Source organism: Acinetobacter sp. CY81 (genome assembly GCF_059515925.1).
Window position 1 is genome coordinate 1 of the sequence record NZ_JCAKNC010000016.1, and the last position, 56417, is coordinate 56417.

At 36.4% G+C, this 56417-nt stretch carries 46 protein-coding genes and 1 pseudogene; 22 read left to right on the forward strand and 25 right to left on the reverse strand.

From position 1 onward, the window contains the following. The first annotated feature begins 94 nt into the window (after positions 1-94). Together AC5YDM_RS14015 and AC5YDM_RS14020 are read left to right on the forward strand one after the other, a co-directional pair. On the forward strand, positions 95-1429 hold the full coding sequence (locus AC5YDM_RS14015; RefSeq protein WP_496151848.1) for an ISNCY family transposase: 1335 nt from the start codon (positions 95-97) through the stop codon (positions 1427-1429). 178 nt (positions 1430-1607) lie between these two features. After that, positions 1608-2681, forward strand: coding sequence for a zinc-binding metallopeptidase family protein (locus AC5YDM_RS14020; protein WP_496152694.1), 1074 nt, complete (start codon positions 1608-1610; stop codon positions 2679-2681). A gap of 336 nt (positions 2682-3017) precedes the next feature. On the opposite strand, the gene AC5YDM_RS14025 is transcribed toward AC5YDM_RS14020, so the two are convergent. From AC5YDM_RS14025 to AC5YDM_RS14045, 5 genes are read right to left on the reverse strand one after another with little or no spacing between them, the layout of a single operon-like run. Further along, positions 3018-3347 (reverse strand): hypothetical protein, encoded by a 330-nt coding sequence (locus AC5YDM_RS14025; protein WP_496152695.1) that lies wholly within the window; start codon positions 3345-3347, stop codon positions 3018-3020. Next, on the reverse strand, positions 3348-7871 hold the full coding sequence (locus AC5YDM_RS14030) for an RHS repeat-associated core domain-containing protein (protein ID WP_496152696.1): 4524 nt from the start codon (positions 7869-7871) through the stop codon (positions 3348-3350). It lies immediately after the preceding gene. A 16-nt stretch (positions 7872-7887) separates the two neighbouring features. Continuing rightward, positions 7888-8454 (reverse strand): DUF4150 domain-containing protein, encoded by a 567-nt coding sequence (locus AC5YDM_RS14035; protein ID WP_496152697.1) that lies wholly within the window; start codon positions 8452-8454, stop codon positions 7888-7890. Further along, positions 8444-9847, reverse strand: coding sequence for a DUF2169 family type VI secretion system accessory protein (locus tag AC5YDM_RS14040; protein ID WP_496152698.1), 1404 nt, complete (start codon positions 9845-9847; stop codon positions 8444-8446). Before AC5YDM_RS14040 ends, AC5YDM_RS14035 begins: the two co-directional genes overlap by 11 nt. A 16-nt stretch (positions 9848-9863) precedes the next feature. Next, positions 9864-12170 (reverse strand): type VI secretion system Vgr family protein, encoded by a 2307-nt coding sequence (locus tag AC5YDM_RS14045; RefSeq protein ID WP_496152699.1) that lies wholly within the window; start codon positions 12168-12170, stop codon positions 9864-9866. Between the two features lie 222 nt (positions 12171-12392). On the opposite strand from AC5YDM_RS14045, the gene AC5YDM_RS14050 reads away from it, so the two are divergent. From AC5YDM_RS14050 to gcvH, 8 genes are all read left to right on the forward strand, one after another. Next, complete coding sequence (locus AC5YDM_RS14050; protein WP_496152700.1) at positions 12393-14120, forward strand: SulP family inorganic anion transporter; 1728 nt, start codon at positions 12393-12395, stop codon at positions 14118-14120. A gap of 184 nt (positions 14121-14304) precedes the next feature. Next, positions 14305-15507: a serine/threonine transporter SstT gene (sstT, locus tag AC5YDM_RS14055; protein ID WP_496152701.1), complete on the forward strand. Its 1203-nt coding sequence runs from the start codon at positions 14305-14307 to the stop codon at positions 15505-15507. A 35-nt stretch (positions 15508-15542) separates the two neighbouring features. Further along, entirely contained in the window at positions 15543-16211 is a 669-nt protein-coding gene (locus AC5YDM_RS14060; protein ID WP_496152702.1) for a YoaK family protein, read from the forward strand. An 18-nt stretch (positions 16212-16229) separates the two neighbouring features. Then, entirely contained in the window at positions 16230-16766 is a 537-nt protein-coding gene (locus AC5YDM_RS14065; RefSeq protein WP_496152703.1) for a DUF2058 domain-containing protein, read from the forward strand. Positions 16767-17026: 260 nt separating this feature from the next. Then, the gene (locus tag AC5YDM_RS14070; RefSeq protein WP_496152704.1) at positions 17027-18877 is read left to right on the forward strand and encodes an ABC transporter ATP-binding protein; all 1851 of its coding nucleotides are present in this window, start codon (positions 17027-17029) and stop codon (positions 18875-18877) included. Then, positions 18878-19333, forward strand: coding sequence for a MaoC family dehydratase (locus AC5YDM_RS14075; protein WP_496152705.1), 456 nt, complete (start codon positions 18878-18880; stop codon positions 19331-19333). Between the two features lie 100 nt (positions 19334-19433). Next, a complete protein-coding gene (locus tag AC5YDM_RS14080) occupies positions 19434-20465 on the forward strand; it encodes a helix-turn-helix transcriptional regulator (RefSeq protein ID WP_496152706.1) in 1032 nt (343 codons plus the stop codon). 89 nt (positions 20466-20554) lie between these two features. Further along, a complete protein-coding gene (gene gcvH, locus AC5YDM_RS14085; protein WP_496152707.1) occupies positions 20555-20929 on the forward strand; it encodes a glycine cleavage system protein GcvH in 375 nt (124 codons plus the stop codon). A 77-nt stretch (positions 20930-21006) separates the two neighbouring features. Here gcvH and AC5YDM_RS14090 read toward each other — a convergent pair whose 3' ends face one another. From AC5YDM_RS14090 to AC5YDM_RS14105, 4 genes are all read right to left on the reverse strand, one after another. Continuing rightward, positions 21007-22173: a PilT/PilU family type 4a pilus ATPase gene (locus AC5YDM_RS14090; protein WP_496152708.1), complete on the reverse strand. Its 1167-nt coding sequence runs from the start codon at positions 22171-22173 to the stop codon at positions 21007-21009. A gap of 305 nt (positions 22174-22478) precedes the next feature. Beyond that, positions 22479-23549 (reverse strand): 3-deoxy-7-phosphoheptulonate synthase, encoded by a 1071-nt coding sequence (locus tag AC5YDM_RS14095; protein WP_496152709.1) that lies wholly within the window; start codon positions 23547-23549, stop codon positions 22479-22481. A gap of 504 nt (positions 23550-24053) precedes the next feature. Further along, positions 24054-26177, reverse strand: a complete 2124-nt coding sequence (locus tag AC5YDM_RS14100; RefSeq protein WP_496152710.1) for a sensor domain-containing protein — start codon at positions 26175-26177, stop codon at positions 24054-24056. A gap of 429 nt (positions 26178-26606) precedes the next feature. After that, on the reverse strand, positions 26607-27371 hold the full coding sequence (locus AC5YDM_RS14105; RefSeq protein ID WP_496152711.1) for an alpha/beta fold hydrolase: 765 nt from the start codon (positions 27369-27371) through the stop codon (positions 26607-26609). 251 nt (positions 27372-27622) lie between these two features. Between AC5YDM_RS14105 and AC5YDM_RS14110 the strand changes: the two genes are divergently transcribed. Further along, positions 27623-28828, forward strand: a complete 1206-nt coding sequence (locus AC5YDM_RS14110) for an amino acid aminotransferase (RefSeq protein WP_496152712.1) — start codon at positions 27623-27625, stop codon at positions 28826-28828. A gap of 132 nt (positions 28829-28960) precedes the next feature. Here AC5YDM_RS14110 and AC5YDM_RS14115 read toward each other — a convergent pair whose 3' ends face one another. Further along, positions 28961-30076 carry an S-(hydroxymethyl)glutathione dehydrogenase/class III alcohol dehydrogenase gene (locus tag AC5YDM_RS14115; protein WP_496152713.1) on the reverse strand — a complete coding sequence of 372 codons (1116 nt, stop codon included), beginning with the start codon at positions 30074-30076 and terminating at the stop codon, positions 28961-28963. 201 nt (positions 30077-30277) lie between these two features. On the opposite strand from AC5YDM_RS14115, the gene AC5YDM_RS14120 reads away from it, so the two are divergent. Then, positions 30278-31762, forward strand: coding sequence for a phospholipase D family protein (locus AC5YDM_RS14120; RefSeq protein WP_496152714.1), 1485 nt, complete (start codon positions 30278-30280; stop codon positions 31760-31762). A gap of 194 nt (positions 31763-31956) precedes the next feature. Then, entirely contained in the window at positions 31957-32394 is a 438-nt protein-coding gene (locus AC5YDM_RS14125; protein WP_496152715.1) for a hypothetical protein, read from the forward strand. Between the two features lie 8 nt (positions 32395-32402). Here the strand turns inward: AC5YDM_RS14125 and AC5YDM_RS14130 are convergent, their stop codons facing one another. Then, the gene (locus AC5YDM_RS14130; RefSeq protein WP_496152716.1) at positions 32403-32981 is read right to left on the reverse strand and encodes a uracil-DNA glycosylase family protein; all 579 of its coding nucleotides are present in this window, start codon (positions 32979-32981) and stop codon (positions 32403-32405) included. 127 nt (positions 32982-33108) lie between these two features. Next, positions 33109-33825, reverse strand: coding sequence for an SGNH/GDSL hydrolase family protein (locus tag AC5YDM_RS14135; RefSeq protein ID WP_496152717.1), 717 nt, complete (start codon positions 33823-33825; stop codon positions 33109-33111). Between the two features lie 212 nt (positions 33826-34037). Here AC5YDM_RS14135 and AC5YDM_RS14140 point away from each other — a divergent pair, with 212 nt between their 5' ends. Then, complete coding sequence (locus tag AC5YDM_RS14140; protein ID WP_496152718.1) at positions 34038-35474, forward strand: alpha/beta hydrolase-fold protein; 1437 nt, start codon at positions 34038-34040, stop codon at positions 35472-35474. Between the two features lie 81 nt (positions 35475-35555). On the opposite strand, the gene AC5YDM_RS14145 is transcribed toward AC5YDM_RS14140, so the two are convergent. The 5 genes from AC5YDM_RS14145 to AC5YDM_RS14165 all read right to left on the reverse strand — a co-directional run bounded on the left by AC5YDM_RS14145 (position 35556) and on the right by AC5YDM_RS14165 (position 41136). Beyond that, a complete protein-coding gene (locus AC5YDM_RS14145; RefSeq protein ID WP_496152719.1) occupies positions 35556-36920 on the reverse strand; it encodes a diguanylate cyclase in 1365 nt (454 codons plus the stop codon). Positions 36921-37124: 204 nt separating this feature from the next. After that, complete coding sequence (locus AC5YDM_RS14150; protein WP_496152720.1) at positions 37125-37868, reverse strand: SDR family oxidoreductase; 744 nt, start codon at positions 37866-37868, stop codon at positions 37125-37127. A gap of 126 nt (positions 37869-37994) precedes the next feature. After that, the gene (locus AC5YDM_RS14155; RefSeq protein ID WP_496152721.1) at positions 37995-38693 is read right to left on the reverse strand and encodes a histidine phosphatase family protein; all 699 of its coding nucleotides are present in this window, start codon (positions 38691-38693) and stop codon (positions 37995-37997) included. After that, entirely contained in the window at positions 38690-39811 is a 1122-nt protein-coding gene (locus tag AC5YDM_RS14160) for a phosphotransferase family protein (protein ID WP_496152722.1), read from the reverse strand. The genes AC5YDM_RS14155 and AC5YDM_RS14160 overlap by 4 nt, the downstream gene beginning before the upstream one ends. Positions 39812-39894: 83 nt before the next feature. Further along, positions 39895-41136 carry an acyl-CoA dehydrogenase family protein gene (locus AC5YDM_RS14165; protein WP_496152723.1) on the reverse strand — a complete coding sequence of 414 codons (1242 nt, stop codon included), beginning with the start codon at positions 41134-41136 and terminating at the stop codon, positions 39895-39897. A 94-nt stretch (positions 41137-41230) separates the two neighbouring features. Between AC5YDM_RS14165 and AC5YDM_RS14170 the strand changes: the two genes are divergently transcribed. The 4 genes from AC5YDM_RS14170 to AC5YDM_RS14185 all read left to right on the forward strand — a co-directional run bounded on the left by AC5YDM_RS14170 (position 41231) and on the right by AC5YDM_RS14185 (position 44683). Continuing rightward, a complete protein-coding gene (locus AC5YDM_RS14170; RefSeq protein ID WP_496152724.1) occupies positions 41231-42148 on the forward strand; it encodes a LysR family transcriptional regulator in 918 nt (305 codons plus the stop codon). 179 nt (positions 42149-42327) lie between these two features. Then, positions 42328-42882 (forward strand): thermonuclease family protein, encoded by a 555-nt coding sequence (locus AC5YDM_RS14175; protein ID WP_496152725.1) that lies wholly within the window; start codon positions 42328-42330, stop codon positions 42880-42882. Between the two features lie 137 nt (positions 42883-43019). Continuing rightward, positions 43020-43460 (forward strand): MarR family winged helix-turn-helix transcriptional regulator, encoded by a 441-nt coding sequence (locus tag AC5YDM_RS14180; protein ID WP_496152726.1) that lies wholly within the window; start codon positions 43020-43022, stop codon positions 43458-43460. Next, a complete protein-coding gene (locus AC5YDM_RS14185; RefSeq protein ID WP_496152727.1) occupies positions 43457-44683 on the forward strand; it encodes an MFS transporter in 1227 nt (408 codons plus the stop codon). The genes AC5YDM_RS14180 and AC5YDM_RS14185 overlap by 4 nt, the downstream gene beginning before the upstream one ends. Before the next feature lie 161 nt (positions 44684-44844). Here AC5YDM_RS14185 and AC5YDM_RS14190 read toward each other — a convergent pair. From AC5YDM_RS14190 to AC5YDM_RS14210, 5 genes and pseudogenes are all read right to left on the reverse strand, one after another. After that, a pseudogene (locus tag AC5YDM_RS14190) lies at positions 44845-45412 on the reverse strand (nitroreductase family protein). A gap of 311 nt (positions 45413-45723) precedes the next feature. Beyond that, positions 45724-46215, reverse strand: coding sequence for a hypothetical protein (locus AC5YDM_RS14195; RefSeq protein ID WP_496152728.1), 492 nt, complete (start codon positions 46213-46215; stop codon positions 45724-45726). A 344-nt stretch (positions 46216-46559) separates the two neighbouring features. Further along, entirely contained in the window at positions 46560-47507 is a 948-nt protein-coding gene (locus AC5YDM_RS14200; RefSeq protein ID WP_496152729.1) for a type II toxin-antitoxin system HicB family antitoxin, read from the reverse strand. Positions 47508-47667: 160 nt separating this feature from the next. After that, complete coding sequence (fumC, locus tag AC5YDM_RS14205) at positions 47668-49062, reverse strand: class II fumarate hydratase (RefSeq protein WP_496152730.1); 1395 nt, start codon at positions 49060-49062, stop codon at positions 47668-47670. Between the two features lie 241 nt (positions 49063-49303). Then, entirely contained in the window at positions 49304-50308 is a 1005-nt protein-coding gene (locus AC5YDM_RS14210) for an SDR family NAD(P)-dependent oxidoreductase (RefSeq protein WP_496152731.1), read from the reverse strand. 73 nt (positions 50309-50381) lie between these two features. On the opposite strand from AC5YDM_RS14210, the gene tusD reads away from it, so the two are divergent. From tusD to AC5YDM_RS14230, 4 genes are read left to right on the forward strand one after another with little or no spacing between them, the layout of a single operon-like run. Further along, positions 50382-50750 carry a sulfurtransferase complex subunit TusD gene (gene tusD / locus AC5YDM_RS14215; protein WP_496152732.1) on the forward strand — a complete coding sequence of 123 codons (369 nt, stop codon included), beginning with the start codon at positions 50382-50384 and terminating at the stop codon, positions 50748-50750. Positions 50751-50793: 43 nt separating this feature from the next. Next, positions 50794-51144, forward strand: coding sequence for a hypothetical protein (locus AC5YDM_RS14220; RefSeq protein ID WP_496152733.1), 351 nt, complete (start codon positions 50794-50796; stop codon positions 51142-51144). A gap of 5 nt (positions 51145-51149) precedes the next feature. After that, entirely contained in the window at positions 51150-51434 is a 285-nt protein-coding gene (locus tag AC5YDM_RS14225; protein WP_496152734.1) for a DsrH/TusB family sulfur metabolism protein, read from the forward strand. Positions 51435-51482: 48 nt separating this feature from the next. After that, positions 51483-51794, forward strand: a complete 312-nt coding sequence (locus AC5YDM_RS14230) for a TusE/DsrC/DsvC family sulfur relay protein (protein ID WP_496152738.1) — start codon at positions 51483-51485, stop codon at positions 51792-51794. A 7-nt stretch (positions 51795-51801) separates the two neighbouring features. Here AC5YDM_RS14230 and AC5YDM_RS14235 read toward each other — a convergent pair whose 3' ends face one another. From AC5YDM_RS14235 to AC5YDM_RS14245, 3 genes are all read right to left on the reverse strand, one after another. Then, the gene (locus AC5YDM_RS14235) at positions 51802-54600 is read right to left on the reverse strand and encodes a toxin VasX (RefSeq protein ID WP_496152735.1); all 2799 of its coding nucleotides are present in this window, start codon (positions 54598-54600) and stop codon (positions 51802-51804) included. A gap of 3 nt (positions 54601-54603) precedes the next feature. Next, entirely contained in the window at positions 54604-55269 is a 666-nt protein-coding gene (locus AC5YDM_RS14240; RefSeq protein WP_496152736.1) for a hypothetical protein, read from the reverse strand. Then, positions 55266-56417 (reverse strand): DUF2345 domain-containing protein (locus AC5YDM_RS14245; RefSeq protein ID WP_496152737.1); only part of this gene is annotated, 1152 nt, incomplete at its 5' end. The genes AC5YDM_RS14240 and AC5YDM_RS14245, both read right to left, overlap by 4 nt.

Here is a 56417-nt window from a genome sequence, read left to right on the forward strand (position 1 = left end):
TTGTTAGAACCCATTTAAATTGTCTATATTCTCACCAATAAAAATGTCTAGTTTATGATGGTTTTTATCATCATGGACTGGATATAAAATATAGATGCTGATCACTATGTCTGATAAAGAAATTCAACGTCTTGCAGTTCTGCAAGAGGTTCGAGATCATCGTATTACCCAAGTCCGTGCTGCTGAAATCCTGAATCTTTCCACTCGTCAAATTACCCGGTTATTGCAGAAGCTCCATCAAGACGGTGTTTCAGGTCTGGCGCATGCCAGTCGTGGTCACCCGGGTCATCATCGCCATGATGAGTTATTAAAATCAAAGTGCCTTTCCATTATTTCTGAACATCTGCTCGGATTTGGACCCACCTTGGCGCATGAGAAGCTCAGCAGCATGTTTGACCTGAATATCCCTGTAGAAACGCTTCGGCGCTGGATGACTGCAAATGAGCTCTGGATTCCGCGATCCAAACGTCTAAAACGCCCATATCAGCCACGCTATAACCGGGATTGCTTGGGTGAGCTGATTCAGATTGATGGCTCATATCATGACTGGTTTGAAGGCCGAGCCGCCAAATGCTGCTTGCTGGTTTATATCGATGATGCCACTGGAAAGCTGTTGCATCTGCGCTTTTGTGAAGCGGAAACGACCTTTGATTACATGCTTTCAACCCGAGCCTACATTGAGCAATATGGGAAGCCCTTGGCCTTTTATAGCGATAAACACTCGGTATTCCGAGTCAATCAGAAATCGAGCCAAGACAGCAAGATCACGCAATTTGGGCGGATTCTGAACGAGTTAAACATTGATATTATCTTCGCCAACTCACCACAGGCCAAAGGCCGCGTAGAACGAGCGAATAGAACCCTTCAGGACCGTTTGATCAAGGAGATGCGCCTAGAAGGCATCGGTTCGATTGCTGAAGCCAATGCATGGCTACCCTGCTTTATTGAGCATTTCAATCAGAGGTTCGCCAAATGTGCGAGAAACTCAAAGAATTTACATCGGCCCTTAACCGAATCTGATCTTGAACTGGATGATATTTTTACCTGGCAGGAACCGCGTAAGGTCACCAAGAATCTAACCCTGACCTATGACAAATGTATTTATATGCTTGAACCGACTGAATTAAACCAGAAATTAGTTGGGCAATATATTTCATTTCTAGAGTATCCGGATGGGACTGTGGCCCTCATGCATCAAGGACGAAAGCTCAACTACAGCATCTTCAATAAATTGGCTGGGCTACAGCAAAATGAGATTGTTGAAAATAAACGTTTAGGTTCAGTTCTAGCGCATATTCAACAGCAGCATGAAGCATTGGAAAAACAGAATAAACGTTCAAGAACAAACAAAAGTATGCCAAGTCGTAAAGCTCAGAAAGCCGGTATTGAACAAAGAAAGTTGAATCCTGTGCTTGACTCTTGTCGTTAAAAACAGGACATTTTAAATGGTTTATCGCATAGACATTTTAATTGGTGAATACCACATATGCATTAGTGTTCATTAAACAATATCTAGATTTACTTACCAAAACTTCATGATTTAGTTCTTAAACTCCAATACTAAATCTTCTATAGTTGTCAGTGAGTCCATCACTCAGGTTTAAGCTATGAAGTATTTTGTATGCGGACAATGTCACAGCCAGATATTCTTTGCGAATTCTCATTGTATGAAATGCAATGCACTGCTGGGTTATATTGCTTCCGAAAAAGATATGGGTACATTCACTAAAATTGATGATGGGATTTGGATTGCATCAAATGACTCCTATCAAACTAAAGAATTTAAACCTTGTTATAACTATACAAATTATCAGGTCTGCAATTGGATGATTCCTGCTAACCAAGAAAATATATATTGTGAATCTTGTCAGCTTACGCACGTAATCCCTAATTTGAATAATCCAGATAACATTGTGTATTGGTCACGTATTGAACATGCTAAACGTCGCTTTCTTTATCTAATGCAACGCTTAAGTATTATGCCAAGGCCTAAAAAATCCAGTGATGATCGATATGGTCTAAGCTTTATTTTTATGATGCCTGAGCCTTATCAACCTGTAATGACTGGTCATGCAAATGGTGTCATTACATTAAATGCAAGTGAAGCTGATGTTGTCTACAGAGAAACAACTCGTATTAAAATGGGTGAAAACTATAGGACATTATTAGGTCATTTTCGTCATGAAAGTGGTCATTATTATTTTGATTTAATGATTGCACATAAACCTGATTTCATTGAAGAATTTCGCATGCTATTTGGTGACGAACGGAAAGATTATTCTGAAGCGCTAAAAAAACATTACAATGAAGGTCCACCAAAAGATTGGCAATCTAAGTTTGTCAGTTCTTATGCAAGTACACATCCTTGGGAAGATTGGGCTGAAACTTGGGCACATTATTTACATATGATGGATACTTTGGAAACAGCTTATCATGCTGGGCTTGTTGTAAAGACCAATAAAAATGATTTAAATAGTATGGAAATCCTAGAAGATCCTATTGGTGCAAAGGATTTCGAGAAATTTTTACAAAACTGGATGACCATAACTTTTAATTTAAATGCTTTAAATAGAAGCATGGGCTTAGAGGATGCGTACCCCTTTACCCTTTCTAATCCTGTGCTTGATAAATTTAGGTTCATTCATTACCATGTACTTAATATATCCTTTAGAGATAATTAGGAAAAATCAGGCAGCATAAACTGGGAAAACGATAGTCTAAATCTCTAGTACATCTTGCTACTTCTACTATAACAATTCAGGCATAGCCTTGACATTGCTCTCGGAAAAACGTTGTTTTTCTGATCCTCGTTCATCTATAAGCAATCTCATCACTGTGCTGGGTGGTTAACTCTCTTTTAGTTTCGAAATGATCATTTTATTTATTTTAATAATGATTTATATTATATAGCTAGATTGAGGTTATAGGTTACATCTATAAAAAATTTAAAATGCTGATATTTAAATATTTTTATTTAAAATTATTGCAACTCAAGGATACCATTTTGCTATATTAATTTAATTATTAATTTTAAAAGTAAAATCAATACAACAAAAATAAATATCATCACAATCATCATTAAAAAATGAAATTTTATACAAGTTATTTTCTACATTAATTTTTAGAATTGCATTAACTTCATTAGGTGTTGATCTCCATGAATTATCAGGTGTTATAACTCCATGTTTATGTACATTAATTAATCTAATTTCTAATTCAGTATAATAAATTAGATCTTTACTAGCTTGAATAATACAGTCATCACCATGAAATTCGAATTCGAAATCTAGCCAAACATAGTCTTGGAACTTTGTATTGATTTCTTCTTGGTACATAATTTTATTCATTTATACTAGTCCTGATGGTAAGGGTATGTGTACAGTATTAGCTGCTTGATTTGCCGCAGCATCTCCATTTTTCGCAGTTTTAAGAAAGGCTCTTGAATACCAATTATTTGCATCGTCAGCTTCTTCCCAGCCATTTCCTTGAGCTTTAGGATTATTTTCAAGACATTCAGCACTTAATTGTTTTCTTCTTGAAACTCTAATTGTACTACCTTTTTTAGAATTTGATCCGTCAGGTGCAGTTGGATCTGGTCCATGTGCTCTAATTTCATAATCATAGCCATTTTCGCTAAACTTAATTTTATATTGTTTAGCAGGAAAATCATCATTAATAGGTTGCTTTGACAAAGCTAACTTAAACAATGTAATAGCTTCACTCTCTAATCCAAACGGGTCCACCCACTCAACAGGATTTGGCGCATACTTAAAGTTATTATCACCACCTAAAAGTCCTATCGGATCATGACTAATAAACCGCCCTGCATCAGGATCGTAATAACGGAAACGGTTGTAGTGTAAACCCGTCTCGTTGTCATAAATCTGCCCTTGAAAACGATGTGGTTGCAATAAAAATGCGTTCTCAGCTCCATTCAGTTGAACTGAATTGAGTTCTTGAGTGTGTGCAACTTCCTGCCATTCTACTGTAACCGTATTGCCCCATGCTTGATACACTGCTTCCCAAGCGATATCACCATTGTGTTGAGTTAACTCTCTCGGAGTACCGAGGTGGTCATTTTGATACCAATAGATTTCATGAGTTGAATGTTGTTTAGTCGGCTTATTCGGCTTTGGAAAAGCAATTAACTTTTCTTGGTCTTGTTCGTTTATGCTTTCTAATTCTTTTAAACCTTCTAACCCGTCCAAGCCTTCAGATTCTTCATCTTCTTCTATATGCTTCAGCATACTCTCTTTAAGTTCAGCCAGTTTAGTCGCGCTATTCTGTGGGATTTCATCTAGATTGGATGAATCTTGATTTGGTTCATCCTTCCAGACCAATCGTGCTAAAGGTACAAAAACATCTGCTTCATAGACTGTGGTAAAGACATGTTTGCCGTTATAGTCTTGTAGAATGCGATTGCCATCCCATACATTCCACAATGCATGTGATTGCACCAGTTTTAGTTGTTCTTTGCTGATGGTTTTTGCAGGTCGAATGACTGTATTTGATCTTGGTGTAGATGAACTGCTTAGTGTGTTTCCACCCAAGCTCAAATTCATTGAAGAACCTAGTTGATTCGAATTGTTCGTCTGAATCGTACTTGATTGATCATCTACTAGATGCGGTCGTGTCTTGGCTTTAATCTGCTGTGTAATCAGTTCTTTTTTATAGATTTGACTTTGTTTGGCAACGCGTCGACCAAATGGATCATAGCAATATTGGGTTTCGATAATCTCTTGCCCACCTCGTCCATCGGGTTTGGTCGAGGTTGATGCTTTGAGCTGGTTTTGTTCATCCCACTGGAGATCAATTTGTCGCGTGCTAAATTGATTGAGCAGATGATTTTGATTCAAATGTTGCTGTTGAATGTGTCCAAATGCATTTTTATCTTTGATTTGAATGCGTTTTTGTACAATACGCCCTAAGTCATCGTAGTTATAATCGACGGTTTGATGTTCTTGTTCAATATGGCGAACGCGGTTGTCTTCAATTCTAGTTTTTGCATGTTCTTGTGCCGAGGCAATCGGTAAAATATTACTTGCAGGGTCAAAGGCAAACTGCTCTCTGATTTGCAGGTAGTTGTCATTTTGTCCTTGGCTAGAGAGTTCACTGCCTGTGAGACGTGACAGCAAATCATACTGGTATGTTTGTTTACGTTGCCATGATCGGGTGGAATTTCCTCCTACAACAAGGCTGTTGTTTGAGCTTGATGTTTGCTGGAGGTAGCGTTTGTCTAATATTTCTTTAAGCTGCCCTGCTTTGTCATAGTCATATAATCGCTCTAAGCGTTTTTGTGCCGGAGCATGTTCCCATGCTACATTTTGTTCTGTCAGTCTGCCCATGCGATCAAGCTTAAACTGACTTCTTAAGTGCCCTTGGCTTCGTGCAATTTCTTGATGTAAATCATCTCGTTCGAGGCTACTGATTTCATGCGTACCTTCACTATCTTCAAGTGCATAGTTCCATGCATGACCTGAACCATAATACATGGTTTTTAGTTTACGACCATCCGGTAAGGTGGTTTCGATACGGTTGCCCAACTCATCATACAAATGGGTCAAGATATGTGAGCGTTGGCTATGCTCTTTGATGGCTTCATTAAACCAATGCGCAATGAGTTGTTCTTTTGAAAGTTGTCCAATTTCGTCATAACTGAGTTTGACATGACTATCTGCATTACGCGCTTGTATTAACTGTCCTGCTAAATCATAGTCATAACGTGTGCGTTTTTTCTCAGTTAAATCATGATGATCAACAATATACTGCTCTAGCAATTGACCTAACAAATCTCGTTTAAAGATGGTGCTATAACGAATTTCTTTATGATCGGTGAACTGTCTATGTTTGATTAATTGTCCTGCAGGACTATATTGGTATTCTGTTCGTACACCATCAAAGGTAGTTTCTGCAATGACTTGGTCATTGGCATCATATTCGAGGGTCCATGTTTTTCCATTTTCATTCGTTAAACCCACAAATCGTTTAAGCGCATCATATTGATAGCTCACCACACCATTGGCAGGATCTATGCGTCGTATCGGTAAACTGTCCAATGAATATTCATAACTAGTCGTACGACCAAGAGCATCTCGATATTCGATTAAACGATCTAAAACATCGTATTTAAATGTTTCGACACTTTTATCTGGGTATGTTATTTCAATAGGCTGTTGTTGATGTGCATAATATTCAAATGTAGTTTCATGTCCCAGTGCATTGGTCACTTTAGAAATGCGATTATAAGCATCGTACGTGTATTGGGTTTGTTTACCGCTACAGTCTTGATATTTCAGTAAGTTACCAAAGTCATCCCAAAGCATGCGTTTTTTGCCACCTTTAGCATCAGTCACTTGATAAACGTTACCATTGGGTGAATATTTTAAAATGGTTTGCTGACCTAAAGCATCGGTAATGACCAGAGGTTGCCCTGCAAAGTCATATTCTGTCTGTTCAGAATTTCCTAAAGGGTCGATAACTTCAACAAGTCGACCATATTCCCAATGTAGAGAGATTTCTCTCCAAATCGGTAATTTGGTCGTATCATCATACTGAATTAGAGAACGGATTGAACTTAACTCAGCCCCGTCATAATCATATTCTGTAATACCACCGTCAGCATTAATCGTTCTGATAAGTTGATTACTTACGTTATATTCATTCTTCGTTTCTGCACCGAGTGCATCAATAATTCGAGTAACGAATTTTTTATCATTAAAATAATAACGTTCAGTTTTTTCCAGTGCAGTTTCAGGTGCATAAATTACATCTGAAAAATTTAAACCATACTTAAACGCATATTTTTCACCAGCATTGGTCCAATGGCGAATGACTTTTCCTGTTGGAAGATATTCTGAGTATTCATAATAACTGCTCACACCACCCACTTCATGATGGGCTGTCATGATATGGTTTTTCCACTCAAATTTACGTGTAAGCTTTAGTTTATATTCACTTGAATTCTCAACATCAACATCGCTGTCATCCACATAGACTTCAATTAAATCAGCATCTTTAGAATATTTGTAATGTGCCAAAGTTTTAGTATTTAAATAATCATCTAAGTCTAGAAGTTGTTGTTTTGCCTGATGTTGTGCTTCTTTCAATCTTTCTTCAATACTATTTGCAATGTTGTGGTTCAATGCATCGGATTTATCCCATATCGGCAAACTCTGTAATAGTTTGATTTCTTGAAGTCGAATATTTGAGTTTATTTCCTCAAAATTGAGTGCAATAACGCGATCAATTGCATCGTAAATATGACTTGGATATAGCTTGAATTTTGCATCTTTATTTAAGTATTCAAAGCCAATTCTGTTTTGGTAAAGATCATAAACTCCTGTACATAAAACACTCTGACAATTGTCAATATTGGGATGATTGGTTTGAAAATGGAATTCATAAAAGTTTGATGCTGCTTCACTTGTACCAATTGCGATTCTAAATTTAAAACTGGTGAGTTCATCTTCCTCATCTTCAGCTTCACGAATCAAAGTAAAATTTCTTTGAATTGAGAAGATTTCATCACCTGCTTCTATTAAAGGAAAGGTGATTTTTTGTCCTAAAGGTAAAATGATTTCAATTTTATCTAATGCCGGATAAACCTGAATTTGCATACCATAAGGATTGTCCCAGCCCTGCCCAAACCATGAAACTGGTGACTCAGATGTGCCAATAATACTATCACTGGCATAGCTACGCTTCCAGATGATGGGGAATACTGAATCCAAAGTAAAATCTGTATCTAATTCGCCAGTTAAAACTTTTGCCCCAAAAATTGGGCTTACAGGACGTCCAGCCATAAACTTAGCTTTACATTCATCACAATCTTCAAATGATCTTGGTCCAATGATTGCGCCATCAAATCCCATCTTTTATTCCTTATTCTTATATTTTTGTTTTAGCAAAAGGTGCATTTTGAGCAGCCATACGACTCGCATCACTCGCACTTGCATTTATCATGGCTGAAGCAATTTCAGAAACGATATCAGCGACAGACTCCAAGACATCTGGCCAAACTGGCTCAGGTTTATCCGGTAGATCAGGTAATGGAAATGTTGGGACAAATTGAGTGACAAATCCAATGGTATTGCCAAACTTAGCATTTGCATTCATCTCAAAAATATCACCCGATCGTATGGCTTTATGTTTTCCAATACTGAGTGATGAACTTTTTTGTTTGGCAAAACAACGACCGCCAGTTTTTTGACTTTTTAGCCCTTTGAGTATTCCTGGTTGATCACCTATCGTCATTTTTGCAAAAGATTCACTGTTAAATGCCTTTTTTCCATTTACTTTGACGCGTTTAACTTCTTTTCCTGCAGGAGATAACCTAGAAATAACGGGATACGGTACAGGAGTCGGAACACTACCGACTGGCGTTTTACACACATCTGGACAACAGCAAATAATCACCCAAGTTGGATTTTTTCGGAGTAAAACTTTAATTGCCATAGGTTTCAAACTCCTTTATTTCATTCTTATTTTCATTTTGCTTTTCAAATATTTTAATTTCTGGAAATTGGTTGAAATGAGATTCAACTATAAGAATCTCAGGATCTAAATGTGGAATCCAAGCTTTATGGGTTAAGCTTATAATTAATTTATCAGTATCAATAAATACAGTTTCTGTGGTCATTGGCCAAGGGATAATATTCCCCGCTTCCATTTTTAATTTTAAATAGGGATAATGATCTGAAAAATGAAAACAAACATATCCATTTTTAGAAAAACTGGGATGCGTTAAATTCCACAATTCAAGTTTTGATTTGGGATAAAAAAAATCTATTTGTTGATCTTCAGGGGCGGCATTCCAATAAGAATAATCCATATCTTTTGGTGGATACGGATGCTGTTCATCAATCCATTTCTGATCATAAGTTCCTGAATAAGATATTCGTGGCGACCAAGAACGCCCTGTAAAACCAAATCCAACTGCTTTAACATCATACTTTTTGATGACTTGAGCCATTTGCTTTGTGGTGAGTGAAGCACTTTTAGGGTTGCTAAAGAAATTAGGTTTATTCTGACGTTGCTTATGTCCTTCAATGCGCGGAGCAGGAATAGTTTTATAATTGAGAATCCGTTCTTCACGCTTTCTTTTCGCATTCATTTTTTGAAATGCATTAAAAAATCCATTTTCAATCCAACCCGTTCCAATCGGGTTGCTAAAACAAGCCTGATGATAAAATGCATCGTCAGATTCATCGGGCAAATAATGCAACTTATGTGCACCACCAAAACTATATTCCCATCTTAAAGGAAGCTCAGTGAACTTTTTTACAAAAGTCCGTTTCCAACCTGGTAGTAAGAAATTAGGTTTAAATTCGCTTTCACCGAGAACACTTAAAGTTTTATCAATTTGGGTAATATATTTTAAATTTTCTTGCTCTTTTAATGCTTTTTCATAAGCAGCTAATTCATGTTGATATTGCTTTTTTTGTGATTCAGTCAAAGGCATCATTGGATTAAGTGGTTTTGGCTCAATCGGGGCTTTAATGACTTTTTCTTTTTCAGGATAGCTAAGCTTAAGTTTAACAGCGATCGCAGGCATTTCTTTATGATTCGCTGTATGCGCAGAACCCGAAAGGATCACATCACATTTGGGTTTGAAGGGTGCAAGATCACTCTCCATCTTGACACTACTTAAACCAACCTCTCCCCAATACTCATCAGCCATACACAGTTGTATAGACTCATCCCTAATGAGTTTTAAGCCCCATTGGTTCTCTGAAACTCTCTCCATTTTATAACTAACTTTCATCACCACAATTTGATGATCTACACGTTCACAATCACTTGCAACGTACAGTATTGCTGGAAAAGGAGTTTTATTGATGAGTTCCATCCTATCCTCCATGTATCTAGTTGATATCTACCGTTTTACCATTAATATCTACTGGACCACTGGCTTTGATTGATATTTTTCGCCCTGAAATTGTCACTGTACCATCAGCTTTAAGGACTAAACTTGAAGCTCCAACACGGACTTCAAACTTTTGACCAACGGTAATACTAAAACTTTTACCTACCGCAACTTTTTTCGCTAAACCGACTTGTTCAAATTGTGCTAATCCAACAGCCGTGTTCATTGCTCCTGCAACTGTAATTGCATAACCAGCGCCAACTGTTAAAGCATGTCCACCACCGACTGAAACGGCATAACCAGCACCAATATTAAGCGCATTTGCAATCGCAATATTTTCAACTTTATAAGTACCAATATTTATTTTTTGGTTAGTACCCACGTCCAATGAATGAGCCATACCAATGCTAGAGCCATAGTTTAGACCAACAGTTGAGGTATAATTTTGCCCTACATTTACCGTTTCATTTAATGAGACTGATTTTTCTCTATTTTGTTGAATTGTTGCTGTTTCATTACCTGTGACAGATTTGGTTCGATTTGCACCAATACTAATGGTTTCATTACTGCCAACCGTTTCAGTACGATCAGTACCAATGGTAATGGTTTCATTATTACCAACCGTTTCTGTACGGTCAGTACCAATCGTCACGGTTTCATTGCTACCCACAGATTTTGTACGATCAACCCCAATCGTATGCGATTCATTATTTTTAACATTAATGTTTTGATCTTTTTCTGCCTGAATCCAAACTTCTTCAGATCCCTTCTTATCTTCAAAACGAATTGCATTGGCATTTTCAGGTGTCGCACCAATCGTAGAGCGCGACAGAATCCCTGACTGCGTTGCATTTGCAGGTAATTCCCAAGGTGGTAAATTATCTTCGTTATACACACTACCCGTAATGATTGGTCTGTCAGGATTGCCCTCTAAAAACTGAACAATCACTTCTTGTCCAATTCGAGGAATAGAGACCATACCAAAGTTACTGCCTGCCCAAGCCGATGCGACTCGAACCCAAGCCGATGAGTTTTCGTTCTGTTGACCTAAACGATCCCAATGAAATTGAACTTTTACACGCCCATATTTATCGGTGTAAATTTCTTCTCCACCAGGACCAACTACTTTAGCTGTTTGCAGTCCATAAATTCGTGTTTCTTGGCTATTTGAATTGAGTAAAGGCAACCATGGTGTATCTCGGCTAATACAGTCTAGTTCTGAATGGTATTGAGCTGTATCCTTATCTGTTTCAAATAGGTAGTTATTCCCTGCTGTGTGCTTTATGCCAGTGATCAAAAATTCATTATTCGCATCACCAGAGCTATTAAAACGAGCAAGCTTAAACCATCGTCCAATTTCTGCATAAGCATCATTAGAGCTTAAGTATTTGGTCTGATCGGCTGCTGTATTGGCATCACTAATGAGTTTAAGGTCTTTCGTGCCTTTATCGGTATCTTTAAAGCCATATGCACCACTATAGATATAGCTTTCAAGTTTTAAAATCCCGGCCAATACTTTCGAAGGTGTGAACTCAGATTGCAACTGATCCGGTGCTTTAAAATCAAAACTAGAAGATGTATAGGCATTAAAATTAAGCTGGGAGCGATTGGCAAAAGCAATAATTCCTACACCAGTATTATGTGCTTCATTGCCACGCCAAATCAGTTCGTTATTTTGTGATTGAACAGGAGCACAGGTTTGAGTTTGATCGATAATATGTAAAGTATGACCATCAGCACGATGCTCATACCAATAAATCCAACCTGCACGCTCCCATTGGCGTTGCAAGTAGTTGTAATCTGTTTCATTAAATTGAACAGAGAACGTTGTTTCTGGGTCTGGATTTCTTAGATCCCATAGCACATCACTGTAAATACAATTTTTAAATAATTGCAAACTACGATCTTTCAGTGGAAGTTCTTGGAAAACCTGACAATCTTGACGATATTTAAGAAATGCAAGCCAAGGCTTTAAAATCATTTCGTAGCGACTGAAACCACCATCATTTTTTATAAAGCGAAAACTAAAGACATAACCATTAAAAAATCGAGAACTGCCATCATGGCGCATGCATTCAATACATGCCATTTTTCCAATTAAATCATCTAAAGGGATTTCAGAGTTTTCAGATAGAACTTCAATGTTAAATTCAAAATCTTGATTAAATTTTTCTGTCGCATTTAAAAAATTAGCCACCATTTGAGGTGCTTGAGCGACGTCACCATTGGGAAACGTGAGTTTCAGCATACGATTTTGTTGCTGTACTGAAGAAATCAATTGCTCTAACTTTTGAGTATGCTGCATCACGATTCCACTATATTATTAATTTCTATTAAATATTTTATTTTCTAGGTGCATTATAATCAAAATATAGTGTGATTTCCATCACATATTATTTAATTGTGATTAATAATCCCTTCTTGTATCAAATCCTTATAAAGCAACTCATAGACCAAGTAATTTAAGTGATGATTTATTATCACTTTTTAAGCATAATATATAATAATTTGTGATTTAGAATTTATTATGACTCTTCTAAAGTTCAGTTTAAATACTGTTTTTCCTGCGAGTAAATGGTTAAAGAGTTATAAGAGTTCTATTTTTAAAGATGATTTGATGGCAGCATTGATCGTTGTTGCGATGCTTGTCCCTCAAGGTATGGCATATGCCATGATTGCAGGGTTACCCCCGATTATGGGTTTGTATGCCAGCGTCATTCCTATGATTATTTATGCGATGGTGGGGAGTAGTTTGACCCTATCGATTGGTCCTGTCGCATTAATTTCGATGATGACCTTTGCAACATTAGAACCTCTATATGAAGTAGGCTCACCTGTTTATATCCAAGCGGCGTGTTTACTGGCTGTTATGGTCGGTGTCATTTCTTTTTTATTGGGATTATTCAGATTTGGGTTTTTAATCCGATTGATCAGTCATCCAGTCATTCAAAGTTTTATTATTGCATCAGCACTGCTTATCGTACTGAGCCAAGTTAAGTTTTTATTGGATATTCCTCTCCAATCCAGCAATATTATTCAATTCTCTCAAAGTCTTTGGCAATATATTGGGCTAAGTCATATTGCGACTTTTGGCTTCGGTATCGCAGCTATTTTATTCTTAATCTATATCCCTAAATTATTAAAAAGTAAAAAAATAGCAGCCTTTATTAGTTCTAGCCAATTTCTAAATCGAGCTGTTCCCCTCATCTTGGTCTTAGTTTCGATCGCTTTGGTCTATTTCGTTCATATTGATCAAATTGGGATTAAAACAGTGGGTGAGATTCCTGTCGGGTTTCCTCCACTTTCAATGCCTTTTTGGACTTGGGAATTGGTTAAAACTTTATTACCAGGTGCATTTATGATTGCTATGGTCAGTTTCGTAGAATCAATTTCAATTGCACAAGCGACTGCATTCCAAAAGCGGAGTGAGCTGAATAGTAATCAAGAACTTGTGGCCCTAGGTCTCGCTAATTTAGGCGCTGGAATAAGCTCTGCTTTTCCTGTATCCGGTAGTCTCTCTCGAACAGTAGTCAATGCCGATGCTGGTGCCAAAACACCGATGGCAGGTGTGATTTCTTCGATTCTTATTGTGATTGTGAGTTTATATTTTACAGAGCTATTTGCTTTGCTCCCACTTTCTATTCTTGCCGCGACAATTATTGTCTCTATATGGAAGCTCGTCAGTATTAAACCTTTCGTTGATGCATGGAAATACTCAAAAGCAGATGGTTTTGCCATGCTGGTGACCTTCTTAGGTGTACTATGCATTGACATCACCAGTGGTCTGATGATCGGCATAGCAGTCACCTTTATATTGTTGCTTTGGAGAATCAGTCGACCACATATAGCTGTAATTGGTTTGGTTCAAGGTACACAACATTTTCGTAATATTTCCCGACATGATGTGGTCACCAGTACCGAAATTGTATCTTTTCGCGTAGATGAGAACTTGACCTTTTTGAATGCAAATACATTAAAAGAGTTTGTGATTTTAGAAGTCAGTCAACATGCCAATTTAAAACATGTCGTCGTGAATTGCTCAAGTGTGAGTAATATTGACTTTAGTGCTTTAGATGCATTAGCTGAAATCAACAATGAATTGCAAAAGCTGAATATAAAATTTCATCTGACGGAAATTAAAGGTCCAGTGATGGATCGATTAAACGGATCTGATTTTTTAAAATTCCTTTCAGGCAAAGTTTATTTAACTCATTATCAGGCGATGCACGAATTAGATGCTCAGACATTTTCTTAAGTAATTGATTAAGCTTAGGTTCAAAGTTATATATTATTTTTTGATTTAAATATCAAAAAAACTTATGTAATTTAATGGTTTATTTTTTATTGCTAAATTGTTTTATTTAACTTCTGCGTTTCAGTATAGAATACTCGGCTTATTTCTTTGATTTTAAGCCAGTCTAGGCATTTTAGGTTCAGTTATGTTCGCTGCTCTAGCACGTTTGAGTTTAGTTACCAAAATTATTATCGCCATTATTTTAGGTGTGGCTGTCGCTGTCTTTATTCCCCAAGTTGCACCGTATTTAAGTATTCTCGGTGACTTATTCATTAAAGCATTAAAGTCAGTTGCTCCAATTTTAGTTTTTGTACTTGTTTTAGCATCTATTGCCAATTTTACAGTGGGTAATGGTGCCAATGCCAAAATTAAACCGATTATGGTGATGTATGGTATTGGCATGTTCTTGTCTGCATTAGCAGCAGTTACTGTGAGTAACATATTCCCAAGCACATTATTTTTAGATATTCCTGCAAATTCAGAATTGCAAGCTCCTGGAAGCTTGGCTGAAATTTTCAAAAACTTATTATTAAGTTTTGTTGCAAACCCTGTAACTGCAATTGCTGAAGCGAACTTCATCGGTATTTTAGCTTGGGCTGTTGTGCTTGGTCTGGCATTCCGTCATGCAACTGATACGTCTAAAGTCTTTTTGACCGATGCCGCTAATGCTGTAAATCGTGTAATTCGTTTGGTGATTAATTTTGCCCCTATTGGTATCTTCGGTTTAGTAGCTGTTACATTTGCTGAATCTGGGATCAAAACACTGACGAGCTATGCACATTTATTGGCTGTTTTGATCGGAACCATGTTCTTTGTTGCATTGGTGATCAACCCGATTATGGTGGCTATCGTTACACGTGCTAACCCATATCCTTTAGTGTTCAAATGTCTTCGTGAAAGTGGTATTACTGCATTCTTTACACGTAGTTCAGCAGCGAATATTCCTGTTAACTTGGACTTGGCTAAACGTTTAGGCGTTCCAGAGACGACTGCAAGTGTTGCAATTCCATTAGGTGCTGCCATCAATATGGCAGGTGCTTCGGTAACGATTACAGTACTGACTTTAGCGACAGTGAATACACTGGGTATTCCAGTTGACCTCACTACAATGATTATTCTTTCAGTGGTTGCAACCATCTCTGCATGTGGTGCTTCTGGTGTTGCAGGTGGATCATTACTTTTGATTCCAGTGGCTTGTGGTCTTTTCAATATCTCTTCAGATATTGCAATGCAAGTTGTGGCGATTGGTATGGTGATTAGTGTTCTTCAGGACTCTACTGAAACTGCATTAAACTCATCTACAGATGTATTATTTACTGTGGCTGTTGATCGCGCTCCAACAAAATAATATATTGAAATGGTAGATTTTTTCGATATAAAGTCATGCCATTTCAACACCTTCCAAAATGGGTTCAGTTCGGAGCTTTCATGCTCGCAATGAATGCGGGCATGATTAACGTTTTAGGACTCATTTCCCTTCTGCATCAATCTGTTTCTCACATGACAGGGAATGCCAGTTTGATTGCGCTTAGTCTTGCCGATCAAGACTATTCCTCTGTGATTTTCCTTGTATTAGTTGTCATCAGTTATGTGCTCGGTTCAAGCTATAGTGGCTTTATTCTTGGCAATAGCCATTTTCAACTGGGTCGACGCTACGGCCTACCTTTGACTTTGGTCACCATATTTATTCTACTCTGCTGGTTATTCATCAATGAATATCCACGTTATGCCTTACTCTGGGCATGTGCCTCTATGGGAATCCAAAATGCAATGGTCAGCCATTATCAAGGTGCTATTATCCGAACCACACATCTTTCTGGTGTACTCACAGACCTTGGTTTAGCATTAGGATATTTTTTTCGGGGGCTTAAAAATGACCCTAAAAAAATAATTCTGCATTTATTGATCTTAATTGGCTTTATTACTGGCAGTATAGTTGCAGCAATCAGCTATCCTTATTTACAATTGAACGCATTCCTTATTCCTGCAGGTTTGAGTTTCTTGCTCAGTCTGATCTATTGGATTCTCTATTTGCGGCATTCCCGTAGTTAATTTTTGGTTGGTATTTAAATGGTTAAAAATGCATTGCAAGCTCAATTGCTGAAAGCAGGCTTGGTCGATAATAAAAAGGCGAAAAAGCTGTCTAAGCAAGCCGTACATGAACAACGTACAGGTCAAAGCTCTGAGGCTGAACTGAAAGCTAAAATCGAAAAAGACCAACAAGAGAAACTTTCTAAGGATCAAGCTTTAAGTCTAGAAAAGAAACTGGCTTTGGATGAAAAGACCCTTCGTGCATCTGTGATTCAAATGATCAGCCATCACAAAATTAAAGAGACTGATGGCGATGTGACGTATCAATTTATTGATGATAGTAAAATCAAAAAGGTGTATATCAATCAGAAAATTTATAATGCTTTAGTTTCTGGTAGCTTGGTTGTAGCAAAAGACCATGATCGTTATGCATTTTTACCTAAAGCATTAGCTGAACGTATTAATGAAAAATTGACTGGTTTTATCTTGGTGAATAACAGTGAAAATACCACTGAAGTGACAGATGAAGAAGATCCGTACGCAGCTTATGTTATTCCAGATGACTTAATGTGGTAAAACGCGAACTTAGCGTACTCTCTCAGAGAGCAAAATGACTTGGTTTTATCAGCTAAGTTTGATCCGTAATGCTTTTTACTTTAAAGCTGAAATTTATTGAAAGACAAGCCCAGCTTGTCTTTTTTTATTTTCTACATTGGATTGATGGTAGTGGCATCACAAAACCTATGAAGAACACGATTTCACATTTTAACTTCAATACTAATTACATTCTTTTTAAAGTAAACTCGAACTAAAACAAATTTGTAAGAGTTTCAGCAATGCTAAAGTGGTTTGAAAAACGCGTAGATCCCTATCCAACGGAAGGTTTAAATGAACCTTTACCTACAACGTTTTTCCCATTTGTATGGCAGGCTGCAACTGGTGTTAAAAAATACCTCATCTGCTTGATTTTATTTACGGCCGCAACGGCAAGTTTTGAGGCTTTATTTTTCTCTCAAATTGGTCATTTAGTGGATTGGTTAACCCAATCAACACCTGAAACATTCGTTGAAAATCATCAGCAAAATATTATTATCCTGAGCTTAATTTTATTCGCGAATATCTTTTTTTCAAGCTTTCAGTCCATTATTCGCCATCAGATTTTATACAGTAGTTTCCCCATGCGTCTGCGTTGGAGATTCCACAACCTATTGCTACGTCAAGGTTTGGAATTTTTCCAAAACGATTTTGCAGGACGTTTATCTGCAAAAGTGATGCAAACGTCTTTGGCTGTCCGAGAGTTTTGGATGATTTTGGGCGATATGGTCACTTATGTCGTGATTTACTTTATTACCATTAGTGTTGTACTGGGACAAGTTTCCCCTATTTTACTGATTCCATTGTTTATTTGGCTGACTCTATTTGTTGGCGCAGCGTTGTACTTTATTCCAAAACTCGGTCAAGTATCTAAAAAACAAGCCGATGCACGTGCAGTGATGACAGGTCGTGTTACCGATGCTTATACCAATATTCAAACGGTTAAACTTTTTGCACATGCAGGTCGAGAGAGCCAATACGCAAAAGAGTCTATGCAAGAGTTCATGGTGACTGTATTTCAACAGATGCGTCTGGGTACTAAATACGAAATCTGTATTAACTTACTGACAGCTGTATTGTTTTTTGGTGTCCTAGGTACAGCTGTTTGGTTATGGCTACAAGGTGAAGCGCAGATTGGGGTCATTGCTGCCACCACAGCGATGATTTTAAAGCTCAACAGTATGGCTGAATTTATGATGTGGCAAACCTCAGCCTTATTTGAAAATATTGGTACCATTCAAGACGGTATGAAAACTTTAGGTAAACCAATTCATATTCAAGATTCACCGAATGCCCTACCGTTAAATATTGATCAAGGTGGAATTTCATTTGATCAAGTGACCTTTGCCTATAATGATAAAAAAGTGATTGATCAACTGAATCTCGATATTAAGCCAGGTGAAAAAATTGGTATTGTCGGACGTTCTGGTGCAGGAAAATCGACTTTAATTCAATTACTTCTTAACTTCTATCGATTAAACCAAGGTCGCATTTCTATTGATGGTCAAAATATTCAAGATGTGACTCAAGATAGCTTAAGAAAAAATATTGCACTGGTCACTCAAGACACGTCTTTATTGCATCGAACCGTGGCTGAAAACATTAAATATGGTCGCCCTGATGCAACTGATGAAGAAATGTTTGAAGCTGTACGTAAAGCCAAAGCTGAAGAGTTTATTCCTCAACTCACTGATTTACGTGGTCAAACTGGATACGATGCATACGTTGGAGAGCGTGGCGTTAAATTGTCAGGTGGTCAACGTCAAAGGATCGCCATTGCACGTGTCTTCTTAAAAGATGCCCCAATTTTGGTATTAGATGAAGCCACCAGTGCACTAGACTCCGAGGTTGAAGCTGCGATTCAATCGAGTTTAGATGATTTAATGCAAGGTAAAACAGTGATTGCAATTGCTCATCGTTTATCTACAATTGCTCAAATGGATAGATTAATTGTTTTAGATCAAGGGTCTATCGTAGAACAAGGCACTCATGAAGAGTTAATTGCCCAAAATGGAATTTACGCCCAGTTATGGCAACGTCAAACGGGTGGTTTTTTAGTAGAACAAACAGTCCTAGCAAAGGAAGAAGATTAAATGCTGTATCTGGAAGATATAAAAATTGGCGATCGCTTTAAAAGTCGTGAATATGAAATGACTTTAGATGAAATTAAAAAATTCGCCAGTCAGTATGACCCTCAAGTTTTTCATTTAGACGAAGAAAAAGCCACAGAACATCCTATTTTCAAAGGTATTGCAGCCAGTGGTTGGCATACTTCAGCTGTGACCATGCGTTTATGGACGGAATGTTTTCCAGTCGCATATGGATTAATTGGATCTGAATCGAGTTTGAGATGGCCACGCCCTGCACGTGCCGGTGATCTTCTACATGTAGAAGTTGAAATTGTTTCTATTACGCCCTCTAAGACGAAAACAGATCGTGCTATTGTGTCTTATGTCAACCAGACTCGAAATCAACATGGTGAAGTACTACTGATTTCTACCACAAAAATTATTGTATTCAGCCGTGAAGCGGCTTCAGGACAAAGCTAAAGCTTTGTCCAACAATTTTATCGATTTTTCATCTGAATTTATGACAATATAAATTGTAGAAATAAATATTAAAATAATTGTGACAAGCTATGGATCGCAAATGAAAACAGTCTCAGTTCGCCAAGATTTAGGCATTCCAGGTGTGTACGGGCTTTTATTGCTCGATGTCGTTTCTCGTTGGGGATACAGTGCAGAATCTCTGTTTGCACCATTCCATTATACGCCTGAACAACTTGCTGATCCTGAGTTTCGCATTCCTTTGCCTATCGCAAATGAAATGATCATTCTTGCACGTAAAATGACGGGAGAAAGTTCGCTCGGTTATCATCTAGGTAATCAAATGCGTATTTCTATTCATGGTTTTATTGGTTATGCCATTATGACATCCAATGAAATCATGGATGCATTAATCCTTGCCAACCGTTTTATTCAGTTACGCATGCCCTTTTTACAGTTTCATTTTTCAACATTTACCGAACAAGTGTCTTTACAGCTGCAATGTGATATTGATCTTGAACCCTTAAGAACTGAAATTGTCATGTCATTAACTTTTGGCGTGATCACTATGGCAAAAGCATTAACAGGGATTGATGATCTACATGGCGAAATCAATTTTGACTTCCCTAAACCAGAAGGATTTGATCGCTATATTTCACGTATGGCGCCACAGCAAGTTGTGCATTTTGATCAAACTCATTTTGTTGCCAGTTTTGATAAAAAATATCTAGGTTTGAAAATGGTCAATGCTGATCCAATTTCAAGCCAAATTGCGATTAATCAGTGTGAAGCTGAACTCTCAGAACTGGGAGAAAGACGTCGTATTTCAATGCGTGTTCGTGACATTCTCACCCATTCAGAACAGCATTATTTAAGCATTGAAAATGTTGCAGATCGCTTACACATGTCTGATCGAACTTTAAAAAGACAATTGGCTGCGGAAGGTACATCTTTTTCAACCATTGTCGATGAAGTTCGCTATCGTCATGCAACGTCCCTATTATCACGGACAGATTATACGCTCGAACAGATTGCTGATGAACTCGGTTACTCAGATGTAGCCAACTTTAGCCGTGCATTTAAACGTTGGAGTGGTCGAAGCCCAAGCAGTTGGCGTAAAGATCCATATCTATAGATTTTTTTGAACTTTCGCTTTGGTTCAAAACCATGTATAACACTGAAAAAATTTTGTTTTGTTCATTCTGTTAGAGCTAAGGAATCATTATGAATCATCCTTCTGAGTTGAAATACGCAAGTACACATGAATGGGTTAAGATCGAAGGTGAACTTGTCGTTACAGGTATTTCTGATCATGCACAAGATGCTTTAGGCGACTTAGTTTATGTTGAAGCGCCAGAAGTCGGTACTGAGATTACTGCAGGTCAACAAACTGGTGTGGTTGAATCTGTCAAAACTGCTTCTGATATTCATGCGCCTATTTCAGGTATTGTGGTGGAAATTAACGAAGCACTTGAAGAAGATCCTGATTTCGTCAATGATGATCCGTATGGCAAAGGCTGGATTTATAAAATCAAACCAAATGACATTGCTGATGTAGAAGAATTATTGTCGAGTGAACAATACGAAGCTGGTCTGTAAATTTAAGTGTCAATAAATGAGCATAAAAAATCAGCCAATTGGCTGATTTTTTATTTTAGACGATTAAATATGGTCGTTTATTCCTGCCCTACGCCATCATCAAACATTTTAAACGAACTGGTTGCACGATCCGCACCTTCAACTTTACGCTTACTGTTCAGTTTTATTTTTAAACGAATTTCATTCATTGAGTCGGCATTTCGAATTGCCTCATCATAACTAATTGAACCATCATCGTATAAATCAAACAATGCCTGATCAAAGGTTTGCATGCCTAACTCACGTGATTTCGTCATGATCTCTTTAAGCTCATGGAAATTACCTTTGAGAATCACATCTGAAACCAAAGGTGTATTGAGCATGATTTCAACAGCCGCACGACGACCTTTGCCATCCTCAGTTCGAATAAGACGCTGAGAAATGATCGCTTTCATGTTAGAGGATAAATCCATCAATAACTGATTACGACGTTCCTCTGGGAAGAAGTTGATAATACGATCAAGAGTTTGGTTGGCATTGTTCGCATGCAGTGTACCTAGGCATAGATGTCCTGTTTCGGCAAATGCAATCGCATGTTCCATCGTTTCAGTATCACGGATCTCACCAATCAAAATCACATCAGGTGCCTGACGTAATGTATTTTTGAGTGCGTTATGCCATGAGTGACAGTCCACGCCCACTTCACGGTGTGTGATCATTGATTTTTTGTGTTTATGTACATATTCAACAGGATCTTCAACTGTAATGATGTGTCCTGCTGAATTTTCATTACGGTGATCAATCATCGCAGCCAATGAAGTTGATTTACCAGAGCCTGTTCCACCAACTACCAAAATTAAGCCACGCTTTTCCATAATTACGTCTTTTAACGATGGAGGAAGTTTAAGCTTGGTAAAATTTGGAATCTCTGAAGTAATGGTACGAATCACCATCCCCACATTCATTTGTTGTTGAAAGATATTGACACGAAAACGAGAGACATCTGGAATACTGATCGCAAAGTTACATTCTAATTCACGTTCAAATTCTTCACGTTGTTTATCATTCATTATACTGTGTGCAAATAGTTTGGTTTTATCTGCAGAAAGTTCTTGTGAACTGAGCGGCTTCATTAAGCCTTGATGTTTCATACTCGGAGGAAAATCTGCTGATATGAATAAATCTGAACCGCCATTGTCAAACACATTTTTGAGCAAGCGGAACATGAAACTACGCGCTTCATTGATTAACTCAGTAGAATACATTGATCACCCCATCGAACTTTAGTAACTTACTTTTAAGCGTGCAAAATCCATTCTAAATTGTCTTAAAATTTTTAATGATCAAGCACTTATTTATGTTTGTAATAATGCACATTTTTAATAAAAGGCTCAAATATTAAAACTAGATCGCCTTAGTTAATTCTATTTAAAATGTCTACGTGTTCAAATTATTTAAGAATCAAATTTGAACAATTAGATCAATAACCATAAATCATCATTGATTGAAGCATTATAAAGTAAAGCCCCATGGCTGGGGCTTTCATAACACATATTATATAACTGAAAAACTATGCACTCTGTTTCAAAGCTGTAGCTCTTAATTGTTCGGCAACCTCTAAATAAAGTTTTTCAGTTTTATCCCAACCTAAACAACCATCAGTTACAGATTGTCCATAAATCATGTCATGGCTAATTTTTTGATTACCATCGACTAAGAAGCTTTCAAGCATCACACCACACACATTGCTTTCAGCTTTTTCTACAATAATTTGCTTCAAAACTTCGGGTTGATTCAATGGATTTTTCGCGCTATTGCCATGACTACAATCAATCACCAAAGGTGGCAAATGTCCTTGATTTCTGTCACGGATTTTTTCAATTTCATTCAATTGATAATTGGTTCCCGAATTTGAACCACGCAAAATTAAATGCGCATTTGGGTTACCTTCAGATTGCAGTATTGCAGGTAAACCCGATTGACTCATTCCCAAGAAGTGATGCGAATGACTCGATGATTGAATCGCATCCAAAGCAATCTGAATCGAGCCATCCGTTCCATTTTTGAAACCAATGCTGTACGGCATTTGGCTTGAAATTTCACGATGAATTTGCGATTCACTGGTACGTGCACCCACTGCACCCCAAGCCAATAAATCATCAAAATACGCTGTTGCCATTGGGCTTAATATTTCAGATGAAATAGGTAGCCCTAATTCGATAATATCTAAATAAAGCTGACGCGAACGTTCTAGACCCAGTTGCATATCTGCTGATCCATCTAGATTTGGGTCATAAAGGAAACCTTTCCAGCCAACTGTGGTACGTGGTTTTTCAATATATGCACGCATAACAAATAAAATTTTATCGGCAACATTTTTTTGTAATTCTATTAATTTTTCAGCATATTCGAGGACAGCTTTAGGATCATGAATCGAGCATGGTCCTGTGATGATCATCAGTCTCTCATCAGTACCATTGAGAATATTTTCAATCGCTTGGCGATGATTTTGGATTTGTTCTTTTAATTGAATACTCAAAGGGAATTGTGCCTTCAAATGTATAGGCAATATCAGTTGTTTTTCTTGATCTTGAGATTTATTCGAATGTAATGTTTCTAAACAAGTATTTAAAGCATTCATAACTGTTCCTTTGGACTGCTTCTGACAGTCCGATCTTTTATCTGAGCGTATGTGTTCTATTGGATGGGTTAATTTGAGTTACTGATTTGCTAAAACAGTACCAATAAGAATTGCTAAAATAAAAAGTGTTAAAGTTGTTCATGTCATACTCCAAAAGTCTAAAAAACGTGCATAAAAAAACCTGAGCGGGGTTGCCGATCAGGTATAAACTTTGATGGGCAACCTTTAAGTTGCCCGAACGCGTCTAGGCAACTAGTTCTTAAATTGCCAAAAATAATAATAAGCGTTATTTGTCAAAAGTTCGTTTTGCATGTCTTTAGAACATAGTAAAAATTAATCTTGAGTCCACAATACGCATATTTAATCTGCTTTACAAGAGCTTTCTTTTAAAAAATGAGGATTAATTTTAGTACTTTTTGTATCTTAGAATTAATTATAAACTTCTGAAATAAAATAAAAAAAGGCAACCTGATGAGGGTTGCCAAAAACTGAAATTCTAAAATGTTATTCAATAATTTTATTCATCAACATCGACTTGGCTTCGCTGGCACATATTGCGCGACTAAATAAAAATCCTTGCCCAAACTGACAGCCCACTAATTGGAGACTATCTAGCTGTTCCACTGTTTCAATACCTTCAGCAATGACATCAAGACTGAGGATTGGACCTAACTTTGCAATCCCCTCTACAATTGAGCTGATTGATTTTTCTTCGTTCATTCGATTAACAAATGCATAGTCAATTTTAAGACAATCCACAGGATAATCACGTAGATGTGTCATTGAAGAATGCCCTGTTCCAAAGTCATCTAAAGAAATACGAATGCCATATTCTTTCAATTTCTTCAGCGCACGAATCACGAACTCAGAACCACGTTCAGACAAAATATGCTCTGTGATTTCGATTTCAATCAGTTGAGGCGGAATTTGATATTGCTCTAAACGTTTGATCAGTAATTCAGCATAATTATCACGCATGAATTCCACAGGAGAAGCATTAATCGAAATCGGCACAACTCTTAAATCTTGATTCATCCAATTCGACATATCCGTAAAGATACGTTCATGCATAATCAAACTGATTTTTGTGGCTAACTCATAATCATTGAATGCTTCGACAATGGTTGCTGGGAAATAAACCTTAGCTTCACTGTCTTTCCAGCGAAGTAGCGCTTCAAAACCAATAATTTCACGATTATCTAAGCGCACTTTAGGCTGATAAAAAGGTTCGATCAATTGCTCACGAATAATGTAGCGTGCAGTCTCTAATTGCTGCGTTTTTTGCTCCGCAACTTCCATCATTTCAGTGTTATATAGTCTAAAACCACCACGACCACGTTCTTTGAGATCATTTAGCGCAGTATCGGCACATTTCATCAACTCAATGCCATCTGTTGCATCTTGAGGGAAAATCGCACCACCGATACTCATACCGCCATTAATTAACTTGCCTGCAAAAGTCACTGGTGATTCGTTTCTTTTCAATAACTGCTTAGACACCTGTTCCAGATGTTCAATATTTTTAAGATTGGTAACAATAACGGCAAATTCATCGCCACCTAAACGCGATACGTAGGCATTTTCATCTAAGCATTTAGAAAAACGTTTAGAAAGAACACGGAGTAAATGATCGCCAGCTGAATGCCCTAAGGTGTCATTAATATTTTTAAAGTGATCCAAATCAATGAACATCATGCCCACTTTTGTTTTGGTTCTTTTGGCATGAGCTATAGACTGTTTTAACTTGGCTTTAAAACTTCGACGGTTCATCAGCCCCGTTAACTCATCATATTCACTTGAGATTTTTAATTTATTTTCAGCCACACGCTGCAAGGTAATGTCGCGAGATACACATAGAATACTGCTGGTTTCACCACTTTCGTTTATTACAGGTGTGAGGATATTATCCCAATACATGGTGATATTCCCTGACACACTTTTTCCAGCAAAACGTGAATTTTGACCTTTAGCAGCAATTTTAATCGCTTTACTGCCTTGATCTCTCACTTCTGGAGGTAACAAGCCAAGCCATTCCATACCGAATTTACGAACACGCTCTTTACCTAATAGCGCTCGACAACCCGATTTATTCATGTGAGAGACTTGACCAGTCGGCGTAATAATCTTAATACAATCAACACTCACATCGAGCATGTCAGTATTTGCGCGCAGCATATCTGCTGTTTCTCTCAATTGCACTGCACGTTCATGAATATTGGTAAAGCTGACGGTCCAATCGTAGAATTGCCCTGAGTTTGAATTACTTTTCGCATTGACCAAGAACCAAAAATATTCGCCATTGGTTCCTTTAATACGACATTCTTTTTCAAAAGATTGACCTGATTTTTGAGCATGCATCCAAATATTATAGAAATGCTCTGCATCTTCAGGATGAAGGTATCTGATCCAATCTCGATGATGTAAATCCTGACTTTCTGAACCAATATAGTTTTTAAGTATTGAATTTGCGTATCCGATACCAGCTTTGGTTAGCCAAACCATTTGTGGAATTTGATCGAGTGCGCGCTTAAAGTCATCGCTTAATTGAGCTTTAGTAGGTGTTTGTTTATTTTTAGATCCTTCAGCCTGATTCATCATAGAATCATTTTGTAAATCAAGAATACTCATAAAACAACCTGTTTAAAATTTTGTTGGCTACACTCAATATAACTGCGTAAAATAAATTTGTATATATTTTAACCATTAAGTTTCTACTTTTAAGGTTTGTTCTATATTCAAATCTGTACAGTTTTAATTATATATTGTGATAGCACTCACACTTAAGTCAATATAATGATTATTGTAGCACTTATTTATCTAAATTAAATGCATCCCCATTTGCATGATAATACATCAATATTTCAGAAATGGGTAATAAGTAGGCTGAATATTTTTTTATAAGTTATTCATTACAATGAATTTATGTTTAAGCGCTTAAGGGTTTTAATTTTTAATTAATATTAAAATATTTCTAAGTTTAAATAAAAAATATTTATCTAAAAATAAGCTTGGTCTAAATATCATGTTCATTTATAAATAAATATTTTTAAATATAATCTATTGGAAAAATCTTTTAATTTGATCAGTTACTTCAATCGTTTGTTCAGCATGTAACCAATGCCCTGCATTTTTAATAATACTCAGCTGAGAAAATGGAAATTGATCTTGAATAGATTCAAAATGGGCATCTTGCGAAATATAGTCTGAATGCTCACCTTTTAAAAATAAGGTTGGTTTCATCCAAGGCTCTATTTCTTGCCACGAAATGATATTTTCATAATGAGCCAGTAATGCTTTTACGTTAAATTTCCACTGTCCTTGTTGGAACGATTTTAATAAAAACTGGATGACACCCATTTCTTGAATATAGCTTTGCATAATTTCAGTGGCTTCTTTACGTGTTGATACTTGAGCTTGTTCAACTGCAATAAGTGCTTCAAATATTTGATCATGATGTCGTTGTTGATAGGCAAATGGTGCGATATCTAATATAGCCATACGTTCTAATCGCTCTCCGGCAATTTCAGTTAATTTCATGGCTACTTTTCCACCCATAGAATGTCCAATCACTGAAAACTGCTGAATATTTAAATGCGCTAACGTTTCAAGAACATCTTGTGCCATGACCAAATAATCGATTTGATCATCATGTCCAGATTCACCATGATTTCTCAAATCTAACTGGACAATCGCGTAATCATTTTCAAATGCTCGAACCAACATGCCTAAATTACTTAAACTTCCAAACAACCCGTGAATGAAAACAAGCGTTCCTTGATGAGTTTCACTTTTAGCCTGTTGGTACTGGTAGTTAAGAAGCATAAGGTTTCCTTATCAGGTTTGAGTTCGAAGTTGAATAGCGTAAAAATATTGTTAAATATAGCATTCATTAAAACAGTGAACGGATGAAATTTGATAACTTACATCTTAAATAAGTCAATTCGTTATTGGTCTTTATAATGAAAAGTTTCAAGACTTATAAGAAATAGTCTTGTTTTTAATAGTTGAGAGAAACTTTAAATTATATATATTATCTAAATATTCATTTCTTTGTTAATTTTAGGAAAAAGTCCATGTTTCAACATGTAGATCCTTATGCTGGTGACCCGATCTTATCTCTTATGGAAGAGTTTGGTAAGGATGAACGCACTGAAAAGGTTAATTTAAGTATTGGTCTTTACTACAACGAAGAAAGTATTGTTCCTCAATTAGAAGCTGTAAAAAAAGCCTACAAAAATATTGAACCAACCAATGAAAAAGTAAAACTTTATCTTCCTATGGATGGTTTAAAGTCTTATAACGATGCGACTCAAGCATTGGTATTGGGCAAAGACAGCCAAGCACGTAAAGATGGTCGTGCTGTAACGATTCAAACTTTAGGTGGTTCTGGTGCGCTTAAAGTCGGTGGTGACTTTATTAAAAAATATTTCCCAGAATCTGATATCTGGGTAAGCCAGCCGACTTGGGATAATCACATTGCGATTTTCAATGGTGCAGGTGTAGCTTCTCACTTCTACCCTTACTACGACGCTGAGACCAATGGTGTCAATGTTCCTGCAATGCTTGAAACATTATCAACTTTACCTGCAAAAAGTGTTGTACTCCTTCATCCTTGCTGTCATAACCCAACAGGTGCAGATTTAACACCTGCCGAATGGGATCAAGTGATTGAAGTATTGAAAAAACAAGATTTACTTCCTTTCCTAGATATTGCTTATCAAGGTTTTGGTCAAGGTCTTGAGGAAGATGCTTACCTAATTCGTGCTTTAGATAAGTCTGGAATGAACTTTATCGTAAGTAACTCATTCTCTAAAATCTTTTCTTTATATGGCGAACGTGTTGGTGGTTTAACTTTCGTTTGTGATGATAAAGAAACTGCTCAAAAAGTATTGGGTCAGTTGAAGGCGACGGTACGCCGTATTTATTCTAGCCCAGCAACAACGGGGGCATTATTGGTGAATAATGTTTTGAACGATGCAGCGTTGACTGCTGAGTGGGAAGCTGAGTTGAAAGAAATGCGCGAGCGTATTATTCAAATGCGTCAATTGCTTCAACAAAAGTTAAATGCTGAGCTTCCAGATCGTGATTTCAGCTACTTAGTCAAACAACAAGGGATGTTTAGCTATACAGGCTTAACCGCTGAGCAAGTTGATATCTTAAAAGATAAATATGGTATCTATTTAGTACGTAGTGGTCGTATGTGTGCTGCGGGTCTAAACCTAAATAACATTGATGTTGTTGCAAAAGCATTTGCTGAAGTATTAAAAGCGACTGCTTGAAAATTATTCTTAATACCCTGATAGGTATTAAGAATATAGAAATAACATAGATATAAAAAAGCCCAAATAAATTTGGGCTTTTTTATCTGAATATCAGCAGCGCTTATTTTGAAAATTATGCTTTAACAAGAATTATTCTTGGAAATGAATCACAGAACGAATGGATTTACCTTCATGCATCAAATCAAAAGCTTCATTGATTTTATCTAAGCCCATGGTATGCGTCACAAATGGTTCAAGTTGAATGTCACCTTTCATTGATTCTTCAACCATACCTGGAAGCTCAGTGCGACCTTTGACACCACCAAAAGCAGTGCCTTTCCAGCTACGACCTGTCACCAATTGGAATGGACGCGTTGAAATTTCTTGTCCTGCACCCGCCACACCAATAATGATCGATTGTCCCCAACCGCGATGGGCACATTCCAGTGCTGAACGCATCACATTGGTATTACCAATACATTCAAATGAATGATCTACGCCCCATCCTGTTTTTTCAACAATCACTTCTTGGATTGGACGATCATAATCTTTTGGATTTAAAAACTCAGTTGCACCAAACAGTTCAGCCAACTTGAATTTATCTGGATTTGTATCGACAGCAATAATACGGCTTGCTTTAGCTTTACGAGCACCTTGCACCACCGCTAAACCAATACCACCTAAACCAAAGACAGCAACCGTATCGCCCTCTTGCACTTTAGCTGTATTTTTAACTGCGCCAAGTCCTGTGGTCACGCCACAACCCAATAAGCAAACATGCTCAGGATTCGCTTCAGGGTTTACTTTAGCCAATGATACTTCAGCAACGACAGTGTATTCACTAAACGTTGAACACCCCATATAGTGGTACACAGGCTTGCCATTATAAGAGAAACGTGTTGTACCATCAGGCATTAAGCCTTTACCTTGTGTTGCACGAACTGAAACACAGAGGTTAGTTTTTCCAGATTTACAGAATAAGCATTCACCACACTCAGCTGTATAAAGTGGAATAACGTGATCACCTGGAACGACACTAGTTACACCTTCGCCAACTTCAACTACGATACCTGCACCTTCATGACCCAATACTGCTGGGAATACGCCTTCAGGATCATCACCTGAAAGTGTAAATGCATCTGTATGGCAAACACCTGTATGTGTGATCTTAACTAGAACTTCACCTGCCTTAGGTGGCGCTACATCTAATTCAACAATTTGTAAGGGTTGGCCCGGACCAAATGCGACAGCTGCACGTGATTTCATATAAAGATCTTCCTTTAAAATAGGGTCTTAAACAGATGCTTTACAGTAACCGCTTTTTATAAGAAGATTCAATATAAAGGATGACAATAAAATGTCCGATCAAAGCATTAAAAATTTATGAAAATAACGCTATTCAAGAAACGATTCTCTATTTTATTGATCAGTGCCGTTGTCGTTAATTTATCTGGATGTTCTTTACCTATGAATACAAGCGTAGATGAAAATCCATTTGAAGCACGAATTGGTAGTTGGATTAACAATAGCGAAGAGTCGCAAAAGAAAGTTGATGCTGGACTTACGGCTTATCTGCCTTTACAAGACCCTTTTATGAGTATGGCGACACGCCTTTACCTGATTAATGAAGCAAAACATCATTTAGATTTGCAATATTACATTTGGGAAGATGATGCTATCGGTCAACATCTGCTGTCTGAGTTGCTGAAAGCTGCAGATCGTGGAGTCAAAATTAGACTGTTGATTGATGATCAGAACGGAACGAAGTTGGATGAAACACTGATTCAGCTTGCGCAACATCCTAATTTTCAAATTAAACTATTTAATCCCTATAAATATCGTAATTTTCGCGTGATTGATTACATTTTTAGATTCAATCATATTAATCATCGTATGCACAATAAACTCATCGTTGCGGATGGAACTGTCGCAGTAACTGGTGGTCGTAATATTAGTAGTGAATATTTTGATGCAAGCCATGATTTTCAGTTTGCTGACATGGATATTTTCTTTGGCGGTGAAACGGTACATGATGCAAATACTTCATTTTTACAATATTGGAATGATGACCTGAGCTATTCAATTCAAGATTTGGTCAAAGCTCAACCCGATGATCAACTTAAAAGAATTAGAAAGAAATATGCAGAATCAACAGATTTTCAAAAAATAGACAGTGAATCTCGAATTATTCAAGCACAGGATCAAATTAGGGAAAATTTAAAGAACCGTCCTGTGAAATGGGCAAAAGCCCATTTTATTGCGGACTCTCCTGACAAAGTTCGCAGAACAGTAGAAGATCATGAACTTTTATTTAATCAAATCATGAATATTATGGGGCGACCTAAAAACCATATGGAATTTGTTTCAGCCTATTTTGTGCCAACTCAGGCTGGGGAGGATTATTTGGTCGGACTCGCTCAACAAGATATTAAAGTTCGAGTGCTCACCAATTCATTTTTAGCCAATGACGTTCCATTAGTTCATGCTTTCTATCAAAAATATCGAAAACCACTCTTAGAGAATGGCGTACAACTGTATGAGTTTAAACCTTATATAGAACGTGACCGTAGAACTTGGTATGAAGTTATGACAGGAAATGTGATTCCTGCTAAAGGTAAAAATACTTCACGTTTACATGCAAAATACTTTGATATTGATGGGATGGTGTTTATTGGATCATTTAATTTTGATCCACGTTCAGCACATCTCAATACCGAAGTAGGTCTGGTGGTTGAATCTGATGCTTTGCAAAATGAAATTTCTGATTCTTTAGATCAATACCTGCCGCAAATGGCATATCAGTTAAAGCTGAATGAAAAAAATGAAATTATTTGGTTAGATCACAAAAAAGATGGTTCTATCAAAGAATATACGGTCGATCCCGAAACGACAAAGTTTCAACGATTCATTATGTATACCGTGTCTTATCTTCCTATTGAATGGATGATGTAATGACATTCAATACACCTTATTAAATAAAAGGCAAATTCAAATTATTGAAAGTTTATGAATCATACTTATAAGTTGTCTCTTGATATAATTTTCGTCTTAGCTCATTCCGTTACGGTATTTCACTCACAATGGAAATTATCTTAATATGCCGTTTTAAGCATGTTTGCTTCCATTTACTCCCACTGTGATTTTAAATGCAATTTTTTGACTTAAGTCGTCAGTTTAACTTGAATGACTTACTGATTCCTTCCCTAAATTTGACTGAGCTCTCTCAGCAAGAATGGTTTTTAACTAAAATTCGAGTAGACCATGACTGTATTCATGAGAATGACAGTGTTGAAGGTCAAGCGATTATTCAATCTAATCAAAATGTTCAAATTGAATTGGAATGGACGATTTTTGATTCTGGACATGATTTACAAGTTTTGTTCAAAGGCATTGAAACTGAAGTCAATCAACAGACTTTATTATGTATCAAAGGTGCGAAAATCATCGATGATCAAAAAGAGCCTATTTCTACCCATGCTTTAAGCTTATGGATTGAAGGTACATTGTTACCTTTGCTACCTAATATTCGCCGTGAGATTAAATTACGTCTAAACCTTTGGGACTATGTTGGCTTTTCTGATTAAAGTTCTGATTAAAGCAGTGAAACTTTCTTAAATAATGTCATATAAGCATCTGCTTTTTTATCCAATGGCAAAGGATAAGCACGTGATGAAGATGGCATACGATATAAATTCAGCTCTCGATGTGCAAAATTTACTGTTGAAGATTCACCAATGGTCGGTTTTATCGCATCGTTTGGCATAGAAAGCATCAATGTATCTGTCGCTTTATCGCCTGTTGTCACGATGTTGCGGCACTCGGGCATTTTAGTAAGTAACATCAATATATCTGTGGCTTTCTCGATTTTTAAAAATTTGTCTGAAGCATTACCTGTTAAACGTGTCACTTGATAAGCCGTGTCATAAATACCGATTCCTGCCTCATTTAAAAAACTTATAATTTTGTCTAAATGAAAACTTTTATTCGACAAATCTAAAAAATAATCTTTATCTTTAAAAAAACATAAACCAAAAATTCGCCACATATCATTTTGATAATTCGGATAATAGAAATCCATTTTCCAGCGTGTCTGTGGTGGTGGAAAACTTCCTAACATCAATAATTTGCCATTTTTAGGTAAAAATGGTGCTAAAGGATGTGTTTCAATCATCAGTGTTGTTCAACCTATGTAATTCTCTTTTTAAAATATTCGTGTATTTGGATTAAACCAATCACTTATTTTCCATAACGCTCACTACGATCATTTGTATAAAATAATTTGGTATTTCATTTTGATTTCAATCTTGAAAATATAATCGAACTTTATCGGCAACCTGTTTTGCCCATAATTGATAAACGTCTTTACTTGGATGAAAACCATCTGCAGCCATATCCAATTTTAAATCACGGTATTGTTGAATGTCATATTCAATCCAATCCATTTTTGGGTGTTGATTGACCAAGATCGCCAATTTTTGATTCATTGCTTGTGCATATTGTCCAAATAACCAGCCCAAAGGATTTGGTAAAGCAGGAAACATATCCATAGGAGGTACACCTGTTGCGATAATCAACTGCGGTGAAAATTTTTCTTCTATTAATGAATATAAAGCGTGCTGTTTTTTGATCCATTGATTTGCACTGTTCAATTTTGTTACATCATTGACGCCAACTGAGCTCAATACAACATCAAAATGACGATCCTTTAAAGTATCAATCGTTTGAATGACTTGATCCGTAGTATGCCCTGTTGTTGCTTCCAGTTGCCACGTGATCTCAAAATCAGGATTGAGTTCATTTAGGATTGAACCCGTGAGCGCATCATTTTGGTGATTGACCCCAACGCCCGCAGCGGCTGAGTCTCCGACGATTAATATAGATAGCGCTTTACCTGAGCCAATCAGACCCTCGCGCTCACCCTCAGGCTCGGGCAAACGAATAATATTTTTCTTTACTTTATAACCTTGAATGACCAGTGCCGGTAAAAGTGCAAAAGTCGCTAGTTTTAGTCGCATAAACAGTTTGATCAGCCTGACAAATTGATATTGATTGTAAATCAGTATCTTTTAAATCACATAGCGATTTTGAATCAAATGATCTAAGTTTCAAGACTGCATAGATGATTTTGTATAATGAGCAGAAATCTATCCTAAATTCATTTATGATAATGATTATCGTTTATTTTTCTGGACTTGTTTTGAAATCTGTCTATGTCACAGCTCTTTGTATGAGTTTAATCTCAATTCAATCTGCTGTATTCGCTAATGAAAAAACTATATTCGAAAATATTCAACTAGAACATTCAAATCAAATAAAGATGAATCAATATGCTCAGCCGTGTGAGGCGATATTGCCTCAGAGTGAACAACTTAAAGCCATTCAAAATAAAATCGCTCAATCACCACAGGAACGAAAAAAGTATTTAAACCAGTTTTGGGATCACGTTAAAGGTATTGGAACGCCTTTAATTGAGCCAATAGATCAGCATAACAGTAGAATGATTTTTCTATGGCGCGGTGCTGAACACAATGTCCGCTTAATTGGTGGTCCGAGTAATGATCATGAATGGCTCACAAGGCTACCCGATACCGATATTTGGTTTAAAGAAAGCTTAGTCGATAACCGATTTATTGGAAGTTATAGTTATGCTGTGGACTTACCCAATTTAGATGGCTATTTATCTCACTACTGCCCTCAATTAAATTCTAATTTAAAAGAATCACGGGTACAGCGCCGTGCAAGTCTTCAAGTGCAAAAAATCGATCCATTGAATACAAATGCATGGTTTCAACCTCAAAGTAAAACCATCTCAAATGATGCTACTCAAAAAAAGCTCGATGAATTATCACAAAAAATAAAATTAAGAAGTGAAAATATTGTCTCTTTAAGTCAATCGCCTCAATTTATTGATCCATCACTATATCCAAATCACCCAAATCCAAAGCTGAAACACTTTATTTTAAAAAGTAAAATAATGGGCAATGAACGAATTATTCAAACCTATCAATCGAAAAAGAAGAATCCAAATGATTCATATATCACGGCTATATTTTTTGATGGGAAACAATATTCTGAATTACTCAATGTTCCCAAAGCTTTAGACATTTTAGTGGAATCAGGTCAGCTACCACCGATTCAAGCTGTTTTTGTTTCACATCCATCAGATACGCTTCGACCTCAAGAGTTGACACCGAATAAAGCTTATACTCAATTTTTCATCGATGAACTTATGCCATTTATTGATCAAAAATTGCCAAATCGTGATCGCTCTAAAACGGTCATTTTAGGTTCAAGCTTAGGAGGTCTAAGTTCAGCCTATATGGCAATGCAGTTTCCACAACAAATCAGTCACGTTGTACCGCTATCAGGTTCATTTTGGTGGCAGAAAGACTCGCAAGATCTACCAAATTCGATGAGTAAAATCATTCGAGAAAGTTCTAATCAATCTAAACAACAATGGTTTATTTCTGCCAATACTTACGAGACTTCAAAAAATAACAATGATCTGAGCATTTTGGAAACCTCAGAAATTGTGGCGAATGATTTAAAGAAACAGGGACATCAGGTTCATTATCAAAACTATGTCGGTGGACATTCTTATGCAGTGTGGCAGATGATTTTACAAGATGCGTTATTACACTTTTTTGCTCAAAACCATCAATAAACACAACGATGAATAAATAGATATAAAAACCTGCTATTCATTTTAAAACGATTAGCAGGTTGAGTCTTTCAATAGATAGGATTAGATTTCGCCAACCACCACTGTATTACGACCACTATTTTTAGCTTGGTAAAGTGCGGCATCAGCAGCATCTAAGAAACGTTGATAATCTGGGTGACCATTGTATTTCACCACACCTATACTAACTGTGAAGTTGAAACTTCGACCATCATTGGTATGTATGGTTGTTCCTTGTACGCGTTTTCGAATTTGCTCCGCGGCGTCTAAGGCATTTTCAAGGCTATTGTCTACTTGTAGCAATAAGAACTCTTCTCCACCGACACGGAAGGCATAATCACTTCCACGTGCGAGATCTAACAGAACTTCTGCTAAAAATTGCAGTGCTAAATCACCAGTACTATGCCCGTATTGATCATTAATCTTTTTAAAATAATCCGCATCGATAGCAAGTAAAGTCAGCGAGGTATTATTTTTACGAGAGAAATTGATTTCACGACCCAGAATCGTATTCAAATAACGACGGTTAAGTAGTTGCGTCAGCGAATCATTGCCTGAACCAATATATTCAGACACTTGGAATAACTGCTCAATCAAATGCAAAATTTCACGATTTTTTTCGCGAAGTTGGTGAATCAATTGTAAAGAATGGTCTGTATCCGCACTCTTCATAATTTGATCATTCAAAGCATCGACATGGTGAATAGATTTGATGATCACTTCAACTTGATTCGAGCTTGAAAATGCATAGGCTGCTTTATGAATAAACCACAAACCAAATTCAGATTTAGATAAAGCAGAATGATTAAAGGCTGGATTTTGAGAGAATACTTTGAACATCAGTTCATTTTCCCAATCCAACAAAGAACCACGTTGCTTTTCTTTTTGCGTTGAAACATCCTGCATCGCTGAGAATAAACGATAGGTATGCTTCATATCATTCTTCACTTCGAGGTTTGCCTCGTAAGAACGACACATAATTTCCGATGAAAAACTTAAAACCTGAACCATATACGTCAAAATGAAATAAGCGCGTTCATGACTTTCATTTTCAACGAGTAGAAATATCTTTTTAATAATTTCACGAATACCACGCATGATGAGCCACGATGGAATTCCCACACGTGCATGCACATTACCTACAGTATTGTGTTTTTTAACCATTTGCTCAAAGGTGTCTTTGAGAGGTACTTCAAAACTATCTAAAATCCATTGATCCAGCGTTTGCTGTAATTTTGAATGGACAATCCCCACTGATAAGAATTCAAGCGCATGTTGCTCTTTCATCATCTGAGTATAAAACTCACTCACTAAATCAGAAGAGTTGACTTTGACAAATTCGAAAGTATCATTCAGCTCTGAAGTAGAATATTTTGCACAAATGTCTTTCCACTGCTGGGTGAGCAATTCTATTAATTCTGGATTCATGCTGAAAAACCTAATGCTGAAGTTTTATTCTACTAAACTACTAATATATCAGATTTTTATATTTTCAATGCATGAATTTTTCGATCAGCTTAATCGTTAATCAAAGTTAAATCTAAAGCCGCTCTTTTAGGCTCTAGATTTAAACAATGGATCACTGTTTCATTTTACAGTCTCAGCATAATCCTAATAAAATTAGAATACTGATTAACCTAATTTATTCACCCATTTTAAAGGCAAGACTTTCATGGCAAAACCGAGTGGTAGCCAAGGCCACTTAGGAACATATGCTTTGATCGGTGCTTTTTCAATTTCTTCTGCTAAAAGTCGAGAACCAGTTTTTTCATCCACTTCAAAGGGTAGTTTTGCAGCACCTTCATTAATTTCAGTACGAATATAACCAGGGAAAATAGTGGAGACTTTAATCGGAGTGTCGATCAGCTCTGCACGAATACCCTCTGCTAAGAATGCGACCCCTGCTTTACTTGCTCCATACGCAGTTAAGTGTTTAGGCATACCTCGCATCGCACTCATAGACGAAATCATCACCAAATGACCTGAGTTTTGCGCTCTAAATATTTCTACAGCTGCTTCTGCTTGTGCAAGTGCAGAAATGAAATTGGTTTCGACGGTTGCACGGTTAATTTCAAAATTACCTTTTCCAATACGACGACCTTGCCCTACACCTGCATTAACGATAACGCGATCAATCGTTCCAAAATCCGCTTTGAATGCTTTAAACACCTCAAAGACTTGATCATAATCGGTCACATCTAATATTCTTGCACTGACTTGAATACCATATTGAGCGCTTAACTCTTTTTTTAGCTCTTCTAGTCGTTCCATACGACGTGCGCAAATGGCAAGGTTATAGCCTTTTTTGGCAAATTCACGAGACATGCCCGCGCCGATTCCTGAACTTGCACCTGTAATTAAAATTGTTTTTGCCATCTTTAAATCCTTTTTATTTCATTTTAATTGCATTATTTGATCATTTTAATTGTTCGCTTTCCCTATAAAAACGAACAGTTATCAACTTTTAAGTCAGAATTTAAACTTCCTTTTCAAAAAATCAACTTAGATCCAAGTTAATAATTCGGGTTGTTCGGCTTTAATAAAATGATGCTCATTTAAACTTAAAAGCTGTGGCTGATTACCCACTAAGCGAACAGTCGTTAAACTTGTATTGGTAATCGCCCAGTTTAAAGCAAATGTTTTATTGACACTCACTTCAAGTAGTTTTCCTGCAATCACAGAAATCACGCCACCCGATGTAAACACCACTGCATAACGTGGTTTCGATTCAGCCAGTTGATTACACAAATTTTCTAATGCAGTTTCCACACGATTTTGAAAATCCGGCCATGATTCATCATACTCATGGTGAAAATCACCACCTGTCCAGCGCTGGATCGCACCTTCAAAAATTTGTGATAAATATGCACGTGGGCTTTCAGCATTTGCGACTTCAGCTTTCAATGTTTCAGGCTGACTAAACCGAGGATCATGTAATTCAAAAACTTGCTGATGATTAAACTCGTTCCACTCGTTATTGGTTTCTACATCAACCTCAGGAAAACATTCAGCTAAAGTAAAATTAGCGGTTTGTTGATGCCTTTGCATAGATCCAGCCACCACATACGGTGCTTGTTTCAATATTTTTTCAAAATACCGCCCCAGCAATGCCGACTGTAATTCACCGTTAGGTGATAACTTGTCATAGCTCTCTGCGCCAAAAGAGGCTTGTCCGTGACGGACAAAATAAATCGTCGTCATTTCGGCATCATCTCTTTAAATTTAGCAATGTATTTTTGTGCTAAATCATTGGCTTCAATTTTTTGAATCCCGATGAGTTTAAGGGCACGAATGTGTAAGGCGTGAATCACAATCCAAAAGTCTTTAAATGCAGGATTGGTTGTTTGCTTATGATAGTAACGGTAATAAATTTGTTGAGCGATAACAGCTAAACGGAAGACGCCGAAAACTTCGTAAAATGTCCAATTCGACGTTTCTAAACCTGTTTTATTTAAATAATACTCAACCACTTCTTTACGCTTAAACATCCCTTTAAGGTGTGTAGGCTGACGACGTGTTGATTTAAATATTTGATTATCGGTATCCTCCACCCAATACGCCAATGCTGAACCCAAATCCATCAATGGGTCACCTATAGTCGCCATTTCCCAATCCAATACACCAATCACTTGGGTTGGATTTTTTGGATCTAAAATAACATTATCAAAACGCCAATCGTTGTGGATCACACAGGTTTTTGAGTCTTCCGGTATGTGTTCTTGTAACCATTTTCTAACATATTTAAATGAAGGAACATTAATCGTATGTGCTTTATCAAAACGGCTGTCCCAACCCTCAACTTGACGACGACAGTAACCTTCGCCTTTACCGAGTTGCTCAAGGTCTGTACCCAAGTAAGGAACTTGATGAAGTTCAATCAATTTGTCGATGACATTGGTACAGAGTTCACGAACTTCCAGTTCACCAAATTGCAATTCAGGTGGTAGTTTTGCCCGTGGAATAATTCCTTCAATGCGACGCATCACATAAAAGTCACTGCCAATAATACTTTCATCCTGGCACAGCGCTAACATTTCAGGGAGTACTGGATAATATGGAACCAAGGCTTTTTGAACCTTAAACTCACGTGCCATATCATGTGCAGATTTAGCTTTTGTCCCTTTAGGAGGACGACGTAAAATTAAATCTGCATTGTCATATTTTAAACGGTAAGTCCAATTTGAAGCACCACCAGAGTATTGAGTGACTTCAGCCGGACCTTGTACATCAACGCTATTTTCAAGGAGCCATTTTGTAACGGCTTGAATATCAAGTTCTTCACCCTCGCGAACTTGTCCACCTACATCGATTATTGACATTATGCTTCCCTAATTTCATCTTCAATCAAATACTTAAAAAAGTATTACAATCTATTCATCTTAATTAAAAAATGTATAAAGATCTATGATTTACGCTTAGAAGCATAGCCTCTTTTCGCAAGTTCTAATTTGGCGATCATACCTTTATGAACTTCATCAGGGCCATCTGCTAAACGTAGTGCTCTTGCTTGTGCAAAAAATCCAGTGAGTGGTGTATCTCTTGACACACCTGCACCGCCGTGAATTTGTATCGCCATATCGACCACTTTTTCTAAAACACTAGGTGCAACCACTTTAATTGCTGAAATCTCTGAAAGTGCAGCCATATTTCCTAAAATATCCATTTTATATGCGGCATACAAGGTTAAGAGACGAGCTTGATCGATAGCCACACGTGCTTCAGCAACACGTTCTAAGTTACCACCTAGTTTTAAAATTTCTTTACCAAAAGCAGTACGACTCATCCCACGATCAATCATTAACTCCAATGATTTTTCAGCAGCACCAATACAACGCATACAGTGATGGATGCGCCCTGGACCTAAACGGCCTTGAGCAATTTCAAAACCTTGACCTGCTCCGCCAATAAAGCTCGATAGTGGAACTCGAACGTTCTCAAAGCTGACCTCGCCGTGACCATGTGGCGCATCATAATCACCAAAAACAGGCAACATCCGCTCAATTTTCACACCTAGAGTATCAATCGGAACGAGCACCATCGAATGTTGATGATGGCGATCTTTATTTTCATCAGGGGTATGCGCCATAAAAATAATAATTTTTGCATTTGGATCACCTAAACCCGAAGACCACCATTTTCGTCCATTGAGTACAATGTCATTACCTTCAATGATCGCAGTGGCTTGCATATTGGTGGCATCACTTGAAGCAACATCAGGTTCAGTCATACAAAAAACAGAACGAATTTTTCCGTCCAATAATGGTATGAGCCAATCTTGTTTTTGTTGTTCTGTCCCATAGCGCCAAAGCAGTTCCATATTGCCACTGTCAGGCGCATTACAGTTAAAAATGGTCGGTGCCAATAAACTTCGACCCGTGAGTTCGGCAATATGTGCATATTCTTGAACGGACAAACCTTGTCCCAAAGTTTCGTCAGGAAGAAACATATTCCAAAGACCTAGCGCTTTAGCTTTTTGTTTTAAGATTTCTAACTGAGCTGGCCATTGCCATGCTGTCCAATCCCCACCCAAATTCAGTTCATGAACCTCTTGCCAAAATTGTGTTTCGATTGGCTCAATTTCTTGCTCGATAAAGTTTTTGGTTCGGCTTACAAAGTCTTGTGCTTTTGGGGAAAGTTGAAACATTTCTCATCCTTTGAATTATTTATATGGCTCTCGCTTTACAACACATTAACTTGAAAACTATTATGAATGAAATGATTTAACTGAATAATAAGATATGAATACTATTCATAATCAATCTGCTTTAGATATTTCAATATTCAATCGAATTGATATCAACCTATATCCTCTTTTTATCGCTATTTTTGAACTGAAAAATATCAGTAAATCAGCGCAAAGTTTGTATTTAAGTCAATCTGCCGCAAGTCATGCCTTACAACGGCTCAGAGTACAACTGAATAATGAATTGTTTATACGCAATGGTCATCAGATGTTGCCGACGCCATTTGCTGAGCAGATTTATCCAATTATTAAAAATGCATTAATTTCAATTCAATCCATTGCAGTTCAAAATTTTGCATTTGATCCCAGTCATATTCAAAACCTTAAAATTGCGATACATGATGAAATTGAACCGCTGATCTTCCCTAAATTGATTCAACACTTTCAAAAACTAGAACTTAATATTCAACTCATTAGTATTAAACTGGATCGACTTAAAATCAAAGATAACTTGGCATCTCAACAGATTGATTTTGTCATCGATATTGAACAAAATTATGGCGATGAAATTGAGTTTAGAAATCTAGTCCACGATCAGTTTGTACTCTGTACACAGCAAAGTAATGTTGACCAAAATCAATATCTTTCCTCTCCGCATCTAGGTGTATCTTCGCGAAGAACGGGCACGCTGATCGAAGATGTTTATTTACAACGGATGAATTTATCTAGAAATATCAGTCTACGCTGTCAGCATTATTCAACTGCGATACAAATTTTGGCATTACAGCCTGATTCACTCCTGACCATTCCACACAGTATTCTGTCAAATTTAGATGTGCCAAAATCTATCCATATTTTGGAGTTACCTATTTCGCTGCCGCAAATGAATATAGGTCTTTTTTGGTATTCAAAGTTAAATGAAAATACGCGTCATAAATTTTTAAAAAAAGAAATACTTCATATTTTTGCTTAGGCTATTTACACCAATATAAATTTGCTTAGGCTATTTTAACTGCCCATGTAAAAATTATTCAAATGCTTACTATTCAAGCATTACGGCGCTACTTGCCTAGTATTTCGTCGTATGATTTTATGATTTAGCCGTAGAATTAAAGCGATATTCTGCTGTTTTGGCTTTAAAGCCACTTTTCTATGTTGTCTGATCTTCCTGCAAGCTGGCTCATTGCTATAGGCATGGTTTTATGTCTATTGTTAATGATCATTTTCCGTCGTGTACGCATTTTTTTAACGGCGCTTTTTAAGCCTTATAAAAAGGGTAAAAGTTACTGGTGTCGTGTTTCTGCAATTAGCGATGGTGATACCCTCACCTGCTACCGACTTAATTTGAGACGCTCTGAAACCAAACTGAGATTTGCCTACGTTGATGCACCGGAGTCTTCCCAAAGCTACGGCGCTGAATCACATCGTTTAATCAAAAAAATGGTGTATAAAAAAATTGTACGCGTCACCATTACCGATATTGATCGTTATGGTCGCTGTGTTGGTGTGATTCATCGTTACCGTAAAAATATGAATGAAGAAATGGTGAAGCGCGGTGCAGCATGGGTCTATGAAGAATATATTAAAGACCCTAAACATCGTAAACACATGCTTGCATTACAAGCCAATGCACGTAAGAAAAAGAAAGGACTTTGGCGAACAACACGCCCTATTCGTCCTAGTGATTTTCGGAAGAATAAAAAGTAACGCAATACAACCGACTGTTTTTAAAGACTAACGACCAATTTTATATTGGTCTTTTTTTATGGTGAATGATTAGCCACTTGATTCTGAATAATGAACGGCGTAAATTGTCATTAATTTAGTTACCCTAGTTAACTACTATGACAATTTCTCCTAAAATTAGAACGGTCTTGTTACGCAGTGCGCGACTGATGAGTGAAATGATCAATGAGGTTTTAGAAACTTACCAATTAAATTATTCACTTTGGCAAGTAGTCTACCTGATCCATGAACATCAATGTATTACTTCAATTGATCTTTCAAAAATACTCAAAGTATCAAAGCCTTCTATCGCAAAAAGAATTCAGGTTCTTCTTCAACTCAATATTATTGAACCCGTTAAATCGTTGGATAAACGTGAAAAAAAACTTCAGCTTACAGCACATGGCTATAGCGTGTTTAGTGATTGTTCAAAAATGATCGATGTGGCTGAACAAGACCTTTTGTCTAATTTCCAAATAAATGATTTACAACAAACTTTTGAAACTTTAGAGCAAATATTACAGAAACTTGAGACGAATAAACGTGGAGAAAGCACATGATAACGAATCAAGATGCTCCATCTGCTCTCTGGACGCGGAACTTCATTCTAATTAGCTCGATTAATTTTCAGCTGGTACTGACCTTCTACCTGCTAGTGATCGTTATCGTTGGATATTCCGTGGCCGAGCTTGGTGCGACTACTGCTCAAGCAGGCCTAATCTCTGGACTATTTATCATTGGCACATTGATTGGGCGTTTCTTAGTTGGGAAATTTTTAGAACGATTTGGTCAAAAAATCACATTGATTGTCGGCTTAGTGGGTTTTCTCATTTTCTCTGCGTTTTACTTTGTCCATTTAGATATTGGCGTACTGCTCATTGTACGTTTTATGCATGGTTTCATGATGGGCGTTGCCTCTACCGTATTAGGAACTGCAATTGCCCAAATCATTCCTGCTCAACGTCGAGGCGAAGGTATTGGCTATTATAGTTTAAGCAGTACACTTGGCACGGCGATTGGTCCTTTTCTTGCCATCTGGATGATGTTTCGATTTGAGTACAATGTGATTTTTGCTGTCTCTAGTGTCATCGCGATGAGTTGTGTATGTATTGGACTCATGATCAAAATGCCGAAAAATATTGTTTCTAAGGCATCAGCATCGACATTAGAACTGCATCCAAAACAAACCAGTCAACCCTCTTGGATTTCAAACTTTATTGAAGTGAAAGCCGTTCCGATTTCTATCGTGATTTTACTTGCTTCAATCTGCTATTCAGGCGTTTTATCATTCATTAATTTCTATGCCAAAGAAATTAACTTATTAGAAGCTGCTGCAGTCTTCTTCCTGATGTACGCGATTGCTATTTTGTTTTCACGACCATTTACAGGTCCATTACTAGACCGTAAAGGCGAAAACATCATTATGTATCCCGCATTTGTCATTATGGCATTAGGCTTATTTCTTTTGAGTCAAGCCAGCGCATCATGGATGCTTCTGTTAAGTGCAGCCTTATTGGGCTTAGGCTATGGCAATATTCAATCTGTTTGCCAAACACTTGCTGTAAAAAGCGCAACCCTCGAACGAATGGGATTTGCTACATCGACCTATTTTATATTCCTTGATGCAGGACTGGGCTTTGGTCCTTATTTCATTGGAATCGCCTTAGATTATATTTCTTATGCATCACTGTATTTATATAGTTCAATCGGCGCATGTGCATGTTTATTAATTTATTACGTATTACACGGTCGTATGGCGAATAAAGTTGAAGCGACTGTTTGATTCACATGCAATTCGTAAAATGCTAACCAACGCTCTCTATTAATGAAAAGATTGGTTAGCAAGTTCTCTCAAAATTAAAATGATAAGCTTGCTAAGTTAAACCGCTTATTCAAAACGTGAACATTAGGCTCAATCATCCTAACTAATTTTGATTCAAATTATTATTTAAATACTTTGAAGCGGTCTTCATCGTTCATATAACCTTTTGGATAAGCTTCACCTTCAATCGAACCAAATACGATCTGAGCACGTAATTTCCATGATTCAGGCACATTCCACTCTTGATGAACCTCTGCGTCTACGATTGGGTTGTAATGCTGTCCAAACAGCAAACTGTGCCATAGCTGTAGAGTGTTCAGCCCATATTGGGAAATTTTCAGCATACGCTGGATATTTTGTTTGTAAGTCTTCTATGACACTCATATCTTCAAAAAATAAAACTGTACCAACACCTGCGGCAAAGCTATCCATTTTTGCTGAGCTTTTAGCAGCCGCAGTTTTGTCCTTGGCATAAGACTTTAATTTTTCATTCACAAAGCCCCAAAATTTTTCGTGCTCTTGATTAAACAGAATCACAGCACGTGAAGATTGCGAATTAAATGATGATGGACTTTGCTTAATCGCTGTTTGAATCAAATCAGTTAAATATTCTGTGCTATGCGTTACATCTTTACCAATTGCATAAATGGTACGGCGTTTATTAATTAAATCTAAAAACTGATTCGACATTTGACTAAATCCTTTGATATATCCTCGGGGAATTTTGATACTTCGGCTTATATTCATTAGTTATACTTCATAAGGGTATTAACCTTTGAATATTTAACCTAGCAGCTCATTCTGTGTCGTAAATATTAAGCATGATCTATTCCAAAATCCGTCTTAATGCTTTTGTTTGAAAGAATATAGACCTGAATGTTTATTTTTCAGCCTAATTACATCCAACAAGTTATCTTGCCATTACGAATCGAAAAATGGGCATAAAAAATCCCCCAATGATCTGGAGGATGTTCTATATCGAGCTTCGCTATAAAAGCGAATTAAAACTTCGCTTCAAGTACATTGGCTTTCATGTGGTTTTTCCACAAATCACGTAAAGTAGGCAAATAGAACTTCTCACCTAGATCCACCAATTCAGCATCAATTAATGCATGAACTTCATGAACGAATAAATAATCTAGTTCAACCATGCTGAGTTTAGGCTGATCCTTTGAATAGGTTTTACGCTTTTGCTGTGCTTGTTTCACCAGTTGGTCTGCAAAGCTTCGTGTTTTGTATTGAGCAATCGCGTTTAAACGTAATTCAATCACCCCCCAACCACTTAACAGTAATTTAAACATTTCAAAATCTTGAGTGCTTGATTCCCATGTCATTTCTTCTAAGTTTTCATCTGAAGGTAAGACTGGAAGCAATAATTCCATCACACTTGGAAAAATCTTTTTGAAATTGAGAATAAATTTAACTGGATGTTCGCCTGGGTAATCTTTAAATTGAACGTTTTTCTGAACATCTGTTAAATATATTGCGAACATCAAATAATTCCTTGGGATAACATACTGTTTCATAAATACTTCTATGAATTTCTATAAATTCAGGGTCAAACAGTAAAAAAGCAGGGTGCATTTTAGCAATTATTTGGTTGTATTCAATGAATTTTGGGTGAGTTTCGGACTAATGATTAATATTTATAATTTTCATTTATTCATCACATTAAAACATTTTCCACATCACAGCTTCTAGTTATGTAGTAATTCGGATTATAAAAGCCTACTATCTAGAAAGCTCTTGCTTTAATTTGCTATTTCATAAAGTAAGAGCTTTTTAACCACACTAACTTCCTTAAATCCTTTTGTAAGTGCTTTATAAATTGGAAATACTAGATAGAGGCATATTGTGCTTCTGGAATATTACTCAACAGACTAAAGAAGATTGATCTTGTTTGTGCATTTAAAGTCTGCGTAGGACATTTATTAAGAAGTTTAATAGCCTCGATAGGCATTAATTGAGATGTAAACGACACAGAAAGTTGAATAAAAAATGTCTTATTAGTTTCAACAGCAAGATCAAGTATCTGTTGAACTTCATTGTATCTTGGCTTTCTTTGAGCAGTAAGAAATAATCCATCAAATAAAATGAATTGTTCAGAGAGCCCAGGAAATTTTACTTTAACAATTGCACCCATTAACGGCAGGTTCGTTTCAGGACCATCATTTTCTGAAAATGTACGATCTACAGTTTTATGAGTTGCAAATAAAATTATCCCATCACAAGTATTCGAGTTTAAGTAATAAGCCAAGTTTCTACAATTTTCGGTTGTATTATTTGATTTATATCTCGATACATTTAGTTTTTCATTATTAAAAATTGAACTTAAATTTTCAGCATAATTGAGATAGTGATTAGATGCTTTTGCGATAAAATCAGAACGCGAGGAAAACATATTAGAATTATTAACTTTCTCTCGTATAAACTCATCAATCTTATGGGTAAGACGAATTGGTAATGTTACATTAATCTTTTCTGTTTTTTCTTCATATCGTGAAGTATCTATACTAAGAACATGAAATATTACATTTGCCTCTTTATTTTTTAAGGCAACAATTGAAAGATCTGATGGTACAGGCAAACCTAAACCTACATCACTTAAATCATCAAAAAACTTTGACACTTTTAACTCAATTTCATTGATTGCTTCATCAAAACTTTTGCCAACGACGAAAATTTCTGGTGCATCGTAAAAAGTCGCTTTAAATTTTGGTCTTGGTTTGAAGAGAAAAGATTGTTCTTCAGCTTGTTGAATTTCAACTTGTACTAAATAATTCATAAGAACTCCAATAATCCAATTTTATGGATTTATAGAGTTATACTGCCAAGTTAATATTGATGTCAATAATTAATATAACTTTCGAGATTTAAAAAAAACAATCAATCCATAGATAAAAAGCTCATTATCAATGAGCTTTTTGATAAAATTTAAGATTACTTTATTTCACATTAGCCGAAACCATATTTGCAGGTACGACAACCTCATCAAACTGTTCAGGTGTAACTAAACCAAGCTCTACAGCAACTTGCTTAAGCGTCTTGCCTTCTTTGTAAGCGGTCTTTGCTACTTTCGCAGCATTTTCATAACCAATCACAGGATTCAGCGCAGTCACTAACATCAGCGAGTCATTTAAGAAATGATCAATCTTTTCTAAGTTTGGTTCAATTCCTACGGCGCAATGCTCATTGAAGCTATTACACGCATCACCCAACAACTGAATCGACTGAATTAAGTTATACGCAATCACAGGCATGAATACATTTAACTCGAAGTTCCCTGAAGCCCCAGCGACATTAATCGTCGTGTCATTACCCAATACTTGAGCCACAACCATCGTCATTGCTTCGCTCTGCGTTGGATTCACTTTACCTGGCATGATACTAGAACCCGGTTCATTCTCAGGGATTCTAAGCTCACCTAAGCCACAGCGTGGACCACTCGCTAACCAACGCACATCATTGGCAATTTTATTTAAACTTACAGCTAAAGTTTTTAAAGCACCTGAAGCAAAAACAGCTGCATCACGTCCTGCAAGCGCTTCAAATTTATTCGGCGCAGTGACAAAAGGCAATCCAGTCAAAGTCGCCAATTGTTCAGCAGCTTTTACCGCATAATCAGGATGAGCATTTAAGCCTGTACCCACAGCTGTTCCACCGAGTGGAAGTTCATACAAACCTTCTAAAGCTTGATTTAGACGTTTTAAACCATGATCGAGCTGAGACACATAACCACTAAACTCTTGTCCTAAAGTCAAAGGCGTAGCATCTTGTAGGTGTGTACGACCAATTTTCACAATCCCTGAAAATGCTTCAGACTTTTGATTTAAAGTTTCACGTAGCGCTTTTACTGAAGGAATCAATAACTCATTAATCAATAGACTTGAAGCGACATGAATCGCTGTAGGAAAAGAATCATTGGTTGATTGCGCACGATTGACATGATCATTGGGATGTACAGGCTTTTGAGCACCTAAAGGATTACCTAACTTTTGATTCGCAACGTTAGCAATCACTTCATTACAGTTCATATTACTTTGCGTACCTGAACCCGTCTGCCAAACGACTAATGGAAATTGGCTATCCCATTTCCCATCAATCACTTCTTCTGCTGCACCGACAATATAATGAGATAGCTCTTGAGGAATTTGGTTTAATTCAGAATTGGTAATGGCAGCCGCTTTTTTAACTAAGCCCATACCACGGATCATGGCACGAGGTAAACGTTCACCACCTATTTTAAAGTTTTGCAAACTACGCTGTGTCTGTGCGCCCCACATCGCCTCACTTGGAACTTCTACTTCGCCCATCGTGTCATGTTCAATACGTGTTTGCATGATTCACCTCTAATTTCTGTTATCTATTAACGTGTTTTTAACTTGTCTTTTTAAATGGTTTTAAAAAAATTTGTTCCGAGTCTCTTTAATTATCATAATCTGAATCCACTTAATTGCAAATAATTCTTATTTACTTTTATTATTCAATCTCTAGATGTATTACATTTACGCTATTTGCTAGACGATTTAACCAAACAACTCAGAAAGGTTTTTTATCAAAAACTCTCTCAGATTCTCATCATCAACTTAGATTTAACGTGCTTTGGTAAAACTGCCATTGATCTTGAATCATTTTCTCAACAGATCTTTTGGCTTTCCAACCTAACAATTGATGTGCTTTATTACTGTTTGAACCAATTTGATCAAGCTCATCAAATGAGTACGTTGCCTCAATGGTTTTAATTTGTTGTCCTGTAACTTTTTCAATCTCAGTCAAAATCTGTTGGATGGATAAGCTATATCCACCAATATCAAATGATTCACAGACGTTTTGTTGATGGTTGAACCAATATAAGCTCGCAAATATTGCATCACATACATCAAGCACATGCACAAAGCTACGTTCTACAGTTTGATCTTCAGTTTGTGCATTTTGTTGAAGTTCAATGTAATCTCTTTGCATGGTAGCCACTTGTAGTGCTAAAGGGACAATATTTTTAGGTAAGGGTTGTACAAACTCTCCCAATACCGCTTGTTCAAATGCACCTACAACATTACCAATACGAAGTAGTGCGACATTCCATTCATTATCCGTTTTGACTGTATCTCGAATAATTTCTTCAATCATTTGCTGAGACTTGATATAGGGATTTGAGTTATTAAAATTAAATGGCGTATTTTCATTCAGCTCTAAACTTGAGTGGCCGTAAACAGCGAGACTCGACAGGTGTACCAGATTACGAACACCTGTTCTTTGCATCGAACGCATTAAGCTCATGATGCAACTGAGATTATCATTATAATATTCGAGTGGTTTAAGACGAGATTCTTCTATAGATTTGAATGCGGCTGTATGAATAACAGCATCAATTGAATATTGTTCAAATACTTTGTTTAAAGCAGGTGTGTTGCGTACATCTAATTTGACAAAAGGAACATACATTCCTGCAATATATTCGAGTCTTTCTAATACTTGTAAATTTGAATTGGCTAAATTATCAACAATGACAACCTCTTGACCTTGAGCCAACAAGCTTAAAACGACATGAGAGCCTATAAAGCCTAAACCACCAGTCACTAAAATCATTGTATACTACCCTTTTGTTATGAAGTCAGAATGTTGCATTTCGTTCGTGTACATTCCTCAATGTGAAGTTCCAATGAGTACATTATTACTAATTACCTCTGCGCCGAGTTCAATTCATGCATGGCATGCCTTGGGACTTGCACAAGCCTTAAATGCGAAAAAGCAGCCATTTAGAGTGTTCTTTTATCAAGACGGAGTCGCTGTTGCCAATAACTTGCAATGGGTTCCTGATGACCAACGAAATTTGATGAAAGAATGGCAAAAACTGGAGATTAGACTGCCAGTATGTGTCAGCGCTGCATTAGCTAGAGGCATTACCGACGAAGAAAATGCAAAACGACATCAGATTGATACGCATAATCTCGCGCCACAATTTGAGCTGGTCGGATTAGGTGAACTGGCGGATGCTGTTCAATCAACCGAACGCTTAATTCAATTTTAAGTTGTTATTTTTATTTGACTGTTGCAATTGAAAGGTAAATTGTGTGAAAACTGTATTGGTTATATTAACTCAATCAAATCTTAATACATTACAAATACATGAAAGCTTATCTGCCACCATGGTTCTTGCTACATTTGGCTGTGAAGTTAAAGTATTGTTACAAGATGGCGCACTCAGTTTACTCAAATCTGATATGAATTTTGATCAGTTCAAACATGCATTTAAACTGGCATCAAATATGGTCGATAGTTTCGAATTTTATGACTTAACTCCTATTCTAGTTGAGCATAAAAATCAGAATCATACTTTTGTTGCTCAATCCGAACAAGACATTGAATTCATCAACCTTGATGCTCAATTTATTCAGTCTTTTGATCACGTTTTATATTGGTAATGGATATGTCTAATCACACGCTTTACTTAATTCAATCCAACTATGCCAACACTGAATCGATTTTGACTAAACTCAACTCAATTATCACAAGTGATGATTCTGTTGTATTGATGGGCGATGCAGTATTTTTTAGCCAAGCTGTAAATACTCAGATATGTTCAAATCTTTACGTACTTGAAAATGATGCTGAAAATATCCCTAATGTTGCATCAGTTGATTTTAAAATCATCAATTATGATCAATTTTCAGATCTAATCTTAGCTTACACACGCTGTATTACTTTAAAATAAGCCAATCAGGTTTATTCGTCGTTTTGGATATTAAAAATGAGTGAAAGTATGAATTTGCAATTAGATCAAGATGGTCATTTAGTGGACTACACTATTTGGAATCATCAAGTTGCTCAGACTTTGGCTCAAACGCTAGACCTAGATTTGACTGAATGGCATTTTGAGGTTTTGGAAGCTGTACGTCAGTTCTATGCACAATTTGGACACTCACCTGCAACTCGCCCTCTCATTAGGTTTTTAATGAAAGTGGTCAGTCCAGATATCAATAATGCAGTCTTACAAGAAAGGTTTAATACAGGCTTAGTTGCTCGTCATTTAAGTCGTTTAGCCGGAGTACCTAAGCCTGCGAATTGTTTGTAAGACTTAATTAACTAGTAGCATATATATATTTACTTCTTTCATTGAAAATATCCCAATTTTTATTATGTATACCCCATCTACAATTTTTTAAGTAATCTTGAATTTTTACAGATTCCAAATGCTTTATATAAAAATCAACAACGAAGGCTAAAAGTACCAAAGCCATACCCCAAACTATAGCACCTAAGAAAAATAATACTGCGCTAGCAATTGAAATAACAGCTGTAACCCCATAAGAAACAGCTAAAACTATGTTATTTCTAATATTTTTCTTAAATTGGATATAACCTATAAAAGCATTAACAACGATATTAACAATCAACACGCTAAATGTAATCTTCCATAGATTTGAATTTAATTTTGTAAGTCCTGCTCTGGCAATGTTTAACTCTGCTGATACCATTGAAATACTATTCAATCTATGTAAACTTAGAACTTTAGATGTCTTTTCCAAAATGAAAACATCAGCAATACCTCCAATTAAGGACATAATATTTCCAACTAATTCAGCAAACATCTTTCCATCAAAAACACCTTTTTTTTCCACCATTCCAATAAAGTTCATTATACCAATGGCATTAAAACCCAAACCTAAGACATTAAAACCTCGTAATGTATTATTATAATATTTAGCATTAGTCAAAGATTTTTCAAAAACTGTTTTTTTACTATCAATGAAAATTTGCTCCCCATTACTTAAAAAATATTCTTTTGTATTAAATTTTCCTTCAAGCATTACATTTCTATCAAAATTTGAATGATCAAATTCTAATTTAAGCTCACTATCAACAATTACAGTTAGGTTATATTTAGTAGAAGTATTTGCACTTAGTTTAGAACCAAACTGATTATTTAAAATTGCATTTACAGAATTTTCTACATTAATTTTAGCAAGTTTTTTTTGCGACCTAGAAAGTTCATCTGAATACTTAATACTAAAATCATTAACTATTGTTTTTAATATTTTTTTATAGTTTCCCGTATAATCGCTCACACTAAATTGTTTACCGGAAAACAATTCAAAACTCACCATCATTTTTGACCGTAACAAATTACTGTCGTGACCATTAGAATTATTATTTACTGAGCGAATTAAAGACCCACCTATCACCTCGGAAAATAATAGACTTTGCTCTCTCAACTGATTTTGACTATACTTTATAAATGAAAAGAAAATATCAGTTGATAAACCACTGTTTCTCTCCCCCCATTTTTCTACTAAATAGCCATATCCATCTGAAATTTTATAATCTTTTAAAAACTCATCCAAACTATTAACTGCATCAGCAACACTTGGATTGTCAAAAATAAAAGCTCTCATCAAATAATTATTCGGATTATTAAAGTCATCTTCACCAAGTAAACTGACAAAAAAATCACTCACAAGACTATAACCATCCATGTTTTGAATAATAGAGGTTAGAATACCTAAGAACTCGCTAGCAGAACTAATACTCTTATGATCAAAAAGACAACTAAAATAGTTAAGCAAAACATTACTTTTAAAATAATCAATATACAACAACAAAAGAGGCTTTAAAACACTTTCCATTTCCATCCTGACTTTATCATTTATACTATCTATTTCTAAATTCATTCTCTCTTCATTATAACATTTATTGTATTTACTCCATTTTTCTTTAAATTCTGCTTCTGTTTCATCATTAATATTTTTAAGCTCTTTTTGATTAAACATATCCGTCAAAATAAAACCACTTTTTTCAGTTACATATTGCTTAGAAGCTTTTTCAAGTTTATAGTCATCTGAAGTATAATCCTTAGAATCTTTTTTTGCTAATTCCTTCACTTTAACACTATGTCTTTTTTTAATTTTTTCATTAAAATACTTACTATATTCAATTGATTTTAGGTTCTTAATATTATTAAAGGTTTGATATTCTATCTCATTCAATTTAATTGTAATTTTATTATTATTTTTATTAATTATTTTTATTAGATCTTCCATTATACCTATTGGATCATCCAACACTATAATAGAATCACCAGTTACAATGTGTTTTTCGGGTTTTTTATTAACATCTCCAAAATCAATATAAGTATAATTAGGATTACCATTTTCATCATCTATTAAAAATTTTGAAACGCTAAACGGAACTTTTTTTTCATTTTTAATAATATTTACATAATCCCAAGGTACTATTTTTTCAAAGCTAGCCATTAAATCATTTTGACTGACTTGTAAGTTATCAAGAACTTTTGTAGACAACCTTTTATCCATTAAAAATTCATATACACCACTTCCTTGTATATCAAATTTTTGCATTATTTTATTACGAATAGTTGCATCATCACTTAAGTTTTTATATGCTTGATCACTTAATCTATGTCGAGTATAAACAATACTGACATCGTTACCTTCTACTGGATATAAATCTAGCAAAAATACCCCTGATAATGATTCCCCTGCACTCGTCTTAATCTCATTTTCCGTAGCTGAAAATTCTAGACATTTATCTGGCTTAACATCAACATCCATCTCCCCTTTATCAAGCTCTTTTATATAACCATTTTCATTCACTTTATATAAATTTAACTTATCTTCTTGCCTTTGAGAAAACCTCCAATTTTCAGAAAAAGTATAAATATATCCTTCATTCAATCTTCTTAAAATATATTCATATCCATTTGGAAGTTTTGGTAAATCTTTAACTATGCTTGGTTTAGGTTTAAGTATGTCAATTGATTCATCCTTCAATCCTATAGATATTCTAACAGGTAGAAACTGCCCACATCTTTGGCAATATTTACAATATGAATCACTTGAACTCTTACAATCATTTACCATAACTTAACCCTTAGTAACTTTAAAGTTTTTAAAAAACTGCTCACCAGTTAGGTGATCCAAATATTTACCACCCTTCTTCTTTATCATCCCATTAAGCAAATCTATATCTTTAATATTTATATTTGTTTTTAGGTTATTAGAAAAAGTATTTTTATTATTATAAATGAATTTCACACCCCACAAGCTTAAAATAACACTTTCAATGTTTTTAAAATATTTATCACTCCATATTCTTAAATTTTTATCCTCAATATAAATCTCCTTACTCCTCACTATAATTAAATGCAATATCACCCTAGGGTCATAATATCTAAATAAATATCCCCCCCTATAAATCATCATCTTTGTCAATATTTCAGAAAATTCATCCATATTTAAATTAGTTTTTATTACGTTTTGAAAAACATTCATCCTGTCAAATGTATGACGATAATTAGTTTCTTTTTCGATAAAAAAATAATTATAGAGCTCTTCTTTATCTTCCATTGAAACATTATTCAGTGAAACCAATATCGGTGAATTTCTTGCCCCACCAAATAAATCCACTGCTAGAGTTTTATAATTAATATTCTTTTCTTCCAAAAAGCTCTTATAATCAGAAAACAAAATTTGGTCATATAAAGCAAAATTATATTCTGAAAATTTTTCAAAGCTTATATTCATTTTCATCTAATTTTCACCAATGCAGCGCCCTCAACTGAAGATTTAGTTATCTTATATTCACAATCTTTTAGTTTAGGTAAATTTACTTTGGTCTGTGATAGTTCTTGTCCAGGTTTAAATAAATGTTGCCCAGCCTTCACCTCAAACTTTGCACCTGTGGTTGAGAATATCCCTGAACCATTGATTTTCAGTTGCGAACCACCAGCTGTCAAAATAATTTCTTTCGGACTCTTAAACTCAATGATGTCCTCGGTAGAAATAATCTGAACACCTTTACGCGCAATCAAATCTGCACCGTCACCTTGTGCTTGAATCTCAATCTTGCCTTTACCTGCATACAACCTTGCACCTTCTTGCGCTGCAAATAGACTAATCTTTTGACTTGCATGCCCAATCAAAGACTTTTGCGTAGAAATGTTAATAGTATCCCCTGCACTATGACTGATCTGTCCATCTGCGGAGATATGAATGTCTTCATTGGTTGCAAGTGCAATTGAATTTGGTGCAGCCAATATCATCAATGCTTGTTTAAATGCATCTGACTTTTCTTTACTGCCTTTTTCAATTTGCTCCATAAAGTTTTGGAGTTCCTCAAGCACCTCAAGCGGATCAGTCTGCTGATTCTTCGCCACTTCACTGAGGGCTTTAGCATTGTTAAGGCTTGTTTCTAATTGTGCCTTTGCCTCATTGGCATCCAGATGCGTGCCTGTGGCTTGGTCTTGTTTGTAGGTGGATAGTAGGAGGCCTTGCCCTGCTCTTACCGCACCCCATTGGTCTGTTCTCAGCTCAAAGCCTTCTCCTCGTCCATCGCTTTGTTCTGTTTCTTTGGGATGACTGAGGTTACCTAGGTTAAGTTGGCTTGCCCCATGGCTGTTTTGTAGTTGGGTCGATATCTGTCCTGTGGTGTCATCAAAGCGTAGTTGTCCATAGCCTTCTCCTTGCACCTCTTTGGAGCGGATGCCTGCCAGCTTTTTGGTGTCTGGCAACTGTCCTTTGATATCGAATTTGGTTGGACTGCGTTGTGCTTCGTGGATGCGTCCCACCACGAATGGGCGGTCGATGTTGCCGTCGAAGAAGTCGATCACCACAATTTCATCGATGCGGGGTAGGAAGCGTGCACCGTAGCCTTCACCTGCCCATGGGGTCAGTACATC

Bases quoted from the DNA above. Each gene is read 5' to 3' on its own strand.
- AC5YDM_RS14080 (WP_496152706.1), top strand. From the start codon at position 19,434: ATGAAAACAGTCTCAGTTCGCCAAGATTTAGGCATTCCAGGTGTGTAC.
- AC5YDM_RS14060 (WP_496152702.1), top strand. From the start codon at position 15,543: ATGCCATTTCAACACCTTCCAAAATGGGTTCAGTTCGGAGCTTTCATG.
- AC5YDM_RS14155 (WP_496152721.1), bottom strand. From the start codon at position 38,693: ATGACGACGATTTATTTTGTCCGTCACGGACAAGCCTCTTTTGGCGCA.
- AC5YDM_RS14225 (WP_496152734.1), top strand. From the start codon at position 51,150: ATGTCTAATCACACGCTTTACTTAATTCAATCCAACTATGCCAACACT.
- AC5YDM_RS14090 (WP_496152708.1), bottom strand. From the start codon at position 22,173: ATGTATTCTACTGAGTTAATCAATGAAGCGCGTAGTTTCATGTTCCGC.
- AC5YDM_RS14185 (WP_496152727.1), top strand. From the start codon at position 43,457: ATGATAACGAATCAAGATGCTCCATCTGCTCTCTGGACGCGGAACTTC.
- AC5YDM_RS14145 (WP_496152719.1), bottom strand. From the start codon at position 36,920: ATGAATCCAGAATTAATAGAATTGCTCACCCAGCAGTGGAAAGACATT.
- AC5YDM_RS14170 (WP_496152724.1), top strand. From the start codon at position 41,231: ATGAATACTATTCATAATCAATCTGCTTTAGATATTTCAATATTCAAT.
- AC5YDM_RS14040 (WP_496152698.1), bottom strand. From the start codon at position 9,847: ATGGAACTCATCAATAAAACTCCTTTTCCAGCAATACTGTACGTTGCA.
- AC5YDM_RS14020 (WP_496152694.1), top strand. From the start codon at position 1,608: ATGAAGTATTTTGTATGCGGACAATGTCACAGCCAGATATTCTTTGCG.
- AC5YDM_RS14045 (WP_496152699.1), bottom strand. From the start codon at position 12,170: ATGCAGCATACTCAAAAGTTAGAGCAATTGATTTCTTCAGTACAGCAA.
- AC5YDM_RS14110 (WP_496152712.1), top strand. From the start codon at position 27,623: ATGTTTCAACATGTAGATCCTTATGCTGGTGACCCGATCTTATCTCTT.
- AC5YDM_RS14125 (WP_496152715.1), top strand. From the start codon at position 31,957: ATGCAATTTTTTGACTTAAGTCGTCAGTTTAACTTGAATGACTTACTG.
- AC5YDM_RS14115 (WP_496152713.1), bottom strand. From the start codon at position 30,076: ATGAAATCACGTGCAGCTGTCGCATTTGGTCCGGGCCAACCCTTACAA.
- AC5YDM_RS14210 (WP_496152731.1), bottom strand. From the start codon at position 50,308: ATGATTTTAGTGACTGGTGGTTTAGGCTTTATAGGCTCTCATGTCGTT.
- tusD (WP_496152732.1), top strand. From the start codon at position 50,382: ATGAGTACATTATTACTAATTACCTCTGCGCCGAGTTCAATTCATGCA.
- AC5YDM_RS14070 (WP_496152704.1), top strand. From the start codon at position 17,027: ATGCTAAAGTGGTTTGAAAAACGCGTAGATCCCTATCCAACGGAAGGT.
- AC5YDM_RS14100 (WP_496152710.1), bottom strand. From the start codon at position 26,177: ATGAGTATTCTTGATTTACAAAATGATTCTATGATGAATCAGGCTGAA.
- AC5YDM_RS14120 (WP_496152714.1), top strand. From the start codon at position 30,278: ATGAATACAAGCGTAGATGAAAATCCATTTGAAGCACGAATTGGTAGT.
- AC5YDM_RS14175 (WP_496152725.1), top strand. From the start codon at position 42,328: ATGTTGTCTGATCTTCCTGCAAGCTGGCTCATTGCTATAGGCATGGTT.
- AC5YDM_RS14160 (WP_496152722.1), bottom strand. From the start codon at position 39,811: ATGTCAATAATCGATGTAGGTGGACAAGTTCGCGAGGGTGAAGAACTT.
- AC5YDM_RS14065 (WP_496152703.1), top strand. From the start codon at position 16,230: ATGGTTAAAAATGCATTGCAAGCTCAATTGCTGAAAGCAGGCTTGGTC.
- AC5YDM_RS14240 (WP_496152736.1), bottom strand. From the start codon at position 55,269: ATGAAAATGAATATAAGCTTTGAAAAATTTTCAGAATATAATTTTGCT.
- AC5YDM_RS14015 (WP_496151848.1), top strand. From the start codon at position 95: ATGCTGATCACTATGTCTGATAAAGAAATTCAACGTCTTGCAGTTCTG.
- sstT (WP_496152701.1), top strand. From the start codon at position 14,305: ATGTTCGCTGCTCTAGCACGTTTGAGTTTAGTTACCAAAATTATTATC.
- AC5YDM_RS14095 (WP_496152709.1), bottom strand. From the start codon at position 23,549: ATGAATGCTTTAAATACTTGTTTAGAAACATTACATTCGAATAAATCT.
- AC5YDM_RS14075 (WP_496152705.1), top strand. From the start codon at position 18,878: ATGCTGTATCTGGAAGATATAAAAATTGGCGATCGCTTTAAAAGTCGT.
- AC5YDM_RS14050 (WP_496152700.1), top strand. From the start codon at position 12,393: ATGACTCTTCTAAAGTTCAGTTTAAATACTGTTTTTCCTGCGAGTAAA.
- AC5YDM_RS14025 (WP_496152695.1), bottom strand. From the start codon at position 3,347: ATGAATAAAATTATGTACCAAGAAGAAATCAATACAAAGTTCCAAGAC.
- AC5YDM_RS14105 (WP_496152711.1), bottom strand. From the start codon at position 27,371: ATGCTTCTTAACTACCAGTACCAACAGGCTAAAAGTGAAACTCATCAA.
- AC5YDM_RS14200 (WP_496152729.1), bottom strand. From the start codon at position 47,507: ATGAATTATTTAGTACAAGTTGAAATTCAACAAGCTGAAGAACAATCT.
- AC5YDM_RS14235 (WP_496152735.1), bottom strand. From the start codon at position 54,600: ATGGTAAATGATTGTAAGAGTTCAAGTGATTCATATTGTAAATATTGC.
- AC5YDM_RS14165 (WP_496152723.1), bottom strand. From the start codon at position 41,136: ATGTTTCAACTTTCCCCAAAAGCACAAGACTTTGTAAGCCGAACCAAA.
- AC5YDM_RS14035 (WP_496152697.1), bottom strand. From the start codon at position 8,454: ATGGCAATTAAAGTTTTACTCCGAAAAAATCCAACTTGGGTGATTATT.
- AC5YDM_RS14230 (WP_496152738.1), top strand. From the start codon at position 51,483: ATGAATTTGCAATTAGATCAAGATGGTCATTTAGTGGACTACACTATT.
- AC5YDM_RS14150 (WP_496152720.1), bottom strand. From the start codon at position 37,868: ATGGCAAAAACAATTTTAATTACAGGTGCAAGTTCAGGAATCGGCGCG.
- AC5YDM_RS14195 (WP_496152728.1), bottom strand. From the start codon at position 46,215: ATGTTCGCAATATATTTAACAGATGTTCAGAAAAACGTTCAATTTAAA.
- AC5YDM_RS14030 (WP_496152696.1), bottom strand. From the start codon at position 7,871: ATGGGATTTGATGGCGCAATCATTGGACCAAGATCATTTGAAGATTGT.
- AC5YDM_RS14130 (WP_496152716.1), bottom strand. From the start codon at position 32,981: ATGATTGAAACACATCCTTTAGCACCATTTTTACCTAAAAATGGCAAA.
- AC5YDM_RS14135 (WP_496152717.1), bottom strand. From the start codon at position 33,825: ATGCGACTAAAACTAGCGACTTTTGCACTTTTACCGGCACTGGTCATT.
- gcvH (WP_496152707.1), top strand. From the start codon at position 20,555: ATGAATCATCCTTCTGAGTTGAAATACGCAAGTACACATGAATGGGTT.
- fumC (WP_496152730.1), bottom strand. From the start codon at position 49,062: ATGCAAACACGTATTGAACATGACACGATGGGCGAAGTAGAAGTTCCA.
- AC5YDM_RS14140 (WP_496152718.1), top strand. From the start codon at position 34,038: ATGAGTTTAATCTCAATTCAATCTGCTGTATTCGCTAATGAAAAAACT.
- AC5YDM_RS14180 (WP_496152726.1), top strand. From the start codon at position 43,020: ATGACAATTTCTCCTAAAATTAGAACGGTCTTGTTACGCAGTGCGCGA.